We start from the raw sequence: 42,195 nt of genomic DNA on the forward strand, positions 1-42,195 counted from the left end.
GGAAGGTGCCCTGTGCCGGCGCCTTCATTTCCCCACCAAGGAGTTTTTCACCATGCTGTACCGCAAGAACATCACCCGCCCCGAAAGCCTGCTGCGCGTTGCAGGGGGCGTCGCCCTCATCGCTGCAGGCCTGTGGTGGACGTCCGCATCGCCCCTGGGCCTGGCGCTGGCAGCCTCGGGCGTTGGCAGCATCCTGAGCGGTGCCTTTGGCTACTGCCCCGCCTGTGCCATGGTGGGCCGCAAGCCTGTCGAGTGACCGCCCATGGCCACCACCCACCCAGCCCCCACCGTGGCCCAGCTTCTGCCCGCCGCACGCAGCGGTGACGCAGCGGCCATGGAGCAGCTGCTGCGCCTCACCCGTCCCGACATCCGCCGCTATGCGCTGCGCCACTGCGCCGCCACCACGGCGACGGACGACGTGGTTCAGGAGGCGCTCATCATCGTGTACCGCCGCGTGGGCGCGCTGCGCGAGGTGGCGGCGTTCGGCGGGTGGGTGGTGCGCATCGTGCAGCGGCTGTGCATGCAGCCCATGCTGGCCTGGCTCAAGGGCGAGCCGCTGGCACAGGTGGAAGACAACCTCGCCTGGTCGCACCGCCCCGACCACGAACTGCGCCATGACCTGGCCCTGGCCATCGACTCGCTGCCGCCCCTGTACCGCGAGGCCCTGCTGATGCGCGACTTCGAGGAGCTGACCATCGAGGAGATGGCGCAGCGGCTGGGTGTGACGCGCGAGGCGGCCAAAAGCCGCCTGCACCGCGCGCGGGCCCTGGTGCGGGAGTACCTGGCACCCACGGACCGCACCGGCACCACGTAGCGCTGCGGCGCAGAGAACCCGCCTCAGCGCATCTGGAACAGCTCCTGGTGAAAGCGCGCAAGCGAGCGCCCCAGCTGCTCCATGCCCTGGCGCACCGCCTCGGCAAAACCCTGCGGTCCGCAGAACCACACACTCGCCGCCGGGCTGGTGCCCGCGAGCAACGCTGCGGGTGTCACGGGCCCAGCGTTGTCACTGTAGTGAATCTCCAGCGTCACGCTGGGCAAGCGGGCACACAGTGCAGCCATGCGCTCGGCAAACACCGCCTCACCCGCATGGCGCACACAGTAGTGCAGGTGCACCCGGGGCGCCAGCGCGGGCGTGGACTGCATCGACTCCAGCCAGGCCATGAACGGCGTGGCGCCAATGCCTGCGGCGACCCACACCTGCTCGGTGGCGCTGCCGCTGCGAAAGTCAAAGCAGCCGTACGGCCCCTCGATGCTCACCTGCTGCCCGGGACGGACATGCAGGGGCAACTGGCTCGTGTGGTCGCCCAGCGCCTTGATCGCAAACCGCAGCACGCCATCACCCTGGTCGGCGTTGAGCAGGGTGAAGGGGTGCGCCCCTTCGGCACGGCCAAAGGTGACAAATGCAAACTGACCGGCCGCATGCTTCCAGCCACTGGCGGGGCTGACCTGGCAGGTCACTTCCAGCACCCCAGCCCCTTGGGGCGACACGCTCACCACACGGGCTGCATGGCGGCGGCGGCGCCCGATGGCCCCGGCCAGCGAGCGCACGGCGCACAGCGCCCCCACCAGCGTGCACAGGCCCACCAGAACGCCTGCAGGCTGTTGCCACCAGGCGGGTGGCGTGAGCACCACGGCATGAAAGGCCAGCACCAGGTACACCACGGCCAGCAGCTTGTGCAGGTAGCGCCACACGTGGTACGGGAACCGCTGCCACAGCGTGATGACCAGCATGGCCGCGAGGAACCACACAGCCCACTCCCCCATCTCCTCGGCCAGGTGGCGGAAGGTGTTGAGCCACCAGTCCGCACGCGGCGCGCGCACCGGGCGCCCCACCCAGGCGGCCAGCAGGCTGCGCGACAGCTGCAGCCCGTAGTGCAGCAACGCCAGCACAATCGCGCCGATACCCGCCCACTTGTGCAGGCGGTAGCTCTTGTCCAGGCCACCGAGCGGCTTTTCCAGCCACGCGGGCCGCACGGCCAGCACCATGATCAGCGACATCAGCGCCCAGGCTGCCACCCCGGTGAGCAGGATCAGCTGGTTACGCCACCACCAGACATCGCCCCACGCGGGCGGTGCAGGCTGGGGCACGATCAAAGCCAACATCCACACGCCGATGGCCACCGCCAGAGTGCCCCCAAAAACCTTCTTCCACATCACCAGCCCCACTAATTGTTGCAATGCAGCAACTGTAGAAACCCGCGATGAACGCCACCTGAACAGTGTGTGAAGCAGCGGCAAAGCGCGCCAGCTTGTGGCCGGAGGTTGATCTGCATCAGCCCTTTGCGCAGGTGCTGCCCTCCTCGGAATCAAGCCTGCACAAAACGCGCGAGCGGTCTGCGCGGCGTGGCAGGCACCTCGCCCTGCGGGTAGCCCATGCGGCAGAACATCTGCACCGTGGGCTCCTGGGGCGTGCGCGGCGCGGGCCGCCCCAGCAACAGCTGGTGCACGCGCTCGAAGTGCGGGGCCATTTCGGCAAACTCCTGCACCGCCTGGCTCATGGGGTGCATGCCCACACCCAGCGCCGTGGCCTGCAACTGTTGGCGCACATACAGGCGCCCGGTACGGATCTGGTCGCTGCGGGTGTTGGGACCGGTGATCCACACAAAACCCATGGCCGTGCGGCTATGGCCCTCAAAACGCCCCATGGCGCTTTTGTAGGCGGCGCTGCCTTCGGCCGGGGGCTGGGTGCGGTCGAACATGCCCAGAGCGTCCACTGCGCGCACAAAGGGCGAGTTGATCGAGATGCCGTCGCGGTGCTGCAGGATTTCGCCTGGCCCCACGCGGGTGAGCTGGATGCTTTCCATCATGGTGCGCGGCGTGAGCAGCTCTACCCGGGCAGATTCCCAGCACAGCGTGCGCAGCGCGGGCAACTGGTCGGCGCTGACGGTGCCGCCCACGCGCAGCGGGGCTTCAGCCGGGGTGCTGCCCAGCAACTGGGCCAGCACCCCGGGCGCGATGGCCCGGGTGGTATCGAAATCCGTCTTGGGCGTGCGGCGCAGCAGCACCTGCGCAAACAGCGGGTCGGGCTGGCCACCAGGCTTGAGGGTGATGCGCGCCAYGGGGCGGTCGTCCCAGTCCTTCAGGGCCGCAGGCATCTCGCCCTGCGGCCACAGCAACACCTCGCTGGCCACGCCTTGCTGAGCCAGCGCCATCACCAGCAGCTCCAGAAAGGCGCCATGGCCGATCAGGATCTGGCGCCCCCACGGATCCGTCTGTGGCAGCACCCGCGCAGGGTCGGTGCGCAGGGTGATGACACCGCTCTCGCGCAAGTCCACCAGCCAGGGCTGCAGGTTGTGCGAATTGGGTGCGGTGATGGCATAGGCCACGGCACGGCGGCGCAGGTCGGTCTCGCCCACCGGACCTTTCCAGGCCTCCACCGCCTCGGCGGGATAGTGCGAGCCCACGGCACCACAGGCGACCAGCGTGCCCGCAGTAGCGGCGGCGATGGTGCCACCCCCTGCCAAACGGATGAAGTTGCGACGGTTCATGAGAATGCTCCGATGGTTCAAAAGGTGATGCGGTCAGGCCAGCGCGGCGCGGATTGAACGGATGGACACCAGCCCCAAATCGACCAGCGCCTGGCGCACGGCCTGATCGAAGGGGGTGTGGGGCTCGTCGCCGATGAGCGCGCGCAGGCGGGTGTTGTCCAGACGGTGGGGCGTGCGCCACAGATAGCGCATGTCCGCCAGCGCAGCGAACGTGGGGGCCACCAGCCCCATCACGCGCAGCAGCGGCCACGGCAACTGGTCCACCCGCAGCGCGCCCGCATCGGGCAACCAGCCCTGCTCTGCTGCAATGGCCGTGAAGCTGTGCAGCCACTGCTGCGCGGTAACGTGGTGCCCAGCGAAATGCAGGCACTCGAAGGCGGCCAGCCGGTCCCGCTCTTGCGCCACACGCACGAAGGTGCGGGCCAGGTCGGGCAGGTAGGCCCAGGGCGTGGCTACGTCCAGCGGGCCGGGCCAGGTGATGCGGCCCCGGGGCAGGTCCTTGGCAATGGCCTGGTCGATCCAGCTGCCCGTGCCGCTGCCAAAAAAATCCCCGGCGCGCAACACCACAGCACGTATCTCGCCCTGTCGCGTGGCGGCCTGCAGTCGCTGCTCCAGCTGCACCCGCATGCGGCCCTTGAAACCGGTGGCGGCCTGGGATGTGTCTTCGCGCAGTACGGGCGGCATGGCTTCGCCAAAGTTGTAGACGTTGCCCGGCAGCATCAGCGTGGCGCGCAGCTGGCGGGTGACGGCGATGGCAGCCTCCATCAGCACCGGTGCCTGCTCGCGCCAGGCCTTGTGGGTGTAGGCAGGGTTGAGCGCATGCACCACCACCTGCGCGCCCTGTGCCTGGGCCGCCAGYGCGGCAGTGTCTTCCACTGCCACCGGCATCCACCACACGCCAGGAATGGCGGGCAATGCAGCGCTCTGCGCACTGGGGCGCACCTGGGCCAGCACCTGCCAGCCTGCCTGCGCAAAGGCGCGGGTGGCCGCCAGTCCCAGCCGCCCCCGGGCGCCCAGGATCAACACGGTGGAGGGATTGTCCGCGCAGTGTGGAAAACGGGTGCGGGTGATCATCTGAGGGCTCCATTCACAAGGGATGGAGCGATTGTGAAAACGCCGGCACCGTTACACAATTGGCTAAGTATTCATATCAGCAATGCAAATATGAATACCTCTAACCACCCTCCTGCCGCCCCATTGCGGGCACGCTATTGCCATGAACCAGACCTTTGACTGGAGCCTCGTGCAGTCCTTCCTGGCCGCACTCGACCAGGGTAGCCTGCTGGGCGCGGCCCGTGCGCTCAACGCCAGCCAGCCCACCATCGGCCGCCACATCGCCGAGCTGGAATCGCAGCTGGGTGTGGTGCTGTTTGAGCGCACCGGGCGCGGCCTGCTGCCCACGGCCACGGCGCTGCGGCTGGCCGAATCGGCCCGCGCCATGGAGATGGGCGCCCACCAGCTGGCACGCAGCGTGTCGGGCGCGGAGGAAGGCGTGACGGGCACCGTGCGCATCACCGCCAGCCAGCCCGTGGCCTGCGTGCTGCTGCCGCCCGTGCTGGCGCGCATGCGCCAGGCGCTGCCCGAGGTGCAGGTAGAGCTGGTGGCCAGCAACCAGGTCACCAACCTGCTGCGCCGCGAGGCCGACATTGCGCTGCGCATGGTGCGCCCCGACCAGGCCAGCCTGGTGGCCAAGCGCATCGGCGCGGTGACGCTGGGTGCCTACGCCCACCGCGACTACCTGCGCCGCAAGGGCACACCCCGCCAACCGCCCGACCTGCTGCAGCACGAGCTGGTGGGCAACGACCGGCACGAAGACATCCAGCAAGGCTTTGCCACGATGGGCTACCCGGTGGAGCGCGGGCACTTCGCGTTCCGCACCGACGACCTCATGGCCTACTGGGAGGCTGTGCGGGCGGGGCTGGGCATCGGCTTTGTAGGCAACTACCTGGCCCGCACCGACCCGAACGTGGTGGCCGTGCTTCCCCAGCTGCCATTGCCCGAGCTGCCCATCTGGCTCACGGTGCACCGCGAGATCCGCACCAGCCGCAAGATTCGGGCGGTGTATGACTTTCTGGCGGCAGAGGTGCCCTTGGTGCTGTAGACCACGGGCAGCTCGCTGCCTGGCTGCTAGCATCCCAGTCCCTTTGTCCATTGCGCCCAAGGAGCCCCATGCGCCCCGTGAGCCCCCCATTCCCCTTCCTTTACCTTCCAGCGCGCCCCGCACTGCTGGCACTGGGCCTGGCCGTCCTGGCCCCGCTGCCCGTTGCAGCCCAGACCCAAGACACCTCCCGCATCGCCCGTGTCACCGTCTACCCCGGCAGCGCCACGGTAGAGCGCGTGGCCAAGGTGGCCGCTGGCGCGCGCAGCCTCACGCTGGCCTGCCTGCCCGCGTCGCTGGATGTGCAAAGCCTGCAGATCAACGCCGACCCCGCCGTGCGCGTGGGCGAGTTCAATGTGCTCACCGAGGACCGTGATGTGGCGGCAGGCTGCGCCAGTCCGCTGGACGGCCGCATCCGCGAGCTGGAGGACCAGATCGCGGGGGTGAAGGCCGAGGCCTCGGCCCTGCAGCTGGTGGACGGCTATCTGCGCAGCGTGGCGCAAACCGGCGCGGGCCCGGAGTCGGCAGCGCCTGCCACTTCCGCCCCCCGTGCTGCCACACCGACGCCCGCACAGATCACCGCCACCGCCGAGGTCCTGCGCAAATCCGGGCAGGACAGCTTTGCACGCGCGCACCAGCTCCAGCGCAAGCAGGAGGCACTGGAGCTGGCCCTCAAGCCGCTCGTGGCAGAGCGCGACCGCGTGGCCAGCCAGCGTGCGCGGGTGGTGTCAGTCACCATCAACCTGGCTACCGAGCGCGAGGCTGAGCTGCGCCTGTCCTACCAGGTGCGCGGCCCCGGCTGGCAGCCCAGTTACCGCGCCACGCTGGATGCGAACAAATCCACGGTGCTGATCGAACGCCAGGCGCTGGTGGCGCAGAACAGCGGTGAAGACTGGGGCAATGTGCAGCTGACCCTGTCCACCGGCCAGCCGGGCCGCGCCACTCAAGGGCAACTGCCCCGCCCCTGGTGGCTGAACGTGGCACCGCCCCCGCAGGCCTCGCCCGCGCCGGCCATGGCGATGGCGCCTGCGCCCGCACCGGCCATCGCAGCCCTGTCCCGGTCCCGCAATGCCGCCGAGGAAGCCATGCCCACGTTTGACGTGAGCGCCCTCGACAAGGGGTTTGCCACCGARTTCGCSGTGCCSCAGMGCATCRMCGTGCCCTCCAGCGGCCAGCGCGTGACACTGGCGCTGGGCAATCACAGCGCCCCCGCCACGCTGGTCACGCGCACTGCACCGGCCATGGAAGAAGCCGCCTACCTGGTTGCCCACATCGCCCAGCCGCCCGGCGTGTGGCCGGCAGGCGCAGCAGGCCTGTACCGCGATGGCGCCTTTGTGGGCAACGGCCGCATCGACTTTGGCGCGCCCAGTGCGGGCGCCCCAGCCGGCAGCACCAGCCTGTCGTTTGGCCGCGATGAGCTGGTCACCGTACGGGCCGAGCCCGTGCAGGATCTGACGGGCAGCAGCGGGTTTACCGGCTCGCGCGTGGAGCGCAAGACGCGCCGGGCCTACAGCGTGGAGAACCGCCACAAGACGGCCATCACGCTGCAGGTGCTGCATGCCGCACCGGTGTCGCGCAACGAGAAGATCGAGGTCGAATCGCGCTACCAGCCCCAGCCGGCGGACACAGCCTGGAACCGCACGCCCGGCACCGTGTCCTGGCAGCAGACTTTGGCAGCCGGGGCCAGCGCACAGTTCAGTGCCGAGCACACCATCCGCTACCCCAAGGACGTGGAGCTGATCGAACGCCAGTGACCTTGGCAACACGGTGACTGGCGCTCCGAAGACCCCGCGCAACGGCGTGTCGGTCACAATCCGCCCCAGCGATCACATTGGTGCCACCAAGCCCCCAGGAGCCCGCCGCCATGAGTTACCAACACCTCCTTGTTGCCGTTGACGGCAGCCCCACCGCTGACCACGCTGTGAACGAAGCCACGGGCCTGGCCAAGGCAACGGGTGGACGCATTCGCCTGCTGAACGTGATGGACCCTTTGGCCCACATCAGCGGTTTTGAGCGGCCCGAGGTTTACAGCCAGGAGGTGCTGCCCCGCCTGCGCCAGGCGGGCGAGGCCTTGCTGCGCCGCGCCCAAGAGCGCGTGGCGCAAAGCGGTGTGCCGGTGGACACGGTGCTGATCGAAAACCTGGATGCCCGGGTGGCTGACCTGGTGGTGGAACACGCGCGGGCCTGGGGCGCCGACCTGATCGTGCTGGGCACCCACGGGCGCCGTGGCCTGGCACGCGTGCTGATGGGCAGTGATGCCGAGCAGATTGCCCGCACCGCTCCCGTGCCCGTACTGCTGGTGCGCCTGCCTGCCGGGGCAGACGGCGGTGCCGCCAGCGCCTGATCAATTTTCCGTCGCGACATGACCGCYTCCGAGCCACTGCCACCCCTTGCCCCCCTGCGCCCCAGCGTGCGCTTCATGCTGTCCCACCCCGCCCACTTCATGGCGCTGGGCTTTGGCGCGGGCCTGGCCCCCAAGGCGCCAGGCACCGTGGGCACGCTGTGGGCTTGGCTGGCCTACCTGATGCTGCAGCAGTGGCTGAACCCGCGGCAAATGGGCCTGCTGATCGTGGTCAGCACCGTGGTGGGCTGGTGGGCCTGCACCACCACAGCCCGCCATATGCGCGTGGCCGACCCCGGCAGCATCGTGTGGGACGAGGTGGTGGCCTTCTGGCTGGTGCTGTGGCTGGCCATGCCCATGGGGCTGTGGGGGCAGGTGGTGGCGTTTGGGCTGTTCCGCTTTTTTGATGCCGCCAAACCTGGCCCGGTGGGCTGGGCCGACAGCCTGTTCAAGGGCTTTGGCTGGCGCGGGGGCTGGGGTATCTTGTGGGACGACTTTGTGGCAGCCTTCTGTACCTTGCTGGTCATCGCACTGTGGAGGTTCTGATGGCACCCACATCACTATCAAAAAGTGAGCTACTAGCGCAAGAAGTACAAGCGCTTGATGCCAATTTGACGCAAATATCGCTGCGTTTGCTGGCCCGCCGCCACATGCTGGCCACTGCCGAGAGCTGCACCGGCGGCATGATCGCCGCCGCCTGCACCGACCTGTCGGGCTCCAGCCAGTGGTTCGAGCGCGGCTTTGTGACCTATTCCAACGAGGCCAAGGCCGAGATGCTGGGGGTGCCCCCCGGCCTGATCGAGCAGCACGGTGCGGTGAGCGAGCCTGTGGCACGCGCCATGGCCGATGGTGCGCTGACCCACTCGCGCGCGCAGGTCAGCCTGGCCGTGACCGGCGTCGCGGGCCCCACGGGCGGCACCGAGGCCAAACCAGTGGGCACCGTGTGGTTTGCCTGGTGCGTGGGCGGCGAAACCCACAGCGAGATGCAGCACTTTGCAGGGGACCGCGCGGCCGTCCGCACGGCCACGCTGCGATACGCCCTGAAGCGGCTGCTGAGCCTGCTGCCTGCCTGACCTCGCTGGCAAGATCCCCGGCCCCTGCATGGGCGGCCGCTGTCGTCCACAAGACAGGACTCCACCCGCCCCTTGCCACACCATACGGCCATGACAACGAAACCCTCCTGGTTTGACGGCTTTGCCACCCGGCGCATCACCACCTCGGGCGCGGAGATCTTTGTGCGCACCGGCGGCACCGTGGGCGCGCCCCCGCTGCTGCTGTTGCACGGCTTTCCGCAAACGCATGCGCTGTGGCACCGCGTGGCGCAACAATTGGCACGCGACTACTGTCTGGTGCTGCCGGACTTGCGCGGCTATGGCGACTCATCCCACGCGCCCGGCCTGCCCGACCACAGCAACTACAGCAAACGCGCACTGGCGCAGGACATGGCCGAGGTGATGACCACGCTGGGCCACGACACGTTCTACCTGTGCGGCCACGACCGGGGCGGCCGTGTGGCCCACCGCCTGGCGCTGGACCACGCCGCGCGTGTGAAGAAGCTGTGCGTGATCGACATCGCCCCCACGCTCGACATGTACGCGCGCACCGACATGGAGTTTGCGCGCGCCTATTACCACTGGTTCCACCTGATCCAGCCCGCGCCGCTGCCCGAGACCATGATCGGCGGCAACGCCCGCGCCTACCTGCACGCCAAGCTGGGCGGCTGGGGCAGCGCGGGCCTGGCCCACATCGAGCCCCAGGCCCTGGCCGATTACGAACGCTGCTTTTGCACACCCGAAGCCATCCACACCGCCTGTGAGGACTACCGCGCCAGCGCGGGCATCGACCTGGACCACGACCGTGACAGCCGCGCGCGCGGCGAGAAGATCATCTGTGACACCCTGGTGATCTGGGGTGCGCACGGTGTGGTGCACAGGCTGTTTGATCCGCTGGCACTCTGGCAGGCGCAGTGCGCTGGCGTGGTCACTGGCCAGGCCGTTGCGGCGGGGCACTTCATCCCCGAACAATTGCCCGAGGCCACGGCCCAGGCGCTGAGCGCCTTCATGCGCTGACGACCAGGTCCGACACGGCCCGAAAGGGCAATCGAAAGGATCTGCCGTGCATTTGTTCACGCGCTGCGCGGCCACCATGCCCCGTGCAGTGCGCACAGGTGACATTGCGTTCCTAGAATCCGCCGCTTCGCACGCTGCGGAACCCATGGCCAGCACCGGTGGCTGGTAAGCCATCACCTTCCGCAGCGCCCCCACTGTGCCTTGCCGATTGCGTGACCATGCCTCCCTTTACCGCGACCCAGAACCAACTGCTCACCGAGCATCTGCGCAGCTTTCTGCCAGGCATTGAGCCCGAGGCGCTGGAGCTGCTGCGCGCCCAGCTGGAGTGGGTGGAGGTGCCCGGCGGCAGCACGCTGATGGCGCAGGGCGAGCCCGGCGAGTCGATGTACCTCACCGTGAGCGGCCGCCTGCGTGCCTATGTGCGCAGCGATGACGGCAGCATCGGCCCGCAGCGCCGTGTGGCCGATATGGGCCGGGGCCAGGTGATTGGCGAGATCAGCCTGTTCACCGACGCGCCGCGCGCCGCCACCGTGGTCGCCGTGCGCGACTCGGTGCTGGTGCGACTGACCAAGGACGTGTTCAAGACCCTGCTGGCCAGCAGCGCCCAGGTATCGATTGCGCTCACGCGCCAGATCATCCAGCGCCTGCAGTCCGGCACCGCCGCCCATACGGCCGCGCAGGAGCGCCCGGTGGCCATGGGCCTGCTGCCGGTGAGCAGCGGCGTAGACCTGCAGGCTTTTGGCCAGCGTCTGGCGCGCCACCTCGGCACGGTGGGCCGCGTACGGGTGGTGGACTCGACCACCGTGGACGCCGAATTGCAGGAGCCAGGCATTGCGCAGCGCGAAGGCGCCGACGCCACGGCCAACCGCCGCATTGCCATGCTGCTCGACGAGATCGAGGCCCGCAACGACTTTGTGCTGCTGCTGGCCGACCCCGAGCCCACCCCCTGGACGCGCCGCGTGAGCCGCCACTGCGACGAGTTGCTGCTGCTGGCCGACGCTCAGGCCGAGCCCGCCATCCACCCCATCGAAGAAAACTGCCTGCTGCGCCGCGCGCCCCTGGCCGAGGCCGCCGAGATCCTGGTGCTGCTGCACCCGGAAGGCGCGCAGTGCCCACGTGGCACCCAGCAATGGCTGGACCGCCGCCCCGTGGCCGACCACGTGCATGTGCGCCCCACCCTCGACCGCGACATGGCGCGCCTGGCCCGCATCCAGAGCCGCACCGCCGTGGGCCTGGTGCTGGCGGGCAGCGGTGCGCGCGGCTTTGCGCACCTTGGCATCTACCGCGCGCTGCAGGAGGAAGGCGTGGAGATCGACTGCGTGGGCGGCACCAGCATCGGATCGGTCATGGCCGCGTATGTGGCGTCCGACCAGCCGCTGGCGACGGTGATGGCCAACGCCCGCGAAGCGTTTCGCACCAACCCCACGGGAGACTTCAACCTGCTGCCGCTGATGTCGCTCATCAAGGGCCGCCGACTGCGCCACATCCTGCACGAGGCCGTGGGGAGCTTAGTGGGCTTCCCGGCCCAGGTGGAAGACCTGTGGAAGAACTACTACTGCGTGGCCACCAACTACTCGCGCGCCAGCGAACAGGTGGTGCGCCGGGGCAGCCTGGTGAAGTCGCTGCTGGCCAGCATCTCCATCCCCGGCGCACTGCCGCCCGTGGTGCACGAGGGCGACCTGCTGTGCGATGGCGGTACGTTCAACAACTTTCCCGTGGACGTGATGCGTAGCAACATGCGCGGCGTGGGCACGGTGATTGGTGTGGACCTGAACTTCCGCAAACCGCGCCGCATCGAGCTGGACGACATCCCCAGCAGCTGGGCCCTGCTGCGCGACAAGCTGCGGCCACGCGCGCAGCGCCGCTACAAGCTGCCCTCGCTGGCCAGCTACCTCATGCAGGTCACCATCCTGTACAGCATGTCGCGGCAGCGCCAGTCGCARCAGCTCACCGACCTGTACTTCAACCCCCCCATGGACCGCGTGGGCATGCTGCAGTGGAACCGGTTCGAACAGATCGTGCAGCAAGGGTATGCGCACGGTATACAGGTGCTGGACGCCTTGGACGACACCCAGCGGCGGCGCATCGGCGGGCTGCGCACCAGCTGAAAGCACATCGCCGCGCCGGTCCCGCAGGGGGCAGGCAGCGCGACGGCCCCGGTGTAGCATGGGCGCCCTTGAGGAGGAGAACCCATGCACCCCAACGCCCAGACCCTGCAACGCTTCTACACCGCGTTTGCGCAACTGGACCATGCCACCATGGCCGCCTGCTATGCCCCCGACGCCACGTTTGACGACGAAGCCTTTTCCCTGAAAGGCCGCGAGCAGGTGGCAGGTATGTGGCGCATGCTGTGCACCGCCACGAAAAAGCCCGGCGCCGCCGAGCACTGGAAGCTGGAGTTCAGCGGCATCGACGCCGATGCGCAGGGCGGCAAGGCCCACTGGGAGGCGCACTACCTCTTCAGCGCCACGGGGCGCAGGGTGCACAACATCATCGACGGCACCTTCACCTTCACGCCCGAGGGGCTGATTGCCACGCACCGCGACCGCTTCAACTTCTGGCGCTGGGCGCGGCAGGCACTGGGCGCACCGGGGCTGCTGCTGGGCTGGTCGCCTTCGCTCAAGCGCAAGGTGCGGAGTACGGCAGCGGGGAATTTGAAGAAGTTTCTGGCGCAGGAAGTACGGTCTCTCTGATCCGCACAGAAGCCCGCAGGACACGACACAAGCCCCTTGTGCAAACGACTGCGCTTTAGCTGCCGATTTTCTTGCGACGTACAGCATTGAATGCCGATGCCGCCATGGCCAGCAACAGTACCATAAGCCCCCATTCGCTCAGCGTCGGAACCGAGGTTGCGCTGGCAGCGAGCACGTTGAGTGTGGCATTGGCGGCAGGGGCGCTGCCAGAACTGGAATTCAGGCCCGTAGTAACGTTGTTTTTTACACCCGGCGCTGTTGCGGTGACCTGAACAGAAAACGTGCAACTGGCCCCACCGGCCAACACCCCGCCGGCCAAGGCCACCGAGGAGGAACCCGGTGCGGCGGTCACCACGCTGCCGACCCCACAGTCGCCCACCAAACCGTTGGGAGTGGACACCACCAGGCCCGCCGGCAAATTGTCTGTGAACGTGATGTTATTCGCAGCTGGCCCCAGCCGATTGATGGTGAACGCCAGCGAGGTGGAACTTCCGACCGAGACGCTGGGCGCTCCAAACGCCTTGCTAAAAGTAAAAACAACGCCTGCTTGCGCACCTGTTGCCGCCAAAGCGCCTGCGCCAACCAACAGCGCGCCCATCCAACGAACTTTCGACATATCACCCTTAAAAAATACAAATTTTCTGAACGCTCAATCGAGCGAGTGGCGTTTGTACTTCAGGGTTTTGCAAATGTCTTGCAAAAAATGACCGCGTGCCCCCGGTCTTGAAGGGGAGGCCTCAGGGCAGCTTGCCAAAGGGTTGGATCAGGGCCCGCCAGAACCGGTCAGGCCGGGCATCATTGTTGTTGTCGTTGGCCAGCCCTAAGTGCATGCCCTGATGGCCCAACGTTGGTTGCGCGCAATATGTTCCCATCAGGCGGTCCCACCAGGGGAACACCATTCCGAAGTTGCTGTTGCCTTCATCCATGCGGTCGGAATGGTGCACACGGTGCATATCAGGGGTCACCATCACCCAACGCAGTCTCCGATCCCAGCGCAATGGGATCGCAACATTGGCATGGCAAAACGCGGTGTGCACCAGTTGAAGCACCGCATAGAACAACAAGGACACAAGAGGCATGCCCAGTGCCGCGCACAGCATCAGCGTCAGAGCCGCAAGTGCCACCACTTCCAGAGGATGGTGGCGCACACTGGTAGTCACATCGAATGCGGCATCCGCGTGATGCACTTGGTGCATTCGCCACAGAAGTGGAATGGCGTGCGAAGCACGATGCAGCACATACTGGATTGCATCCACCAGCAACACGCCGATGACGATCTTGGGAACATCGGGCAATGCCCCCCCGGCCAACCCGGTCCACCCCAAGGACGCCCCAAGTCGCACCGCAGCGGTCTGCACAGGCTCGGCCACCCACCACATCAACAGACCACCCAGCCCATACAGCAGCAGGTTGACCCTTCTCCGGCCTTGGTGGCGTTCGCCAGTCACACGGCGAGGCCAGAAGTGCTCTGTCAAAGCAAGAATGCCCAGGACTACTGAGAGCAATACGTACTGCCCCCATTCAAAGTGATCCATCACGGCCTGCATGAACTGCATCAGATTTGTGTACCTAAAGAGGCTAAAGAGGCCTCAAGCGCCGTGGCATTTCTTGTACTTTTTGCCGCTGCCGCAGTGGCAAGGGTCGTTGCGCCCCGGCTCGGGCGCCTTGCGCACCGTCTCCACGCGCGGGCCCATGCTCTTCCACAGCTGGCGCAGGTCGTACACGGCCCAGATGGCTTCGCCGAAGGCTTCCACGCGCGCCTGGCTGGTGCTGGGGGGGCCGTCTTCGTCGTACATGCAGACTTCGGGCTTGCCGGTGTCGTCTTCGGTCAGGGCCACGATGCGGTCCAGCGCGTCGTCCAGCCACTTGGCAGCTTCCTTGTCGCGCGGGGCGGCCCAGTCTTCGGGCCAGTTTTCCACCGCAAACATGAAGCCCAGCGCCCACACCTGGCCGAAGGACGGGATCTCCTGGTCGTCGCCCATCTCGGCACGCTGCTCTTCGGTCAGGCTGGCCACGGCACCGCGCATGTCCATGGCTTCTGGCTGGAAGGTACGGTCGTCGTCCAGCGTCTTCACGTCGGTGTCGAGCTGGATGACGATCTCGTTCCAGCGGCGCATCCACAGGTCCATGAAGCGCTCTTGCTGCGCGGCGTCGGCAAACGCGGGCAGCAGGGGCAGCGGCTCGCCCTCGGCCACATCCAGCTCTGCGCCATCGCCCAGCAGCATGGGCAGGTATTCGGCCGGAGCGATGGCACGGCGGCTGCAGATCAGCGCGGTCATGAAGCCGTCGCAGAACTCCCACTGCGGGATTTCCTCGCCGCGCGCGCGCAGGTCGTCGAGGATGTTGTCCATCTCTTCCAGTTCATCCGGGCCCAGCGCTGCGGCCGGAGCGGTGGTGGAATCGAGATCGTCGGTGGCGGGAGTGGGCGATGTGGGTTCGGTCATGGGAGGCTCCGGTCGTCAAGCGAGAAAGCGGGGGCAGTAAAGCGATGTTTTACTTTTATGATGCGCTGGCCTTGTGCCGCGCCGCTAGTGAGCGGCGGGTGCTAGGTGGCCCAGGGAAAGGCCTGGGCGTGAAAAAAGAGCCGCGCGCAACATGGCAACCCGATAAAAAGGCGGTCAGTGTAGCCCTCCCACGCCAACGCCCAAAACCAGGATCCCCATGATTCACCAGCTCAATTCCCTCTACCCGGTGCGCTACACGGCCTTTGCGCTGTGCGTGTTCGGGCTGCTGCTGTCGCTGTTTGCGCTGGTGGCGTTTGGCGTGGGCCTGCCCGTGGTGCTGGCGTTCGCCGCTCTGGTAGCAGTGGGCGTGTACGACCTGCAGCAGACGCGCCACGCCATCCTGCGCAACTACCCGGTCATCGGCCATATCCGCTTCATGCTCGAATATGTGCGGCCCGAGGTGCGCCAGTAYTTCATCGAGAGCGAYASCGAGGCCGCSCCGTTCTCGCGCGCGCAGCGYTCRCTSGTGTACCAGCGCTCCAAGGGCGACCCGGACAACCGCCCCTTTGGCACCCACCTGGACGTGGGCGCGCAGGGCTACGAATGGGTGAACCACTCGCTGGCGCCCACGCAGTTGCCCTCGCACGACTTTCGCGTGTGGATCGGTGGCAGCCCCGATGCGCCCTCACAGTCTGTATCGCCCTGCACCCAGCCGTACCACGCGAGCGTGTTCAACATCTCGGCCATGAGCTTYGGYGCGCTGTCGGCCAAYGCSATYCTSGCGCTCAACCAGGGCGCGAAGAAAGGTGGCTTTGCGCACGACACGGGCGAGGGCAGCATCAGCCAGCACCACCGCGTGCAYGGCGGCGAYCTGATCTGGGARATCGGCTCGGGCTACTTYGGCTGCCGCAACCCCGATGGCACCTTCAGCGAAGAGCGTTTTGCGGCCAATGCCACCGACCCGCAGGTCAAGATGATCGAGCTCAAACTCAGCCAGGGCGCCAAGCCGGGCCACGGTGGCGTGCTGCCGGGGGCCAAGGTGACTGCCGAGATCGCCGCCGCACGCGGGGTGAAGGAGGGCGAAGCCTGCATCTCGCCCGCCAGCCACAGTGCGTTTCGCACGCCGGTCGAGATGATGCAGTTCATCGCCAAGCTGCGTACGCTTTCTGGCGGCAAGCCCACGGGCTTCAAGTTCTGCCTGGGCCACCCATGGGAGTGGTTCGCCATCGTCAAGGCCATGCTGGTCACSGGCATCACGCCCGACTTCATCGTGGTTGATGGCGCCGAGGGCGGCACSGGCGCSGCGCCSGTSGAGTTCAGCGACCACGTGGGCGCGCCGCTGCAGGARGGCCTGCTGCTGGTGCACAACACGCTSGTSGGCGTGAACCTGCGCSACCGTGTGCGCATTGGCTGCGCGGGCAAGGTSATCASSGCYTTCGACRTSGCGCGCATGATGGCGCTGGGCGCCGACTGGTGCAAYGCGGSGCGCGGCTTCATGATGGCSCTGGGCTGCATCCAGGCGCAAAGCTGCCACACCGGCCACTGCCCTACGGGGGTGACCACGCAAGATCCGCTGCGCCAACAGGCCCTGGTGGTGCCCGACAAGGCCACGCGCGTGGCGCAGTTCCACCGCAGCACCTTGCACGCGTTGCAGGAGCTGGTGCAGGCCGCCGGCCTGCACCACCCCAAGGACATCACCGCCCACCACATCGTGCGCCGCATCAGCGACACCGAGGTGCGCCTGCTGTCCAACCTCATCACCCGCATGTTGCCCGGTGCGCTCCTGGGCTCGCTCGACGCGCAGCACAACGTGTTCCGCMYSTACTGGCCGCTGGCCAGCGCGCACAGTTTTCAGGCCAGCGAGCCTGCACTGGAACCCTCCATCCCCCACCATGTCGAGCTGGTGCATGCTGCAGCCGTGGGCACCGCAGCGGCGGTGGCGGGGGACGCTGCTGTATGAATTTGACGATGGATGCATCCGCCCCCACCTACACCACCGCCCCGGACTACGCCGCCTTTTTGCAGCAACAACTCGCCACCCAGCCGCACAACGTGATGGCCCATGTGCTGGGCAACGAACAGATCTGGATCAAGCGCGCGGGAGCCCCCCACGGAACAGGCCGCTACCGCGCCATGGCCTTGCTGGCCGCCCTGCTGCGGCTGGATGCGCTGCGCCCCGTGCCCAACCCCGGCGGCCCCACAGCGATTGCCACCGAAGTGCAACGCCTGCGCGACCTGGCCGCACGCGGCATCCGCGTGCCCGTGGTGCTGGCCGCGTTGCCGAATGGTTTTGCCATGCGCCACCTGGGCAACGTGGGTGAGGAAACCCATTCGCTGGGCAACGAGATTGATCACGCCGTGCAGGCGGGCGACGCGGCCGCTGTGCTGGCGCTGTGGCAGCAGGGGCTGGACACCCTGACCCAGGTGCACCACCAGGGCACCTGCCTGAGCCAGGCGTTTGCGCGCAATCTGGTGCGCTGCCCCGATGGCGAGGTGGCCTGCATCGATTTTGAGGACGACCCCGCCGCCGTGCTGCCGCTGGCGGTGTGCCATGTGCGCGATGCGCTGTGTTACGCGCATTCCACCGCGATTTACCTGCATGCCAGCGGCACGCTGACCGAGGGGCGCGAGCGCTGGGCGGCGTGGGTGGCGCAGGGGAGCGAGGAGATGGGGGCGGTGCTGGCCACCAGTGTCCGGCGGATGGGGTGGATGCGGAATCTGCCCACCAATCGCAAACTGGGGCGGGATTTGCAGCGGGTGCGGGCGGCGTATGACCTCTTGGCTCAAGGCTAGATCAACCAGTAGGTCGGGTTAGCCGCTGGCGTAACCCGACAGGCCATGCCCGTGGAAGAAAACGTCGGGTTAGACCGCGCTACCCCAACCTACGCTAGCCACAGCCAGGCAGCAACCCCCAAGCAGCCCACCGACAGCATCACAAAAATCCAGTAGAGGCCGGGAATGCCCCCCACTGCAGTGATTTCGTTCGATTGCGCGCCCTCCTGCTCGGCGCGCGACAAAGGATCCACACCAACCGCCCGACCGGAAGAGGGCGGCACGGCCCAGACTTTGTGACCGGATGTCCGGTTGAACTGAAACGCATCAAAAGCGAGGTAGGCGAAGAAGCCCGAGAGGACAAGAAAACCCAACGGCCCCATACCGATCCTTGCAGCAGAAACTAATCAATGCGTGATCAGGCCGCCGCCGTGGCGAGCGCCTCTTCCAGCACCAGCGCAGTCGCCACATCCGCCCCCAGGTTCACCAACCGCTTGCGCATGCAGATCACCGCCTTGTCCTTGCTCAGCAAAATTGCCCGGTGCGCCGCCGCCAGGTCGATGAACTTCTGGTCGTCCGCGTCCTTGCACACGTAGGCCACCTTGGGTGCGATGTCCACCAGCCGCACCTGCGCATCAAACGCTGCCAGCACCTGCGCGGCACCCACGCGGTAGTAGTCCATGCGCTCTGCGATGTGCGGATAGGCCAGCACGCGCTCCAGCTCGTCGCGCATGACCTGCGTAGCGATCCACAACAGACGGCCTTGGACCAGCAGCGTGCGCAATGGCACGGTGCGCGGGTCGCTGAAGATCAGCAGGTCCAGCGCCACGTTGGTATCCACCACCACAGGGCGCGCCGGCTCGTCCGCCGGGGCCTCGGCGGGCAGGGGCAGTTCAACCTTCATGGCGTGGGCTGCCGTCGGGGGCAGGCTTGGTAGCCCGGTCGCGCACAGCACCCTTGATCATGTCGAAGCGGAACATGCGGCATTCGATGGGCCCGTTCCACATSGGCACGCGGCGCGATTCCTTCAGSCGCATCTKSCYGGGCAGYTTCAGGTCGGGCGTGAGCAYCCAGGCSGTCCAGCCGCTGTAGTTCTTCTTCCAGTGCGTGGCCAGCTGGCTGAAGAACTCGCCACCGTCTTCGGTCTGCGCTTCTTCGCGGCCCACGGCCATGCCCTGGGCGCGGTCGGCGGCGCGCTCGCTGGCGTTGCGGCCCGCGCTGCCTGCGGCGGCAATGCGCTCGCCGTAGGGTGGGTTGAGCAGCATCACACCGGGTTGCTCGCAGGGTGGCATGCGCTGCAGGGCGTCGCCGCCGCGCAACTGCACGGCCTGGGCCACGCCTGCGCGCTCGGCGTTGCGCTGCGCAAAATCGACCATGCGGAAGGCCACATCACTGCCAAACAGGGGCACAGCGCTAGTACATATTGCGCCTTCAGCTTCGTTTTTGATAGCAGACCAAACGTGCGCCTGGAAGGGCAGCAGCTTTTCAAACGCAAAGCGACGCAGCATGCCCGCCGGGATGCGGCAGGCGATCTGCGCAGCCTCGACCACGATGGTGCCGCTGCCGCAGCAGGGGTCATACAGGGGCTGGGGGTTGTCGCCGTGCGGGTCCCAGCCGCTGGCGGCAATCATGGCGGCGGCCAGGGTTTCCTTGAGCGGCGCGTCGCCCTTGTCCTCGCGCCAGCCGCGCTTGAACAGCGGCTCGCCCGAGGTGTCGATGTAGATCGTGGCCTCGTCGGTGGTCAGGTGCAGGTGGATGCGCACATCGGGCCACTGGGTGTTCACATCGGGGCGTACGCCGCTCTTGTGGCGGAAGCGGTCGGCCACCGCGTCCTTGACCTTGAGGCCCGCGAAGTTCAGGCTCTGCAGCGGGCTGTGCTGGGCCGTCACCTCGACCTTGAAGGTCTGGCGCGTGGTGAACCAGATCTCCCAGGCCACATCGCTGGCCATGGCATAGAGGTCGTTCTCAGACCGGTACGGGCGGTGCGCCAGCTGCACCAGCACGCGCTGGGCCAGGCGGCTGTGCAGGTTGAGCTGCATGGCCTGGCGCCATGAGGCGCGCAGCAGCACGCCGCCCCGGCCCACCAGCAGGTCTTGCCCCGTGAGGCCGGTGATGCCATGCACCTCGTCGGCCAGAAAGCCCTCCACACCGGCGGCGCAGGGGAGAAAAAGTTGGAGTTGGTTCATGTCGATGGGGAGGATACGCGCTCGGACAATGCGTGGGAATCCTGCGTTCCCGCGCGGGCCAGCAGCAGCTGACGGATGGAGTCTGGGATGGGTGCAACCTTGCGGCTGGCCTTGCCGATGAAGACGATGCCGATCTTGCCGCGCGCCACCTCACGGCCCGTGGCCTTCTCGGTCATGCAAAAAACCAAGTCAAAACCGTAGCGATTGAAGTCCGCAGACGCCATCTCCACCCGCATGGTTTCGCCGTGGAAACCTTCGGACTTGTACTGAGCCACGATATCGCCCACCACGATGGACAGCCCGCCCACATCGGCCTCGGGGTAGCCGAGTGACTGAAAGAAGCGCACCCGCGCTTCGGACACCAGGCTGAGCAACTGCGCGTTGTCCAGATGCCCGCCCTGATTCACATGGCTGATGTAGATCTGCAGTTCGGTGGCAAAGCCGAAGTGCGGTGGGAGATCGAAGACGATGCGGGCCATGGTGCGGAAAGTGGGAGGGCAAAACAGGAAGCGAAGGCAGGTGCCAGCGACGGACATAGCGCATTGCGCGAAAGACAGGGTCTGCCCTTCCAGGCGCCAGATGGGAAGCACAGGGGGACGCCATCCCATCTACAGCGTGTGCCCAGGCCACTGCAGGGGAGTGTTGCGCACGAGTCCTGTGGGCCGGGCGCCACTGTCTCGTATGCTCTCGGGCAGTGGATTTTACCGGAGCCCCTTCATGCGCCCTTTTGTTCGGACCCTGTTGACCACCCTGGCACTGGCCGTGGTGCCGTTGGCAGCCAACGCCCAGACGCTGTACAAATCAGTGGGTACGGACGGCAGGGTGGTTTACAGCGACAAGCCTCCCACGACCGGTGCCGTAGAGAAAACGATGAAGCTGGAAAACCTGCCGGTCAGCGTGGTACCGGGGGCGGGCCCCGCCCCCAAAACAGCCACTCCGGACACTCCACAGATTGCGGCTCCTCGGGGCGATGTGGTGCTGTACATGGCCACCTGGTGCGGCTACTGCAAGGCGGCCAAGGCCTATCTGGCGAGCAAGGGCATCGCCTATCGGGAGCTGGATATCGACACGCCTTCTGGCAAGGCGGCGTTCAGTCAGCTGGGGGCCAGAGGCGTACCGGTCTTGCTGACCAACGGCCAGAAGATCGCAGGATTCACGCCACAAGCATATGACGCGGTATTAATGGCGCGCAGATAGCCGGGCACCGAACTGTTGCCTGGACGGCCAGAGAACACTCGCGCGCCTCCACGCCGGCAGCGCTAAAGCGCTTTGCGCAAATTCGCTGGCGCGATCTTGAGCGCCTCGCGGTACTTGGCCACGGTGCGGCGYGCGCACTCGATGCCCTGCTCCTTGAGCATCTCGGMGATCTGGCTGTCGGACAGCGGCTTGGCCGGGTTTTCGGCGGACACGAACTGCTTGATGAGCGCCCGCACAGCGGTGCTGGATGCATTGCCACCGGTCTCGGTGCCCAGGCCAGAGCCAAAGAAGTACTTCAGCTCGTAGGTGCCGATCGGCGTGGCCATGTACTTGGCCGTGGTCACGCGGCTGATGGTGGACTCGTGCAGGCCCAGCTCGTCGGCGATGTCGCGCAGCACCAGGGGGCGCATGGCCAGTTCGCCGTGGGTGAAGAAGTTCTTCTGCCGCTCGACGATGGCGCGCGAGACGCGCAGGATGGTGTCAAAGCGCTGCTGGATGTTCTTGATGAACCAGCGCGCCTCCTGCAGGCGCTGCTGCATGCCCTGGTGGCCTTCGCCGCCCTTGTGGCCTCGTAGCGCGCCGGCGTAGATGTCRTGCACGCGCAGACGGGGCATCACGTCGGGGTTGAGCTGCACGATGAAGTTGTGCTGGCCGTCTCGCCCGTTGGCGCGACCGGCTTTGCGCACGATGACGTCGGGGATGATGATGTTGCGCTCTACGTCGGCAAAACGGCGGCCGGGGCGAGGCTCCAGGCGGGCGATGAGTGCCATGGCAGAGCGGGTGCGTTCTTCTCCGGCCACGCCACCTTCGCTGCACAGCTGCGTCAGGCGGCGGATGTCTCGGCGAGCCAGCATCTCCAGCGGCTGCTGACAGATGCGCAGCGCGGTCTGCACGGTCTCGGGGTCGGCGTCGCTGTCTTCATCCGCCGCCAGCGCCGTGAGCTGCAGCGTCAGGCATTCAGACAAATTGCGCGCGCCCACGCCCACGGGCTCCAGGCTTTGCAACAGGCGCTGGGCCACGGTGAAGCGGTGCACCAATTCTTCGATCTGTTCCAGGTCGTCGGGCCCGGCCAGGCTGATGGCCAGCTCTTCAAGCGACTCTTCCAGGTAGCCGTCGTCGTTCAGCGATTCGATSAGRAARCGCAGCGCGGCCGTGTCCACTTCAGACAGCCGCAGCGACAGTGCCTGGCGGTGCAAAAAGGCGGTGAGCGATTCGTGCGAACGGGCCAGCTCGGTGGCGTCGGCCTCGTCGCCTTCCGCATCGTTGCGGGTGCGCGCCGGGGCGTCGCCACCCCACTCGGCGTCGTTGGGCGCCATCTCGACGGTGCCGTCGCCGCTCCAGTCGGGCTCGTCGGCACTTCCATTGGGGATTTCAGCCTCGTTTTGGCTCTCAGCGCTAGTACTGCTTGCACCGACCGATCCTAAAAACATAGCATCATCGGCGCTGTACTCGTCGGCCTGCGCGGGCGTGTCGGCGGCTTCCAGGCCAAACTCCTCGCGCGGTGCTTCGTCGGCATTGCGTTCGAGGAACGGGTTTTCGTCGAGCATCTGCTCGACTTCCTGCGAGAGTTCGAGCGTGGACAACTGCAGCAGCCGGATGGACTGCTGGAGCTGGGGGGTCAATGCAAGGTGCTGCGAGACGCGCAGCGACAGTCCMGGCTTCATCACATGCGGAAATGCTCGCCCAGGTACACGCGGCGTACTTCGGCGTTGTCCACGATCTCGGAGGGCGTGCCCTGCGCCAGCACGCGGCCGTCGCTGATGATGAAGGCGTGGTCGCAGATGCCCAGCGTCTCGCGCACGTTGTGGTCGGTGATGAGCACACCGATACCGCGTGCCTTGAGGAAGCCGATGATGCGCTGGATCTCGATCACTGCGATGGGGTCGATGCCGGCAAAAGGCTCGTCCAGCAGGATGAAACGCGGCTGGGTGGCCAGGGCACGGGCGATCTCGACGCGGCGGCGCTCGCCACCGGACAGCGCCAGCGCGGGCGAGGCACGCAGGTGGTCCACACGCAGCTCTTGCAGCAATGCCGTCAGGCGTTCTTCGATGGCGTCGCGCGACAGCGGCTGGCCGTCATCGGCGCGCTGCAGTTCCAGCACCGCACGCACGTTTTCTTCGACGGTGAGCTTGCGGAAGATCGAGGCTTCTTGCGGCAGGTACGACAGACCCAGCCGCGAGCGGCGGTGGATGGGCATGTGGGCCACCGAGTGGCCATCGATGCGAATATCACCTGCATCGCTGCGCACCAGGCCCACGATCATGTAAAAGGATGTGGTCTTGCCCGCGCCGTTGGGGCCGAGCAACCCCACAACCTCGCCTTTTTGCACCACCAACGACACATCCTTGACGACCTTGCGGCTGCCATAGGATTTGGCCAGATGCTGTACCTCCAGGCGGCTACCCGCCTGGGAGTCAGGACCGGTACTCACAGCAGGCCCGCTCACTTGGCGCCGCCGCCAAGGCTGTTGCTGGGGCGCAGCGCCGGTGCGGGCGCGTCAGGCGCTGGGGCCGGGGCTGCCGCGCCGGGCGGAGGGTCTTTGGGCGCCAGCACGGCGCGCACACGACCACCGGGCGCTGGTGTGTCGCCCGCCGCAGCAGAAGAGGCTGGTGCCTTCTGGCCATCGACGGTGAACACGTCGGTGAGGTTGTTGTAGACGATCACGGCGCCGGTGATCTCGTCGTTCAATACCGACCCACGGTACCGGCGGAGTTCGGCGCGGGTGATGAAGCGCACGTTGTCGGCCTTGCCGTCGTATTCGATGACTTCGCTTTCGCCTTCGATGAACTCGTCAGGCGCCCCCGCCACGGTGTCGCGCTTTTGGCGGAAGAACGCCCGTTTGCCCGCCTCGGCCGTGACCACGCCGTACTGGTAGCCGTCGGCGTCCTGGCGCACATCCAGCCGCGCGCCGCGCAGCACGATGGTGCCCTTGGTCATCACCACGCGGCCCGAGAACACGCTGGTCTGCTTGAGTTCATCGTGGCGCAGGGCGTCGGCCTCGATGTTCATGGGCTTGGCACGGTCAGCCTTTTCGGCATGTGCCATGCCCGCAAGGCCGGTCAGGGCTGCGAGCACAAGGAGGGGGAGTAGGCGGTGGGTCATAGGGCACGAATCTTGCAATGATTGTAGCCACCCGATGGTACCCACCCCGAAAAAAAAGCCCGCGTCAGCGGGCCTTTGGGACAACTTGCCGACAGGGTCGGCACATCGTCAGGCTTTGCGTGCCGTGGCCGCCAGGTATTCGACCACCTGCAACACGGTTTGCATGCTGCCGGCCATCGTGCCGTCGGTGTAGTACTTGCCTGCCACACCCATGGAAGGCACGCCCTCAACACCGTACGAATCTTGCAGCTGCGAGGCGCGACGCACCTGGTTGGCCACGCTGAAGGAGCCGTAGACCTCCTTGAACTTGGCCGCATCCACGCCCTGCTGGGTCACCCAGGCCAGGATTTCGTCGTCCTTGGCGAGCTTGGCCTTTTCCACGTGGATGGCACGGAAGACCTTGGCGTGCAGGGCTTCGAGCTTGCCCATGCCTTCGAGCGTGTAGTACAGCTTTTGCTGGGGCACGAAGCTGGCGTTGAACGCCACAGGCACGCGGCGGATGGAGAGGTCCTTGGGCGCAGCCTTGACCCAGGCGTCCAGCGTGGGCTCGAAGGCGTTGCAGTGGGGGCAGCTGTACCAGAAGAACTCGATCACATCGACCTTGCCAGCCGGCGCATCGGGGGCGACGGGCTTGTCCAGCCGCTTGAAGTCCTTGCCCTCCTTGAACTGGCGGGCTTGCGCCATGGCGGGGTTGGCCACTGGCAGCGTCAGGGCAGAAGCGGCAACCGCCGAGGCGGCGGACAAAGAAAACTCACGGCGTTTCATGACAAAGACTCTCCTGGTTCAGGTATGCGGGATGTGAGACATCCCTTTACAAAAAGTTCAGCCCTGGTGGTGGCGCTGTATGCACAGGCCCCTGTTCACAGCCACAGGCCGATCAGCGCTGCACACGCACCAGCGCCGATTCCAGCCCGGCGCCATCGAGTTTCTCTTTGAGCACTTCGGCATCGTCACGCTTGGTGAAAGGACCGAWGCGCACCCGGAAGACCGCCCGGCCATTTTGCTCACGCTCGCTCACACGGGCCTCCCAGCCCAGCATGGCCAGCTTGGCGCGCTGGGCGTCTGCGTCGGCCTGGGTGCGGAAGGCGCCCGCCTGCACAAAGTAGTCAAACGGGTCCACACTGCCCTTGGCCGCGGCCTTGGCCACGGCCAGATCGCCCAGCGGGTCAGCGCCCGGCTTGCTCTCGGCCTTGGCCTCGGCTTTGGCGTCTGGCTTGCTCGCGGCAGGCTTGGCAGCCGACGCGGCGGCGCGCACCTCGGGTGCCGGTGCCGATGCAGGGGCTGACGCGGCTGCTGCCACCGCTGGCGCCGCAGGGCGGGCCGGGTTTTTGCCATACAGCGGCGAGTTCGGGTCCCAGTTCTTGTTTTTCTGGGACTCCGCTGCGTCCAGGTCGGCGCCGCGGCCATTGCCCTTGTTCAGGAAGGGCACCGGCACCTTGGTCACGTACACGGCCACGGCCAGCGCCGCGCCCAGGCCCACGATGACCCCGACGATGAAGCCGACAATGGTCCCGCCCGTCTGTTGCTTTTTCATATTGGTAGTAACTGCTTACATTCTGGCCGGGGCCGACACGCCCAGCACGGCCAGGCCATTGTGCAATACCTGGGCGGTGGCAGCGACCAGCGCCAGGCGCGCCTTCTTCACAGCCTCGTCGTCCACGAGGATGCGCTCGGCATCGTAATAGCTGTGGTAGCTGGCGGCCAGGTCGCGCAGGTAGAAGGTCACATCGTGTGGCGCCTCACCGTCGGCGGCGGCGGTGAGCATCTCGGGGTACTTGGCCAGTTGCAGCATCAGCGCCTGGGCCTGCGGGCCTTCGAGGGCGGACAGGTCCACATCCTTGAGCGAAGCCACATCACCACCGCCCGCCTCTTGCCACGCACGCAGCACCGACTGGATGCGGGCATGCGCGTACTGCACGTAGTACACGGGGTTGTCGTTGTTCTGTGCCACGGCCAGGTCCACGTCGAAGGTGTACTCGGTGTCGGGCTTGCGGCTGAGCAGGAAGAAGCGCACCGCATCCTTGCTGGTCCACTCGATCAAATCGCGCAGCGTGACGTAGCTGCCGGCACGCTTGCTGATCTTGACCTCTTCGCCGCCCTTGACCACCCGCACCATGGTGTGCAGCACGTAGTCGGGGTARCCCTYGGGRATSCCSACRYCSGCCGCCTGCAGGCCGGCGCGCACSCGSGCGATGGTGCCGTGGTGGTCSGTGCCCTGGATGTTGACMACCTTGKKGAAGCCGCGCTCCCACTTGGCRATGTGGTASGCSACGTCGGGCACGAARTASGTGWASGTGCCGTCCTGCTTSYKCATSACGCGGTCCTTGTCGTCGCCGTAATCGGTGGACTTGAGCCACAGCGCACCGTCCTGCTCGTAGGTCTTGCCGTTGGCTACGAGCTTGTTCACCGTGGCCTCGACGCGGCCGCTGGTGTACAGGCTGGATTCGAGGTAGTACTCGTCGAACTGGAGGTTGAAGGCCTGCAGGTCCTTGTCCTGCTCGTTGCGCAGGTAGGCCACCGCAAACTGGCGGATGTTGTCGTAGTCCTCCACATCGCCGTTGGCCGTGAACTCGCGGTCGTCAGCCTTCACGGTGGCCTTGGCCTTGAAGGCCTCGGCGATGTCGGCGATGTAGTCGCCGTTGTAGAAGTTCTTGGCCAGCGGGTTCTCGCTGTCGGTGGGCCAGCAGTCGTCGCCAGGCTTGAAGCCCTTGGCGCGCAGCTGCGTGCTCTTGGTCAGCGTGTCGATCTGTACGCCTGCGTCGTTGTAATAGAACTCGCGGTGCACCTTCCAGCCCTGGGTGCTGAACAGGTTGCAAATCGCATCGCCCAGCGCGGCCTGGCGGCCGTGGCCCACGTGCAGCGGGCCCGTGGGGTTGGCCGACACGAACTCGACCAGCACCTGCTGGCCGTTGCTGGCTTGGTAACCAAAGCGCTCGCCCGCAGCCAGCACCTCACGCACCACTTCCTGCTTGGCGGCGGGTTGGAGGCGGATGTTCAGAAAGCCCGGGCCCGCGATTTCAATGGCGGACACCCAGCGCTGAAAGGCGGGCGTGGCTTCGAGTGCGGCCTTGAGCTGCTCGCCCAGTGCGCGCGGGTTGAGCTTGAGGGGCTTGGCCAGTTGCATGGCCGCGGTGCAGGCGAAGTCGCCATGGGCCGCCACCTTGGGAGATTCAAAGGCTGCCTTGGCGCCAGCGCCGGGGAACAGGTTTTCCAGCTCGGCTGCGAGCGCAGCGAGCAATTCATTTTTGGCTGTGAGCATCGGTGGATTTTACGGGTCTGCCAGCAGCAGGGCGCCAGACGCGCCGCCAGGAGGCATCCCGCAGCGAAAGGCACAATGGGCCGCAATGCCCTTTCAACCGGAGAGTGCGCGTGCAACCCCAGCCCATCCTGCTCTATCGGCGCCGCTGGACCCTGGTGTTTCAGGTGCCTTTTGTGCTGCTGATGGCGATATGCCTGGCGTTCTCGCTGTATGGGGCTTTGGCATCGAACGACCGGCTGCTCACGATCCTCTGTCTGTGTGCCGCGTTCGTCTCCCTCTGTGTGGGCGGAACCCTGGGCCGGTCCGCTCTGGAGGCCTACCGGGAGCAAGACCCGGCAATCGTCATTGATGCCACCGGCATCACCGACCTGCGCCAGGACGACCCGCACACCGTGCCCTGGGAAGCCATGGAACGAGTGCACCTGGACGACTACGAAGGCGTGATCCTGGTCAAGTTGCGACCCGGCCACAAGGACTCTGCGCTGGGCGTGATCATCAAGACACTCAAACGCTGGCAGCAACGGGGTGATGTGGTGTTTGCCCTCGGCGGGCTGGCGCACGACCCCCGGCAAATCCAGACGGCACTGAAAGCCTTTCACGCGGCAGCGGCCACCAAGCCCCGTACAAGGTTGTCATGACTTGTGCGCGTTGTCGCACGCCATGTTCTATGGTGCAATGCCGTCGGGACCCCCCATAACGCATTCACACCAGGAGATTCCATGAAAAAGCTTCTTTCCCTGACTGCACTCGGCCTGGCCCTCACACTGGGCGCGGGCGCTCACGCCGCCGAAGACGCCAAGGCCCCTACCAAACAGCAATCGAAGATGGCGACCTGCAACAAGGACGCCGGAGACATGAAGGGCGACGAGCGCAAGGCCTTCATGAAGACCTGCCTGAGCAACAAGCCTGCCACCCAGCAGGACAAGATGAAAACCTGCAACGCCGACGCCAAGGCCAAGACGCTCAAGGGCGACGAGCGCAAGGCCTTCATGAGCGAGTGCCTGAAGAAGTGATTTCACACCCGGTGCTCGCCACCGAGGTCGATAAGCTAAAGCCCGCCGGCATCCAGCCAGGCGGGCTTTTTTAATAGGGGATATGTCCGCTTACCAGCCGCGCGCCCAGAACACTGCAATCACGGCCACCACGGGCAGCACATGCGACTGGATCATCACCAGACGGCGCACCCGCGCGACTTCTGCGGCGGGCGGCAGGGCGCCAGTGATGCGCAGGTTCTGGCGCCAGCGGCGAAACGCAGCCGAGGGCACAAACGACAGCACGACCATGGCCAGCACCAGGGTGATCTTGATGTGAAACAGGGGCTGCGACAGGTACCACGAGGCGCCCTTCACGCCCCAGATCAACCGGGCCAGGCCGCTGCCAATCATCACCGCCCCGGCCACACCGTAGATCACATCCAAGCGGGCCAGGCGCTCGACCACGGCAGCATTGAGCCACTCGATACGGCACAGCGCCGCCTGGCTGGACAGAAAAACCACAAAGGTCAGGATGGCCAGAAGGTGAAAGGCGGCCAGGATGGCTTCGAGGGTCATGGTGCAGATTCCTTGTAGCGCCCGAGGCCACTGCGCAGCTCCAAGCGCTCACAGTGCCATCCGGCAGGGCCACCATTGTGCGCGATGGCGCGGGCCTGACCGCTCCAAAAAGAAGCGGCGCGGGCCCGAAAGCCCGCGCCGCTGGCAGCGCTGATTCAGCAAGTACCCGCCATCAAGCCACGGTGCGCGCCACCGTCGCCACAGGCACATCCGCCGACACCACGGGGGCCGAGGCCGCAGACACTGCGAGCGGCAGCGGATGGCCATTCATCGCCGCGTCCAGGCGATCTTGGTCCAGCGCGTTTTCCCAGCGGGAGACGACCACCGTGGCCACGGCGTTGCCGATGAAGTTGGTCAGCGATCGGCATTCGCTCATGAAGCGGTCCACGCCCAGAATCAGCGCCATGCCGGCCACGGGCACTTCGGGCACCACGGCCAGGGTGGCGGCCAGGGTGATGAAGCCCGCGCCCGTCACACCCGCTGCGCCCTTGGAAGACAGCATCGCCACCAGCAACAGCGCCACCTGGTGGCCCAGCGTCAGCTCGGTGTTGGTAGCCTGGGCGATGAACAGCGCGGCCAGCGTCATGTAGATGTTGGTGCCGTCCAGGTTGAACGAGTAGCCCGTGGGCACCACGAGACCCACCACCGACTTGCTGCAACCGGCTTTTTCCATCTTTTCCATCAGCGACGGCAGGGCGGATTCAGACGAAGACGTGCCCAGCACCAGCATCAGCTCAGCCTTGAGGTAGCGGATCAGCTTGAACACCGAGAAGCCACACAGGCGTGCCACAAAGCCCAGGATCACCACCACAAACAGCAGCGAGGTGATGTAGAACGAGCCCACCAGCCACGCCAGGTTGACCAGCGAGCCCAGACCAAACTTGCCAATGGTGAACGCCATGGCACCAAACGCACCCAGGGGCGCGGCCTTCATCACGATGCCCACCACCTTGAACACAGGCGTCGTCAGCGCGTCCAGAAAGTTCAGCACCGGACGGCCTGCCTCACCCACCATCGCCAGGCCAATGCCAAACAGCACGGCCACCAGCAGCACCTGCAGGATGTTGTCGCCCACAAACGGGCTCACCAGCGTCTTGGGGATGATGTCCATCGCAAAGCCCGTGAGCGTCATCTCATGCGACTTGGCCACGTAGCCCTTCACAGCCGTCTGGTCCAGGTCGGCCACATTGATGTTCATGCCCGCGCCGGGCTGCACCACGTTGGCCACCACCAGGCCCACCACCAGGGCCAGCGTGGAGAAGAACAGGAAGTACGCCATGGCCTTGCCGAACACGCGGCCCACGGTGGAGAGCTGCGACATGCCAGCGATGCCGGTCACGATGGTCAGGAAGATCACCGGAGCGATGATCATCTTGACCAGCTTGATGAACGCGTCACCCAGCGGCTTGAGCGCCTCGCCGTAGGACGGCTCGAAATGGCCCAGCAGAACGCCCAGGACGATGGCGAACACCACCTGGAAGTACAGTTGCCGATAAAAAGGCAGCTTCAAGGTCGAGGCTGCGGGAGCGGAATGGTTGTGCATGGAACGGGTCTCCTGGGGTCACGGGTCTGCACCACCGGGGTGCCTCCGGCGCGCGTCAAGGGTGCCGTTTGTACCGCTGCACTTTGTTTCAGCCGATAACCTATTGGTATTAGTCGAGAGCGGCTTCATAGGAGAACGCGTGCACCAAATCAGGGTAACTACTTAGTCCCCAGCCTGGTGCAGCACACTCCCACCCGCACCCAATTGGCCTTGGTGCCGCACAACCACCCCGCTGGATTCCCATGCCCACGCCCCGCCTTCGCCAGTTCTGGACGCTGCTCATCCTGCTAGCAGGCACGGTGGCCAGCATGTTCGCGGCCGGCCAGTGGGCCTGGCACCGGTCCTTGCTGGACGAAAGCGAGAGCGTGCAGCGCCAGCTGGCCCTGTACGGGCAGACGCTGGCCCAGCGCATCGACCGCTACCGCACCCTGCCCGAGGTGCTGGCCCTGGACGCGCAGTTGCAGGACGCCCTGCGCCGCACCCTGAGCACCGACGAGGTAGCGCAGCTCAACCGCAAGCTGGAGCAGGCCAACGGCGCCAGCCAGTCCTCCACCCTCACCCTGCTCGACCGCGACGGCCTGGCCGTGGCCGCCAGCAACTGGCGCACAGCCACCAGCAACGTGGGCGTGGACTACAGCTTTCGCCCCTATGTGCAGCAGGCGCTGGCCCAGGGGCGCGGCAGCTTCTACGGCATTGGCGTGACCACGGGCGAGCCGGGCTACTTCCTGTCGCAGGCCATCCGTGACGACAGCGGCCACATCCTGGGGCTGGTGGCCATCAAGATTGCGCTGCAGGAGCTGGAGCGCGAATGGCTGCAGACACCCGACATCGTGCTCGCGTCGGACGCGCATGGCGTGGTCTTTCTCGCCAGCCAGGACGCCTGGCGCTACCGCCTGCTGGAGCCGCTGGACGACGAAGAGCGCCGTGAGCTGAACGCCACCCGGCAGTACTCCGACCAGCCGCTGCGCCCGCTCGACGTCCGCGTGGACGACCGCCTGGACAACGGCGGGCGGCTGGTGCGCGTGCAACCGTCCGCCGACATGCCCGCCCCGCCCGGCCGCATGCTGTGGCTGACCCAGCCCCTGCCCGGCACGCCCTGGCAACTGCACCTGGTGCACACCACCCACAGCAGCATTGCCGACAGCCGCTGGGCGGCCGCAGCCGGGGGCGGCGGCTGGCTGGCCCTGTCGCTGCTGGTGCTGTTTGTGCGCCAGCGCCAGCGCCTGGCCCGCCTGCGCCAGCGCAGCCGCCAGGAGCTGGAGACCGTGCTGCAACAGCACGCGCAGGAGTTGCGCACCGCGCAGGACGGCATCGTGCAGGCCGCGCAGCAGGCTGACATGGGCCTTTCCCGCAGTCTGGAACACCTGCCCCAGGGGGTGGTCATCATCGACGCCGACCTGAAGCTGGTGGCGTGGAACTCGCGCTATGTGCAGTTGTTCCGCTACCCCGCCGACCTGATGCAGGTGGGCCGCCCCATTGAAGACCTGATGCGCCACAACGCGCGCCGGGGCCTGCTGGGCCCGGGCCCGGTGGAAGAAGCCATCGAACGCCGCCTGGCCCACCTGCGCAGCGGCACCCCCCACCTGCACGAAAGCGCCAAGGACGACGGCACGGTGCTGGAGATCCGGGGCAACCCGTTGCCCGAGGGCGGTTTTGTGACCAGCTACGCCGACATCACCAGCTACAAGAACGCCGCACGCGAGCTGCGATCGCTGGCCGACGCACTGGAGCAGCGCGTGGCCGACCGCACCCGCGACCTGGACGCCGCGCGGCGCGAGGCCGAGCAGGCCAACCGCTCCAAAACCCGCTTTGTGGCCGCCGCCGTGCACGACCTGCTGCAGCCCCTGAACGCCGCACGCATGTTCACCTCGCTGCTGCGCAGCCATCTGCCGGGTGACGCCGAACGGCACGCCGTGGACAGCATCGACGGCGCCTTGGCCGCGCAGGACGCAATCCTCAACAGCCTGCTCGACATCTCGCGCATGGAATCGGGCCAGTTCGACGTACACATCCACGACGTAGCGCTGGGCCCGCTGCTGCAGGTGCTGGGCCACAACTTTGGTGTGCTGGCCGAAAGCCAGGGCCTGCAACTGCGCTGCGTGCCCACGCGCGCCGTGGTCCGCACCGACGACAACCTGCTGCGCCGCATCCTGCAGAACTTTGTCTCCAACGCCATCCGCTACAGCCGGCGCGGGCGCATCGTGGTGGGCTGCCGCAGGGTGGGCGACCACCACCTGCGCATCGAGGTGCACGACCAGGGCCCCGGCATCCCCGAGGCATTGCAGCGCGAGATCTTTGAAGAATTCCGCCGCCTGGACGAAGGCCGCGCCGACGACCGKGGCGCMGGSCTSGGCCTGGCCATCGTCGAACGCMTSGGYCGCCTGCTGGGGCACSRSATYGGCCTGCGCTCRCAGYTRGGGCGCGGCAGCGTGTTCTGGGTGTGTGTGCCGCTGGGCAACCCCGCCGCCGCGCAGCAGGCTGCGCCCCCCGCCACCACGCAGCAACCCGCCGACGACGCCCCCCTGCAAGGCAGCAGCGCCTGGATCATTGATGACGACGGCCCTACCTGCGCCGCCACGCAGGCCCTGCTGCAGCGCTGGGGCTGCACGGTGCCGCTGGCCGCTGGCGCGCCCGAGGCCCTGGCCGCCGCCCAGCCCGGCCAAGCACCGCAGCTGGTGCTGCTGGACGTGCACCTGGGCGCCGGCCTCCACGGCCCTGAAGTATTCGCGCAGCTGTGCCAGCGCTGGGGCCAGACGCCTGCCGTGATCCTGGTCACCGCCGAGCGCGATGCCACCCTGCGCCGCCAGGCCGCCGAACGCGGCTGGGGCTTTCTGGCCAAGCCGGTGCGGGCGCCCGCGCTGCGGGCGCTGGTGAGCCAGACGCTGCTGAGACAGGGAGCATCTCCCTGAGCCGCTGCGCGGCGGGGCGGCCTTTGCACGGCGCCTCGCGCAGGGTGCTGCGCCCGGGTGGAGAGGCTGCGCTCTTCGCTACGCTTTTAGTAGCATCCAGGGCTCGTTGAATAAGCGACAACGGCCGTTTCGATGCAGATCTCCACCTCAGGAAGACACGCCGTCTTCCGTCTCCAGGCTTTTGACCAGCACAGCCGCCTGCGTGCGGCTGTAGCACTCCAGCTTTTTCAGGATGGCGGTGACATGCACCTTGACGGTGTTCTCGGCCAGACCCAGCGTGGCCGCGATCTGCTTGTTGAGCAAACCATCGGCCAGGCAGAGCAGCACGCGGAACTGCTGGGGCGTGAGCTGCGCCAGGCGCGCGGCCAGTTCGGCGTCGGCCTCGGAGCGCTCGGCCGCCATGGGCGGGAACCAGCTGCCGCCGTCCAGCACGGCCTGGATGGCGTCGCCCATGGCGTCGGCGGGCGCGGACTTGGGGATGAAGCCCGCAGCACCAAACTGCTGGGCGCGGCGGATGACGCGGGGGTGGTCGTTGGACGAGATGATGACCACGGGCAGCTCGGGGTATTCGCCGCGCACATGCAGCAGGGCAGAGAAGCCGCGCGTGCCGGGCATGCTCAGGTCCAGCAGCACCAGCTCGACCTCGGGATGGTCCTGCAGCGCCTGACCCAGCGTGGCGGCGCTGGCCGCCTCCAGCGTGCGGAACTGCGGCAGCCGCTCGCGCAGCACGTGCAGCACAGCCGCACGGAACAGCGGGTGGTCGTCAGCGACGAGGAGCGTGGGCGCGGTGGACATGGAGTGTTGTGCAGTCTGCCACGGGGGCTATCAGCCGCCGGCCTGCGGGCCTTTCCAGAACGCGGGCTGTGCGTACTGGTGCTTGAGGTGTTCGATCCACAGCCGCACCCGCAGCGGCATGTGCTTGCGCTGCGGAAACACCACATAGATGCCGTTGGGCGGCGCCGCAAAATCGTGCAGCACCTCCACCAGGCGCCCGGCGGCGATCTCGGCCTCCACCTCCCAGGTGCTGCGCCAGGCAATGCCGTAGCCCGCCAGGCACCAGTCGTGCAGCACCTGCCCGTCCGAGCAATCGAGCGGGCCGCCGGGCTTGAGGTGGATGACCTCGGTGCCACCGCCCTCGACCGGCATGCGGAACGCCCAGCCCCGTGTTTGCGATGCCTCGCTCGACAGCGTGAGGCAGTCGTGCTGCACCAGCTCGCTGGGGTGGCGCGGCGTGCCGTGGCGCTGCAGGTAGGCGGGTGTGGCCACGCACAGGCGGCGGTTGTCGGCAATGCGCACGCTCACCAGCGACGAGTCGGGCAGGTCGCCCACGCGCACGGCGCAGTCATAGCCCTCGCCCGCCAGGTCCACCACGCGGTCGCTGAGGTTGAGCGAGATGGTCACGTCCGGGTGGGCGGTGCGAAAACGTGGCACCAGCGGCGCCACATGGCGGCGGCCAAAGCCGGCCGGTGCGGTGATGCGCAAATGGCCCGTGGCCTTGACGCCCCCTTCGGACACGCTGGCCTCGGCGTTGGCCACGTCGGACAACAGGCGCTGGCAGTCTTCCAGAAACGCACTGCCCTCGTGCGTGAGGCTGATGCGGCGCGTGGTGCGCACCAGCAGCTTCACGCCCAGGTGTTCTTCCAGCGCATCGAGCCGCCGCCCCATGATGGCTGGGGCCACGCCCTCGGCCTTGGCCGCAGCGGTGAGGCTGCCGCGTGTTGCCACCGACACAAACGATTCGAAGGCCTTGAGTTTGTCCATGGGCGCTGATTATGGGGATAAAGCGGAGAAGGGCCTGGTGACGGACTTGGGCACGGCCTGTGATCGGTTTTAAAGCCAAACAGGCCGCATGTGCTAGTGGAATATGCTTGAGCAGCTACATAAATGATAGTGAACCAGCATCACCCGCACTTCACACCAGGCGCGACTTGAGGAACCCCACGGTGCCATAGCGCTTGACCTCGGTGTAGAGGTCGCGCGTGAGGCCCTGCACCATGGCGGTGTAGGCGTCGGCCAGGTCGGGGGCGATAGTGAAGTGGTCGTAGTTCACGATCACGCCCACGCGCTCGCCCTGTGCGGCGAGCGGGGCGAGCAGGCGGCGCACCTCCTGCTCGATGGCGTCAATGGTGCTGGCGGTGTTGATCTGCAGGCCCGAGAAGTCGATGTGCAGCAGCTGGCGCGCGGCGTCCAGCTCAAAGCGCTGCACCAGCGGGCGGTTGAGCAGCTGCTCGCGCAGGCCCAGCGGGCCGGGCTCGAACAGGCGCAGGTCCATGGTCTGCAGGCCGGGGCTGATGCGCGGCGTGAATGCCATGTGGGCCAGCACGTCGCGGTGCAGGTCGATGCCGGGCGCCAACTCGATGAGTTCCAGCGCGCCGCTGCCATCCGCCTCGCCCGAGGGCACCAGGCGGAACACGCAGCGCTCGGTCACATACAACACGCGCTGGCCGCGCCGCAGCGCCTCGGCGCCGCTGAAGGTGCGGTGCTCGACTTCGCGCACCAGCTTGCGCGCGCCGCCTTCGTGCAGGATGTGCAGGTGGCCGTCCACGGCCTCCACCTGCAGCGCACCCGCCGTGAAGGTGCCAACAAACACCACGGTCTTTGCGTTCTGGCTGATGTTGATGAAGCCGCCCGCACCCGCCAGGCGCGGCCCAAACTTGCTCACGTTGAGGTTGCCGTGCTGGTCGGCCTGCGCCAGGCCCAGGATCGCGATGTCCAGGCCCCCGCCGTCGTAGAAGTCGAACTGGTTGGGCTGGTCGATGATGGCCTGCGGGTTCACGGCCGCGCCAAAGTTCAGCCCGCCGGCGGGGATGCCGCCGATCACGCCGGGCTCGGCCGTGAGCGTGACGAGGTCGATGATGCGCTCTTCAGCCGCCACGTTGGCCACGCCCTCGGGCATGCCGATCCCCAGATTCACCACCTGGTGCGGGCGCAGCTCCAGCGCCGCACGGCGGGCGATGATCTTGCGCTCGGTGAGCGGCATGGCCTCCAGCGTRTCCATGGGCACGCGCAGCTCGCCCGCAAACGCGGCGCTGTAGGGCTCGGCAAAGGTCTGGTGGTGGTGCGCGGGCTCGGTGGCCAGCACCACGGCGTCCACCAGCACGCCGGGCACCTTCACCTGCCGGGGGTTGAGCGTGCCGCGCTCGGCAATGCGCTCGACCTGGGCGATGACCACGCCGCCCGAGTTGCGCGCGGCCATGGCGATGGCCAGCGCTTCGAGCGTGAGCGCCTCGCGCTCCATGGTGAGGTTGCCGTCGGCGTCGGCAGTGGTCGCGCGGATGATGCCCACGTGGATCGGAAAGGCCTTGTAGAACAGGTAGTCCTGCCCGTCGATGGGCAGGATGCGCACCAGGTCTTCGGTGGTGCGCGCGTTGAGCTTGCCGCCGCCGTGGCGCGGGTCCACAAAGGTGTCCAGGCCCACGCGCGTGAGCGTGCCGGGCTTGCCCGCAGCGATGTCGCGGAACAAATGCGTGATCACGCCCTGGGGCAGGTTCCAGGCCTCGATCTGGTTGTCCACCGCCAGCTTCTGGATGCGCGGCACCAGGCTCCAGTGCCCGCCGATCACGCGCTTGAGCAGGCCGGCGTGGCCCAGGTGGTTGAGGCCCCGCTGCTTGCCGTCGCCCTGGCCTGCGGCGTAGACCAGCGTGAGGTCGCGCGGGGTTTGGGTCGTTTCCCAGCGCTGGGCCAGCGCCACCGCAATGCTCTCGGCAAAGCCGATGCCCACAAAGCCGCCCGTGGCCACGGTGTCGCCATCGTGGATGAGCTGCACGGCATCGGCGGCGCTCACGATCTTGTTCTTGTGGGCCGCGTTGAGCGCGCTGGCGTCCAGGGGTGCCTGCATGGGTTTGTCTCCCGGTGGGTTTGTTGTGCGCGCAGCGTAGTGGGTAACGGGCGAAAGCACCATTCAGGGTGACTACGGACTGTCACCAGTTTTGCGTAAAAGTCACTGGTTTAGAGATTTTCAGCGTATTTATGTGGGCAAACATTTGCAATACAGTCTGTCCATGGCCTGCTGTTGCGGGCACCGTTTTTCATTGATCTCCGTTTTCACCACTCTTCTTGAGGCACCCCATGACCGAACGCACCCAAGTCCACGGCCTGCAAGTGGCCACTTCCCTGTACCGCTTTGTCGAAGACAAGGTGCTGCCCGGCACGGGGGTGGACGCCGCCGCCTTCTGGAAAGGTTTTGACGCCATCGTGTCCGACCTGGCTCCGCGCAACATCGCCCTGCTGGCCGAGCGCGACCGCCTCCAGACCGAGCTGGACACCTGGCACAAGGCCAACCCCGGCCCCATCCAGAACATGGTGGCCTACCGCGGCTTTCTCGAAAAGATCGGCTACCTGGTGCCCCAGCCTGCCGACGTGAAGGCCACGACCACCAACGTGGACGACGAGCTGGCCACGCAGGCCGGCCCGCAGCTGGTGGTGCCCATCCTGAACGCACGTTATGCACTCAACGCCGCCAACGCGCGCTGGGGCAGCCTGTATGACGCGCTGTATGGCACGGATGCGATCCCCGAGACTGACGGCGCCGAAAAGGGCAAGGGCTACAACCCCGTGCGCGGTGCCAAGGTGATCGCGTTTGCGCGCCAAGTGCTGGATGACACGGCGCCTTTGGCTGCAGGCTCGCACAAGGATTCGACGGGCTACAAGGTGGAAGGCGGCCAGCTGGTCGTGTCACTGGCCAACGGCAACACCACGGGCCTGAAGGACGCATCGCAGTTCAAGGGCTACCAGGGCAATGCCGCCGCGCCGTCGTCGGTGCTGCTGCAGCACAACGGCCTGCACCTCGAAATCCAGATCGACCGCAGCACGCCCATCGGCCAGTCCGATTCCGCAGGCGTGAGCGACCTGGTGCTGGAAGCGGCCCTGTCCACCATCCTGGACCTGGAAGACTCCGTGGCCGCCGTGGACGCCGAAGACAAGGTGCTGGGCTACAGCAACTGGCTGGGCATCATCCAGGCCACGCTGACCGAGCAGGTCGCCAAGGGCGGCAAGACCTTCACGCGCGGGCTGAACCCTGATCGCATCTACACGGCCCCCCAAGGCGGCGAAGTACGCCTGCATGGCCGCTCGCTGATGTTCCTGCGCAAYGTGGGCCACCTGATGACCAACCCGGCCATCCTGTGGAAGGACGCACAAGGTGCCGTGCGCGAAATCCCCGAAGGCATCATGGATGCGGTGGTGACCACGGCGATTGCACTGCACGACCTGCAGGGCCATGGACAAAACGGCATCCGCAACTCCCGCAAGGGCAGCRTCTACATCGTCAAGCCCAAGATGCACGGCCCSGCCGAAGTCGGCTTTGCCGCTGAACTCTTCGGCCGCGTAGAGAAGCTGCTGGGCCTGCCCGACAGCACCGTCAAGCTGGGCATCATGGACGAAGAGCGCCGCACGTCCGTCAACCTCAAGGCCTGTATTGCCGCTGCATCGACCCGCGTGGCGTTCATCAACACCGGYTTYCTCGACCGCACSGGCGACGAGATGCACACCGCCATGCACGSCGGCCCSATGRTSCGCAAGGGCGACATGAAGWCCAGCGCSTGGATCCAGTCGTACGAGAAGAACAACGTGCTRGTSGGCCTCTCSTGYGGCCTGCGCGGCAAGGCGCAGATCGGCAAGGGCATGTGGGCCATGCCCGACCTGATGGCCGMSATGCTCRAGCAGAAGATCGCSCACCCCAAGGCCGGYGCCAACACCGCCTGGGTGCCCWSSCCCACSGSYGCCACGCTGCACGCGCTGCACTACCACCAGGTGAAAGTGAGCGACATCCAGATCGAGCTGGAGAAAACCGACGCCAACGCCGAGCGCGACAACCTGCTGACCGGCCTGCTCACCGTGCCCGTGGCCGCCGCCCCCAACTGGAGCGACGCCGAAAAGCAGCAGGAGCTGGACAACAACGCACAGGGCATCCTGGGCTACGTGGTGCGCTGGGTGGACCAGGGCGTGGGCTGCTCCAAGGTGCCCGACATCCACAACGTGGGCCTGATGGAAGACCGCGCCACGCTGCGCATCAGCAGCCAGCATCTTGCCAACTGGCTGCACCATGGCGTGGTGACCGAGGCGCRGGTGCGCGCCACGTTCGAGCGCATGGCGGCCGTGGTGGACGGCCAGAACGCTGGCGACCCGCTGTACCAGCCCATGGCCGGCCACTTCGACACCAGCATGGCCTACAAGGCGGCCTGCGACCTGGTCTTCAAGGGCATGGAGCAGCCGAGCGGCTACACAGAACCGCTGCTGCACGCCTGGCGCCTGAAGCTGAAGGCCGCGCAAGCAGCCTAATTCCCGATAGCAGTCGGGGCCATGTTCGCGGCGTCGGCTGCTCCAATTTTGATAGCTGCTAGCGCAATCAATATATGCGCTGGCGGCTATTTTTGTTTGGGCGGCACCGTAGCTTGCCTCATTGGCGTGGATGGGACGCAGCGGCCGCGCGCGGGCAGCGCCGCGCCGTACACTGGCACCCGCGCCCACGCGTTTCTCCCCATGCCTGCAGCACTGTCCACCCCTCTCATCCCCTCTGTCTGCCCGCTGTGTGGGCAGCCCAATCAGTGCGCTATCGCGGCGGGTCTCCCAGCAGAAAGCTGCTGGTGCGTGACGCAGACCATCGACCCTGCGGCCTTGGCCGCTTTGGCACAGGAGGCACGCGGCAAGGTCTGTATCTGCGCGGCTTGCGGCGCGCCGGCGCCAGACGCACAGCAACCCTCCGCCGCAGGCCACCCGCCTTCGCCGATATGATTTGGGCTTTTCGCTGTCTTCACAGCGCGCGAAGGAACAAGACATGCCCACGTACCACATCGAAATGATGGAAGGCCGCACGGTCGAGCAGAAGAAGAAGCTGGTGGAAGAGATCACCCGCGTATCCGTCGAGATCCTGGGCGGCTCGCCCGAGTCGGTGGACATCCTGATTACGGACGTGAAGCGCGAAAACTGGGCCACGGGCGGCAAGCTCTGGCTGGAGCGCACATCCTGAGTGGTACAGCCTACCTCCGTCACTGACCCAGTGGCATCGCCTCTCTGCTGGATCGCTTCATGAGCACCGCTTCGGGGTCTCTGGCCGTATTGCGCGAGCGTTATGGCGAGCGCTACCGGTGGCTGTTGTTGCTGTCCGTGATGGTCGGCACCATGGCCTCCATCATGTCCTCCACCATCGTCAACGTGGCGATACCGGACATGAGCCACTACTTTGCACTGGGCCAGGAACGCGCCCAGTGGGTCACCTCCGGGTTCATGGTGGCCACCACCGTGTCCATGCTCACCACCCCCTGGCTGTTGTCGCGGTACGGTTACCGCGCGACTTATGTGGGCGCGATGTTGCTGCTGCTCATTGGCGGCGTGGGGGGCGGCCTGGCGCGCGACTTTGGTCTGGTGCTGGCAGCACGGGTGGCCGAGGGGCTGGCAGCGGGTGTGGTGCAACCCATCCCGGCCGTCATCATTTTGTACGCCTTCCAGCCCCATGAGCAGGGGCGCGCCAGCGGCATCTTCGGCATGGGCGTTGTGCTGGCGCCGGCCATCGGCCCGAGCATGGGCGGTTTGCTGGTGGATTGGTTTGGCTGGCGCTCCATATTTTTCATGGTGGTGCCGCTGTGCCTGGCCTCCATCTGGCTGGCGTACAAGTTTGTACCGGTCACCGCCCCTGGAGGGGTTGAGGCCAATCGGCAAGGCCAGGCGCTGGACTGGCGAGGTCTTCTGCTGGGCACGGTGGGAACGCTATGCCTGCTGAACGGCCTGGTGTCGCTGCATGGCGGCTCTCACGTCGAGGCGGTAGGCTTGCTGGTGGGTGCGGTGGTGGCCGTCGCCTGTTTCATTGCCTGGCAGCGCAAGCTGCTGCGCACCGGACGCAAGCCGCTCATGGACCTGCGCCTCTTCCAATACCGGCAGTTCGCCATGGGCAGTGTGGTGGCATTCATCTACGGCACCGCCTTGTTCGGCTCTACCTACCTGTTGCCGGTGTTCATGCAACTGGGGCTGGAGCTGTCGGCATCGCACGTGGGCACCCTCATGCTGCCGGCAGGGTTCGTTCTGGCCGCCACCATCGCCATGGTGGGCCGATTGGCGGACCGGCAGCCCACCCATTTGTTGGTCAGCACCGGGCTCGGTTTGCTGGCCCTGTCGTTCGGGCTGATGGTGTTTGTGGGCCTTGGCTCGTCGCTGTGGATGCTCGTCGCTTTTGCGATCCTGGGACGCATTGGACTCGGCTTCATTCTGCCCTCGCTGAATCTGGGCTCCATGCGCCCGCTGGACAAGTCGCTCATTTCTCAGGGCTCCAGCGCCATTGGCTTCTTGCGCATGCTGGGCGGCGCSGCCGGSGTSAGCCTGTGCGSCATCGTGCTCGAATGGCGACTCGGCGCACATGGTGCCTCGTTGACGGCCGGAGCAAGCAACCCGGCGCGCATCGCAGCATTCGGTGAAACCTTTTTGATGCTGACTTTTCTGTGTGGGCTGGCGCTGGTGGCCGCTTGGCAGCTGCGTGAGGCGCGGGCAGATTGACAGCAGGCACACCTTGTCCTGATGCTTGAAGGCGGATGCGCGCATTGAGCACCCAAGGCT

General features: G+C 66.6%; 41 protein-coding genes. 20 read left to right on the forward strand and 21 right to left on the reverse strand.

Translation table 11 applies throughout. The features are described 5' to 3' along the window. Positions 1 to 52: 52 nt before the first annotated feature. The gene (locus AC04MI_RS00755; RefSeq protein ID WP_288851843.1) at positions 53 to 256 is read left to right on the forward strand and encodes a YgaP family membrane protein; all 204 of its coding nucleotides are present in this window, start codon (positions 53 to 55) and stop codon (positions 254 to 256) included. 6 nt (positions 257 to 262) lie between these two features. Next, positions 263 to 814, forward strand: a complete 552-nt coding sequence (locus AC04MI_RS00760; RefSeq protein ID WP_056065265.1) for an RNA polymerase sigma factor — start codon at positions 263 to 265, stop codon at positions 812 to 814. Between the two features lie 23 nt (positions 815 to 837). Here AC04MI_RS00760 and AC04MI_RS00765 read toward each other — a convergent pair whose 3' ends face one another. The 3 genes from AC04MI_RS00765 to AC04MI_RS00775 all read right to left on the reverse strand — a co-directional run bounded on the left by AC04MI_RS00765 (position 838) and on the right by AC04MI_RS00775 (position 4,562). Next, complete coding sequence (locus AC04MI_RS00765) at positions 838 to 2,178, reverse strand: ferredoxin reductase family protein (RefSeq protein ID WP_436076877.1); 1,341 nt, start codon at positions 2,176 to 2,178, stop codon at positions 838 to 840. Between the two features lie 128 nt (positions 2,179 to 2,306). Beyond that, entirely contained in the window at positions 2,307 to 3,488 is a 1,182-nt protein-coding gene (locus AC04MI_RS00770) for an Acg family FMN-binding oxidoreductase (protein ID WP_476496913.1), read from the reverse strand. Positions 3,489 to 3,521: 33 nt separating this feature from the next. Beyond that, a complete protein-coding gene (locus tag AC04MI_RS00775) occupies positions 3,522 to 4,562 on the reverse strand; it encodes an NAD-dependent epimerase/dehydratase family protein (protein ID WP_436076875.1) in 1,041 nt (346 codons plus the stop codon). A gap of 142 nt (positions 4,563 to 4,704) precedes the next feature. Between AC04MI_RS00775 and AC04MI_RS00780 the strand changes: the two genes are divergently transcribed. The 8 genes from AC04MI_RS00780 to AC04MI_RS00815 all read left to right on the forward strand — a co-directional run bounded on the left by AC04MI_RS00780 (position 4,705) and on the right by AC04MI_RS00815 (position 12,689). Next, positions 4,705 to 5,589: a LysR family transcriptional regulator gene (locus AC04MI_RS00780; RefSeq protein ID WP_436076874.1), complete on the forward strand. Its 885-nt coding sequence runs from the start codon at positions 4,705 to 4,707 to the stop codon at positions 5,587 to 5,589. Positions 5,590 to 5,657: 68 nt separating this feature from the next. Beyond that, complete coding sequence (locus AC04MI_RS00785) at positions 5,658 to 7,340, forward strand: DUF4139 domain-containing protein (RefSeq protein ID WP_476496914.1); 1,683 nt, start codon at positions 5,658 to 5,660, stop codon at positions 7,338 to 7,340. Positions 7,341 to 7,450: 110 nt separating this feature from the next. Continuing rightward, positions 7,451 to 7,930, forward strand: coding sequence for a universal stress protein (locus tag AC04MI_RS00790; RefSeq protein ID WP_056747817.1), 480 nt, complete (start codon positions 7,451 to 7,453; stop codon positions 7,928 to 7,930). Positions 7,931 to 7,948: 18 nt separating this feature from the next. Then, positions 7,949 to 8,473 carry a phosphatidylglycerophosphatase A family protein gene (locus tag AC04MI_RS00795; protein ID WP_056747816.1) on the forward strand — a complete coding sequence of 175 codons (525 nt, stop codon included), beginning with the start codon at positions 7,949 to 7,951 and terminating at the stop codon, positions 8,471 to 8,473. Beyond that, the gene (locus tag AC04MI_RS00800; RefSeq protein ID WP_121941222.1) at positions 8,473 to 9,000 is read left to right on the forward strand and encodes a CinA family protein; all 528 of its coding nucleotides are present in this window, start codon (positions 8,473 to 8,475) and stop codon (positions 8,998 to 9,000) included. Before AC04MI_RS00795 ends, AC04MI_RS00800 begins: the two co-directional genes overlap by 1 nt. A gap of 90 nt (positions 9,001 to 9,090) precedes the next feature. Continuing rightward, a complete protein-coding gene (locus AC04MI_RS00805) occupies positions 9,091 to 9,996 on the forward strand; it encodes an alpha/beta fold hydrolase (RefSeq protein ID WP_436075853.1) in 906 nt (301 codons plus the stop codon). Positions 9,997 to 10,214: 218 nt separating this feature from the next. Further along, positions 10,215 to 12,104, forward strand: coding sequence for a patatin-like phospholipase family protein (locus AC04MI_RS00810; RefSeq protein ID WP_436076872.1), 1,890 nt, complete (start codon positions 10,215 to 10,217; stop codon positions 12,102 to 12,104). An 84-nt stretch (positions 12,105 to 12,188) separates the two neighbouring features. Beyond that, on the forward strand, positions 12,189 to 12,689 hold the full coding sequence (locus AC04MI_RS00815) for a nuclear transport factor 2 family protein (protein WP_260668790.1): 501 nt from the start codon (positions 12,189 to 12,191) through the stop codon (positions 12,687 to 12,689). 55 nt (positions 12,690 to 12,744) lie between these two features. Here AC04MI_RS00815 and AC04MI_RS00820 read toward each other — a convergent pair whose 3' ends face one another. The 3 genes from AC04MI_RS00820 to AC04MI_RS00830 all read right to left on the reverse strand — a co-directional run bounded on the left by AC04MI_RS00820 (position 12,745) and on the right by AC04MI_RS00830 (position 15,133). After that, positions 12,745 to 13,305, reverse strand: a complete 561-nt coding sequence (locus AC04MI_RS00820) for an IPTL-CTERM sorting domain-containing protein (RefSeq protein ID WP_260668791.1) — start codon at positions 13,303 to 13,305, stop codon at positions 12,745 to 12,747. A gap of 121 nt (positions 13,306 to 13,426) precedes the next feature. Beyond that, entirely contained in the window at positions 13,427 to 14,245 is an 819-nt protein-coding gene (locus AC04MI_RS00825; RefSeq protein WP_436076871.1) for a sterol desaturase family protein, read from the reverse strand. A 33-nt stretch (positions 14,246 to 14,278) separates the two neighbouring features. After that, positions 14,279 to 15,133: a YecA/YgfB family protein gene (locus AC04MI_RS00830; RefSeq protein WP_056747800.1), complete on the reverse strand. Its 855-nt coding sequence runs from the start codon at positions 15,131 to 15,133 to the stop codon at positions 14,279 to 14,281. A 217-nt stretch (positions 15,134 to 15,350) separates the two neighbouring features. On the opposite strand from AC04MI_RS00830, the gene AC04MI_RS00835 reads away from it, so the two are divergent. After that, entirely contained in the window at positions 15,351 to 17,093 is a 1,743-nt protein-coding gene (locus AC04MI_RS00835) for an FMN-binding glutamate synthase family protein (RefSeq protein ID WP_476496916.1), read from the forward strand. Between the two features lie 8 nt (positions 17,094 to 17,101). Continuing rightward, on the forward strand, positions 17,102 to 17,926 hold the full coding sequence (locus AC04MI_RS00840; protein ID WP_436076870.1) for a hypothetical protein: 825 nt from the start codon (positions 17,102 to 17,104) through the stop codon (positions 17,924 to 17,926). Between the two features lie 89 nt (positions 17,927 to 18,015). Here AC04MI_RS00840 and AC04MI_RS00845 read toward each other — a convergent pair whose 3' ends face one another. The 4 genes from AC04MI_RS00845 to AC04MI_RS00860 are packed head-to-tail and all read right to left on the reverse strand — an operon-like array spanning position 18,016 to position 20,570. Beyond that, positions 18,016 to 18,288: a hypothetical protein gene (locus tag AC04MI_RS00845; protein ID WP_056747795.1), complete on the reverse strand. Its 273-nt coding sequence runs from the start codon at positions 18,286 to 18,288 to the stop codon at positions 18,016 to 18,018. 35 nt (positions 18,289 to 18,323) lie between these two features. Then, a complete protein-coding gene (locus AC04MI_RS00850) occupies positions 18,324 to 18,809 on the reverse strand; it encodes a putative toxin-antitoxin system toxin component, PIN family (RefSeq protein WP_056747793.1) in 486 nt (161 codons plus the stop codon). Continuing rightward, positions 18,799 to 20,091, reverse strand: coding sequence for a THUMP domain-containing class I SAM-dependent RNA methyltransferase (locus AC04MI_RS00855; RefSeq protein ID WP_476496918.1), 1,293 nt, complete (start codon positions 20,089 to 20,091; stop codon positions 18,799 to 18,801). The genes AC04MI_RS00850 and AC04MI_RS00855 overlap by 11 nt, the downstream gene beginning before the upstream one ends. Further along, positions 20,088 to 20,570, reverse strand: a complete 483-nt coding sequence (locus AC04MI_RS00860) for an acyl-CoA thioesterase (RefSeq protein WP_436076868.1) — start codon at positions 20,568 to 20,570, stop codon at positions 20,088 to 20,090. Before AC04MI_RS00860 ends, AC04MI_RS00855 begins: the two co-directional genes overlap by 4 nt. A gap of 238 nt (positions 20,571 to 20,808) precedes the next feature. On the opposite strand from AC04MI_RS00860, the gene AC04MI_RS00865 reads away from it, so the two are divergent. Then, a complete protein-coding gene (locus AC04MI_RS00865; RefSeq protein ID WP_436076867.1) occupies positions 20,809 to 21,288 on the forward strand; it encodes a glutaredoxin domain-containing protein in 480 nt (159 codons plus the stop codon). A 62-nt stretch (positions 21,289 to 21,350) separates the two neighbouring features. Here AC04MI_RS00865 and AC04MI_RS00870 read toward each other — a convergent pair whose 3' ends face one another. The 6 genes from AC04MI_RS00870 to argS all read right to left on the reverse strand — a co-directional run bounded on the left by AC04MI_RS00870 (position 21,351) and on the right by argS (position 27,649). Further along, on the reverse strand, positions 21,351 to 22,952 hold the full coding sequence (locus AC04MI_RS00870) for an RNA polymerase factor sigma-54 (protein ID WP_476496919.1): 1,602 nt from the start codon (positions 22,950 to 22,952) through the stop codon (positions 21,351 to 21,353). Beyond that, positions 22,952 to 23,734 (reverse strand): LPS export ABC transporter ATP-binding protein, encoded by a 783-nt coding sequence (lptB, locus tag AC04MI_RS00875; protein ID WP_056065226.1) that lies wholly within the window; start codon positions 23,732 to 23,734, stop codon positions 22,952 to 22,954. Before lptB ends, AC04MI_RS00870 begins: the two co-directional genes overlap by 1 nt. Further along, on the reverse strand, positions 23,731 to 24,390 hold the full coding sequence (gene lptA / locus AC04MI_RS00880) for a lipopolysaccharide transport periplasmic protein LptA (protein ID WP_056065224.1): 660 nt from the start codon (positions 24,388 to 24,390) through the stop codon (positions 23,731 to 23,733). The genes lptB and lptA overlap by 4 nt, the downstream gene beginning before the upstream one ends. Before the next feature lie 108 nt (positions 24,391 to 24,498). Further along, a complete protein-coding gene (locus AC04MI_RS00885; protein ID WP_056747786.1) occupies positions 24,499 to 25,155 on the reverse strand; it encodes a thiol:disulfide interchange protein DsbA/DsbL in 657 nt (218 codons plus the stop codon). A gap of 112 nt (positions 25,156 to 25,267) precedes the next feature. Then, complete coding sequence (locus AC04MI_RS00890; RefSeq protein WP_476496920.1) at positions 25,268 to 25,924, reverse strand: SPOR domain-containing protein; 657 nt, start codon at positions 25,922 to 25,924, stop codon at positions 25,268 to 25,270. 15 nt (positions 25,925 to 25,939) lie between these two features. Then, positions 25,940 to 27,649, reverse strand: a complete 1,710-nt coding sequence (gene argS / locus AC04MI_RS00895; protein ID WP_476496921.1) for an arginine--tRNA ligase — start codon at positions 27,647 to 27,649, stop codon at positions 25,940 to 25,942. Between the two features lie 110 nt (positions 27,650 to 27,759). Here argS and AC04MI_RS00900 point away from each other — a divergent pair, with 110 nt between their 5' ends. Together AC04MI_RS00900 and AC04MI_RS00905 are read left to right on the forward strand one after the other, a co-directional pair. Continuing rightward, a complete protein-coding gene (locus AC04MI_RS00900; protein WP_436076865.1) occupies positions 27,760 to 28,287 on the forward strand; it encodes a hypothetical protein in 528 nt (175 codons plus the stop codon). 81 nt (positions 28,288 to 28,368) lie between these two features. Then, entirely contained in the window at positions 28,369 to 28,662 is a 294-nt protein-coding gene (locus tag AC04MI_RS00905; protein WP_015016098.1) for a PsiF family protein, read from the forward strand. Between the two features lie 90 nt (positions 28,663 to 28,752). Here the strand turns inward: AC04MI_RS00905 and AC04MI_RS00910 are convergent, their stop codons facing one another. Together AC04MI_RS00910 and AC04MI_RS00915 are read right to left on the reverse strand one after the other, a co-directional pair. Further along, complete coding sequence (locus tag AC04MI_RS00910; RefSeq protein WP_260668803.1) at positions 28,753 to 29,199, reverse strand: DUF2214 family protein; 447 nt, start codon at positions 29,197 to 29,199, stop codon at positions 28,753 to 28,755. 172 nt (positions 29,200 to 29,371) lie between these two features. Next, on the reverse strand, positions 29,372 to 30,742 hold the full coding sequence (locus AC04MI_RS00915; RefSeq protein ID WP_436076864.1) for a dicarboxylate/amino acid:cation symporter: 1,371 nt from the start codon (positions 30,740 to 30,742) through the stop codon (positions 29,372 to 29,374). A 242-nt stretch (positions 30,743 to 30,984) separates the two neighbouring features. Here AC04MI_RS00915 and AC04MI_RS00920 point away from each other — a divergent pair, with 242 nt between their 5' ends. Beyond that, positions 30,985 to 33,651: a hybrid sensor histidine kinase/response regulator gene (locus tag AC04MI_RS00920; RefSeq protein WP_476496922.1), complete on the forward strand. Its 2,667-nt coding sequence runs from the start codon at positions 30,985 to 30,987 to the stop codon at positions 33,649 to 33,651. A 147-nt stretch (positions 33,652 to 33,798) separates the two neighbouring features. Here AC04MI_RS00920 and AC04MI_RS00925 read toward each other — a convergent pair whose 3' ends face one another. The 3 genes from AC04MI_RS00925 to AC04MI_RS00935 form a co-directional block, all read right to left on the reverse strand. After that, a complete protein-coding gene (locus tag AC04MI_RS00925; RefSeq protein WP_056747781.1) occupies positions 33,799 to 34,446 on the reverse strand; it encodes a LuxR C-terminal-related transcriptional regulator in 648 nt (215 codons plus the stop codon). A gap of 30 nt (positions 34,447 to 34,476) precedes the next feature. Next, positions 34,477 to 35,412 (reverse strand): LysR family transcriptional regulator, encoded by a 936-nt coding sequence (locus tag AC04MI_RS00930; protein WP_015016104.1) that lies wholly within the window; start codon positions 35,410 to 35,412, stop codon positions 34,477 to 34,479. Between the two features lie 151 nt (positions 35,413 to 35,563). Beyond that, on the reverse strand, positions 35,564 to 37,489 hold the full coding sequence (locus AC04MI_RS00935; RefSeq protein WP_436076862.1) for an acyl CoA:acetate/3-ketoacid CoA transferase: 1,926 nt from the start codon (positions 37,487 to 37,489) through the stop codon (positions 35,564 to 35,566). A gap of 230 nt (positions 37,490 to 37,719) precedes the next feature. Between AC04MI_RS00935 and AC04MI_RS00940 the strand changes: the two genes are divergently transcribed. The 4 genes from AC04MI_RS00940 to AC04MI_RS00955 all read left to right on the forward strand — a co-directional run bounded on the left by AC04MI_RS00940 (position 37,720) and on the right by AC04MI_RS00955 (position 42,135). Further along, positions 37,720 to 39,930, forward strand: coding sequence for a malate synthase G (locus AC04MI_RS00940; RefSeq protein ID WP_476496923.1), 2,211 nt, complete (start codon positions 37,720 to 37,722; stop codon positions 39,928 to 39,930). A 201-nt stretch (positions 39,931 to 40,131) separates the two neighbouring features. Further along, entirely contained in the window at positions 40,132 to 40,383 is a 252-nt protein-coding gene (locus AC04MI_RS00945; protein ID WP_476496924.1) for a cysteine-rich CWC family protein, read from the forward strand. A gap of 13 nt (positions 40,384 to 40,396) precedes the next feature. Continuing rightward, on the forward strand, positions 40,397 to 40,618 hold the full coding sequence (locus AC04MI_RS00950) for a 4-oxalocrotonate tautomerase (RefSeq protein ID WP_255356291.1): 222 nt from the start codon (positions 40,397 to 40,399) through the stop codon (positions 40,616 to 40,618). A gap of 59 nt (positions 40,619 to 40,677) precedes the next feature. Then, positions 40,678 to 42,135: a DHA2 family efflux MFS transporter permease subunit gene (locus tag AC04MI_RS00955; protein ID WP_476496925.1), complete on the forward strand. Its 1,458-nt coding sequence runs from the start codon at positions 40,678 to 40,680 to the stop codon at positions 42,133 to 42,135. Positions 42,136 to 42,195 lie beyond the last annotated feature (60 nt).

The sequence above is a fragment of the Acidovorax sp. LjRoot204 genome (assembly GCF_056175785.1).

Bases quoted from the DNA above. Each gene is read 5' to 3' on its own strand.
- AC04MI_RS00755 (WP_288851843.1), top strand. From the start codon at position 53: ATGCTGTACCGCAAGAACATCACCCGCCCCGAAAGCCTGCTGCGCGTT.
- AC04MI_RS00760 (WP_056065265.1), top strand. From the start codon at position 263: ATGGCCACCACCCACCCAGCCCCCACCGTGGCCCAGCTTCTGCCCGCC.
- AC04MI_RS00780 (WP_436076874.1), top strand. From the start codon at position 4,705: ATGAACCAGACCTTTGACTGGAGCCTCGTGCAGTCCTTCCTGGCCGCA.
- AC04MI_RS00790 (WP_056747817.1), top strand. From the start codon at position 7,451: ATGAGTTACCAACACCTCCTTGTTGCCGTTGACGGCAGCCCCACCGCT.
- AC04MI_RS00800 (WP_121941222.1), top strand. From the start codon at position 8,473: ATGGCACCCACATCACTATCAAAAAGTGAGCTACTAGCGCAAGAAGTA.
- AC04MI_RS00805 (WP_436075853.1), top strand. From the start codon at position 9,091: ATGACAACGAAACCCTCCTGGTTTGACGGCTTTGCCACCCGGCGCATC.
- AC04MI_RS00815 (WP_260668790.1), top strand. From the start codon at position 12,189: ATGCACCCCAACGCCCAGACCCTGCAACGCTTCTACACCGCGTTTGCG.
- AC04MI_RS00820 (WP_260668791.1), bottom strand. From the start codon at position 13,305: ATGTCGAAAGTTCGTTGGATGGGCGCGCTGTTGGTTGGCGCAGGCGCT.
- AC04MI_RS00825 (WP_436076871.1), bottom strand. From the start codon at position 14,245: ATGCAGTTCATGCAGGCCGTGATGGATCACTTTGAATGGGGGCAGTAC.
- AC04MI_RS00830 (WP_056747800.1), bottom strand. From the start codon at position 15,133: ATGACCGAACCCACATCGCCCACTCCCGCCACCGACGATCTCGATTCC.
- AC04MI_RS00840 (WP_436076870.1), top strand. From the start codon at position 17,102: ATGGATGCATCCGCCCCCACCTACACCACCGCCCCGGACTACGCCGCC.
- AC04MI_RS00845 (WP_056747795.1), bottom strand. From the start codon at position 18,288: ATGGGGCCGTTGGGTTTTCTTGTCCTCTCGGGCTTCTTCGCCTACCTC.
- AC04MI_RS00850 (WP_056747793.1), bottom strand. From the start codon at position 18,809: ATGAAGGTTGAACTGCCCCTGCCCGCCGAGGCCCCGGCGGACGAGCCG.
- AC04MI_RS00860 (WP_436076868.1), bottom strand. From the start codon at position 20,570: ATGGCCCGCATCGTCTTCGATCTCCCACCGCACTTCGGCTTTGCCACC.
- AC04MI_RS00865 (WP_436076867.1), top strand. From the start codon at position 20,809: ATGCGCCCTTTTGTTCGGACCCTGTTGACCACCCTGGCACTGGCCGTG.
- lptA (WP_056065224.1), bottom strand. From the start codon at position 24,390: ATGACCCACCGCCTACTCCCCCTCCTTGTGCTCGCAGCCCTGACCGGC.
- AC04MI_RS00885 (WP_056747786.1), bottom strand. From the start codon at position 25,155: ATGAAACGCCGTGAGTTTTCTTTGTCCGCCGCCTCGGCGGTTGCCGCT.
- AC04MI_RS00905 (WP_015016098.1), top strand. From the start codon at position 28,369: ATGAAAAAGCTTCTTTCCCTGACTGCACTCGGCCTGGCCCTCACACTG.
- AC04MI_RS00910 (WP_260668803.1), bottom strand. From the start codon at position 29,199: ATGACCCTCGAAGCCATCCTGGCCGCCTTTCACCTTCTGGCCATCCTG.
- AC04MI_RS00915 (WP_436076864.1), bottom strand. From the start codon at position 30,742: ATGCACAACCATTCCGCTCCCGCAGCCTCGACCTTGAAGCTGCCTTTT.
- AC04MI_RS00925 (WP_056747781.1), bottom strand. From the start codon at position 34,446: ATGTCCACCGCGCCCACGCTCCTCGTCGCTGACGACCACCCGCTGTTC.
- AC04MI_RS00930 (WP_015016104.1), bottom strand. From the start codon at position 35,412: ATGGACAAACTCAAGGCCTTCGAATCGTTTGTGTCGGTGGCAACACGC.
- AC04MI_RS00945 (WP_476496924.1), top strand. From the start codon at position 40,132: ATGCCTGCAGCACTGTCCACCCCTCTCATCCCCTCTGTCTGCCCGCTG.